51 protein-coding genes and 1 pseudogene (1 of these 52 only partly in view) are annotated in these 54,681 nt (G+C 74.7%); 24 read left to right on the top strand and 28 right to left on the bottom strand.

Features of this window, described 5'->3' with window-relative positions:
• The 8 genes in view from ACYF6T_RS14290 to hypE are tightly spaced (at most 1 nt apart) and all read left to right on the top strand, a layout consistent with a single transcriptional unit that may run on beyond the window.
• A protein-coding gene (locus tag ACYF6T_RS14290; RefSeq protein ID WP_461696434.1) for a 4Fe-4S dicluster domain-containing protein crosses the window boundary here: on the top strand, positions 1-331 show its 3' end. The gene continues 806 nt to the left of window position 1, outside the view; 331 of the gene's 1,137 nt are visible here — the last part of the coding sequence; its start codon lies beyond the left edge, outside the window; its stop codon occupies positions 329-331.
• The gene (locus tag ACYF6T_RS14285; protein WP_461696433.1) at positions 331-795 is read left to right on the top strand and encodes a Crp/Fnr family transcriptional regulator; all 465 of its coding nucleotides are present in this window, start codon (positions 331-333) and stop codon (positions 793-795) included. The genes ACYF6T_RS14290 and ACYF6T_RS14285 overlap by 1 nt, the downstream gene beginning before the upstream one ends.
• A complete protein-coding gene (locus tag ACYF6T_RS14280; protein WP_461696431.1) occupies positions 792-1,598 on the top strand; it encodes an FAD/NAD(P)-binding protein in 807 nt (268 codons plus the stop codon). The genes ACYF6T_RS14285 and ACYF6T_RS14280 overlap by 4 nt, the downstream gene beginning before the upstream one ends.
• Position 1,599: 1 nt before the next feature.
• A complete protein-coding gene (locus ACYF6T_RS14275; RefSeq protein WP_461696429.1) occupies positions 1,600-2,364 on the top strand; it encodes an NADH-quinone oxidoreductase subunit B family protein in 765 nt (254 codons plus the stop codon).
• Complete coding sequence (locus ACYF6T_RS14270) at positions 2,361-3,722, top strand: Ni/Fe hydrogenase subunit alpha (RefSeq protein WP_461696428.1); 1,362 nt, start codon at positions 2,361-2,363, stop codon at positions 3,720-3,722. The genes ACYF6T_RS14275 and ACYF6T_RS14270 overlap by 4 nt, the downstream gene beginning before the upstream one ends.
• Positions 3,715-4,341, top strand: a complete 627-nt coding sequence (locus ACYF6T_RS14265) for a CBS domain-containing protein (protein WP_461696427.1) — start codon at positions 3,715-3,717, stop codon at positions 4,339-4,341. Before ACYF6T_RS14270 ends, ACYF6T_RS14265 begins: the two co-directional genes overlap by 8 nt.
• On the top strand, positions 4,338-5,441 hold the full coding sequence (gene hypD / locus ACYF6T_RS14260; protein WP_461696426.1) for a hydrogenase formation protein HypD: 1,104 nt from the start codon (positions 4,338-4,340) through the stop codon (positions 5,439-5,441). The genes ACYF6T_RS14265 and hypD overlap by 4 nt, the downstream gene beginning before the upstream one ends.
• Positions 5,438-6,472 (top strand): hydrogenase expression/formation protein HypE, encoded by a 1,035-nt coding sequence (gene hypE, locus ACYF6T_RS14255; protein WP_461696425.1) that lies wholly within the window; start codon positions 5,438-5,440, stop codon positions 6,470-6,472. The genes hypD and hypE overlap by 4 nt, the downstream gene beginning before the upstream one ends.
• Before the next feature lie 20 nt (positions 6,473-6,492).
• On the opposite strand, the gene ACYF6T_RS14250 is transcribed toward hypE, so the two are convergent.
• Both ACYF6T_RS14250 and ACYF6T_RS14245 read right to left on the bottom strand, forming a co-directional pair.
• The gene (locus ACYF6T_RS14250) at positions 6,493-7,062 is read right to left on the bottom strand and encodes an Rv1733c family protein (protein ID WP_461696423.1); all 570 of its coding nucleotides are present in this window, start codon (positions 7,060-7,062) and stop codon (positions 6,493-6,495) included.
• Positions 7,063-7,064: 2 nt separating this feature from the next.
• Positions 7,065-8,054: an Acg family FMN-binding oxidoreductase gene (locus ACYF6T_RS14245; protein WP_461696422.1), complete on the bottom strand. Its 990-nt coding sequence runs from the start codon at positions 8,052-8,054 to the stop codon at positions 7,065-7,067.
• A gap of 249 nt (positions 8,055-8,303) precedes the next feature.
• Here ACYF6T_RS14245 and ACYF6T_RS14240 point away from each other — a divergent pair, with 249 nt between their 5' ends.
• Positions 8,304-9,284 carry a GerMN domain-containing protein gene (locus ACYF6T_RS14240; protein WP_461696421.1) on the top strand — a complete coding sequence of 327 codons (981 nt, stop codon included), beginning with the start codon at positions 8,304-8,306 and terminating at the stop codon, positions 9,282-9,284.
• 63 nt (positions 9,285-9,347) lie between these two features.
• Here the strand turns inward: ACYF6T_RS14240 and ACYF6T_RS14235 are convergent, their stop codons facing one another.
• The 5 genes from ACYF6T_RS14235 to ACYF6T_RS14215 form a co-directional block, all read right to left on the bottom strand.
• On the bottom strand, positions 9,348-9,545 hold the full coding sequence (locus ACYF6T_RS14235; protein WP_461696419.1) for a hypothetical protein: 198 nt from the start codon (positions 9,543-9,545) through the stop codon (positions 9,348-9,350).
• 31 nt (positions 9,546-9,576) lie between these two features.
• On the bottom strand, positions 9,577-10,086 hold the full coding sequence (locus ACYF6T_RS14230) for a flavodoxin domain-containing protein (protein WP_461696418.1): 510 nt from the start codon (positions 10,084-10,086) through the stop codon (positions 9,577-9,579).
• A 21-nt stretch (positions 10,087-10,107) separates the two neighbouring features.
• Positions 10,108-10,839, bottom strand: coding sequence for a CBS domain-containing protein (locus tag ACYF6T_RS14225; RefSeq protein WP_461696417.1), 732 nt, complete (start codon positions 10,837-10,839; stop codon positions 10,108-10,110).
• Positions 10,840-10,870: 31 nt separating this feature from the next.
• On the bottom strand, positions 10,871-13,564 hold the full coding sequence (locus ACYF6T_RS14220; protein ID WP_461696415.1) for a bifunctional acetate--CoA ligase family protein/GNAT family N-acetyltransferase: 2,694 nt from the start codon (positions 13,562-13,564) through the stop codon (positions 10,871-10,873).
• Positions 13,565-13,681: 117 nt separating this feature from the next.
• The gene (locus tag ACYF6T_RS14215; RefSeq protein WP_461696414.1) at positions 13,682-16,063 is read right to left on the bottom strand and encodes a phosphoketolase family protein; all 2,382 of its coding nucleotides are present in this window, start codon (positions 16,061-16,063) and stop codon (positions 13,682-13,684) included.
• A gap of 52 nt (positions 16,064-16,115) precedes the next feature.
• Between ACYF6T_RS14215 and ppk2 the strand changes: the two genes are divergently transcribed.
• Positions 16,116-16,919: a polyphosphate kinase 2 gene (gene ppk2, locus ACYF6T_RS14210; RefSeq protein ID WP_461696413.1), complete on the top strand. Its 804-nt coding sequence runs from the start codon at positions 16,116-16,118 to the stop codon at positions 16,917-16,919.
• Between the two features lie 5 nt (positions 16,920-16,924).
• On the opposite strand, the gene ACYF6T_RS14205 is transcribed toward ppk2, so the two are convergent.
• The 3 genes from ACYF6T_RS14205 to ACYF6T_RS14195 are packed head-to-tail and all read right to left on the bottom strand — an operon-like array spanning position 16,925 to position 19,754.
• Positions 16,925-17,797 (bottom strand): universal stress protein, encoded by an 873-nt coding sequence (locus ACYF6T_RS14205; RefSeq protein ID WP_461696412.1) that lies wholly within the window; start codon positions 17,795-17,797, stop codon positions 16,925-16,927.
• A gap of 5 nt (positions 17,798-17,802) precedes the next feature.
• Positions 17,803-18,825: an alcohol dehydrogenase AdhP gene (gene adhP / locus ACYF6T_RS14200; RefSeq protein ID WP_461696410.1), complete on the bottom strand. Its 1,023-nt coding sequence runs from the start codon at positions 18,823-18,825 to the stop codon at positions 17,803-17,805.
• 23 nt (positions 18,826-18,848) lie between these two features.
• Positions 18,849-19,754: a universal stress protein gene (locus tag ACYF6T_RS14195; protein ID WP_461696409.1), complete on the bottom strand. Its 906-nt coding sequence runs from the start codon at positions 19,752-19,754 to the stop codon at positions 18,849-18,851.
• A gap of 561 nt (positions 19,755-20,315) precedes the next feature.
• Between ACYF6T_RS14195 and ACYF6T_RS14190 the strand changes: the two genes are divergently transcribed.
• The 3 genes from ACYF6T_RS14190 (at position 20,316) to ACYF6T_RS14180 (ending at position 23,260) form a co-directional block, all read left to right on the top strand.
• Positions 20,316-22,028 (top strand): SulP family inorganic anion transporter, encoded by a 1,713-nt coding sequence (locus ACYF6T_RS14190; RefSeq protein ID WP_461696407.1) that lies wholly within the window; start codon positions 20,316-20,318, stop codon positions 22,026-22,028.
• 105 nt (positions 22,029-22,133) lie between these two features.
• On the top strand, positions 22,134-22,598 hold the full coding sequence (locus ACYF6T_RS14185; protein ID WP_461696406.1) for a cyclic nucleotide-binding domain-containing protein: 465 nt from the start codon (positions 22,134-22,136) through the stop codon (positions 22,596-22,598).
• Positions 22,599-22,633: 35 nt separating this feature from the next.
• Entirely contained in the window at positions 22,634-23,260 is a 627-nt protein-coding gene (locus ACYF6T_RS14180) for a CBS domain-containing protein (RefSeq protein ID WP_461696688.1), read from the top strand.
• 15 nt (positions 23,261-23,275) lie between these two features.
• On the opposite strand, the gene ACYF6T_RS14175 is transcribed toward ACYF6T_RS14180, so the two are convergent.
• A complete protein-coding gene (locus ACYF6T_RS14175; protein WP_461696405.1) occupies positions 23,276-23,863 on the bottom strand; it encodes an Rv1733c family protein in 588 nt (195 codons plus the stop codon).
• Positions 23,864-24,107: 244 nt separating this feature from the next.
• On the opposite strand from ACYF6T_RS14175, the gene ACYF6T_RS14170 reads away from it, so the two are divergent.
• Together ACYF6T_RS14170 and ACYF6T_RS14165 are read left to right on the top strand one after the other, a co-directional pair.
• A complete protein-coding gene (locus ACYF6T_RS14170; RefSeq protein ID WP_461696404.1) occupies positions 24,108-24,809 on the top strand; it encodes a response regulator in 702 nt (233 codons plus the stop codon).
• A 131-nt stretch (positions 24,810-24,940) separates the two neighbouring features.
• The gene (locus ACYF6T_RS14165; protein WP_461696403.1) at positions 24,941-25,948 is read left to right on the top strand and encodes an Acg family FMN-binding oxidoreductase; all 1,008 of its coding nucleotides are present in this window, start codon (positions 24,941-24,943) and stop codon (positions 25,946-25,948) included.
• 7 nt (positions 25,949-25,955) lie between these two features.
• Here ACYF6T_RS14165 and ACYF6T_RS14160 read toward each other — a convergent pair whose 3' ends face one another.
• The 4 genes from ACYF6T_RS14160 to ACYF6T_RS14145 form a co-directional block, all read right to left on the bottom strand.
• Complete coding sequence (locus tag ACYF6T_RS14160) at positions 25,956-26,303, bottom strand: ArsR/SmtB family transcription factor (protein WP_461696402.1); 348 nt, start codon at positions 26,301-26,303, stop codon at positions 25,956-25,958.
• 89 nt (positions 26,304-26,392) lie between these two features.
• Positions 26,393-26,812, bottom strand: coding sequence for an ATP-binding protein (locus ACYF6T_RS14155; protein WP_461696401.1), 420 nt, complete (start codon positions 26,810-26,812; stop codon positions 26,393-26,395).
• Positions 26,809-28,428 (bottom strand): SulP family inorganic anion transporter, encoded by a 1,620-nt coding sequence (locus ACYF6T_RS14150; protein ID WP_461696686.1) that lies wholly within the window; start codon positions 28,426-28,428, stop codon positions 26,809-26,811. Before ACYF6T_RS14150 ends, ACYF6T_RS14155 begins: the two co-directional genes overlap by 4 nt.
• Positions 28,429-28,631: 203 nt before the next feature.
• Positions 28,632-29,420, bottom strand: a complete 789-nt coding sequence (locus ACYF6T_RS14145; RefSeq protein WP_461696400.1) for a universal stress protein — start codon at positions 29,418-29,420, stop codon at positions 28,632-28,634.
• A 290-nt stretch (positions 29,421-29,710) separates the two neighbouring features.
• Between ACYF6T_RS14145 and ACYF6T_RS14140 the strand changes: the two genes are divergently transcribed.
• Together ACYF6T_RS14140 and ACYF6T_RS14135 are read left to right on the top strand one after the other, a co-directional pair.
• Positions 29,711-30,571: a universal stress protein gene (locus ACYF6T_RS14140; protein ID WP_461696398.1), complete on the top strand. Its 861-nt coding sequence runs from the start codon at positions 29,711-29,713 to the stop codon at positions 30,569-30,571.
• 21 nt (positions 30,572-30,592) lie between these two features.
• On the top strand, positions 30,593-32,926 hold the full coding sequence (locus ACYF6T_RS14135; protein WP_461696397.1) for a heavy metal translocating P-type ATPase: 2,334 nt from the start codon (positions 30,593-30,595) through the stop codon (positions 32,924-32,926).
• Positions 32,927-32,966: 40 nt separating this feature from the next.
• On the opposite strand, the gene ACYF6T_RS14130 is transcribed toward ACYF6T_RS14135, so the two are convergent.
• Complete coding sequence (locus ACYF6T_RS14130) at positions 32,967-33,962, bottom strand: Acg family FMN-binding oxidoreductase (protein WP_461696396.1); 996 nt, start codon at positions 33,960-33,962, stop codon at positions 32,967-32,969.
• 195 nt (positions 33,963-34,157) lie between these two features.
• Between ACYF6T_RS14130 and ACYF6T_RS14125 the strand changes: the two genes are divergently transcribed.
• Positions 34,158-34,979 carry a universal stress protein gene (locus ACYF6T_RS14125; RefSeq protein ID WP_461696394.1) on the top strand — a complete coding sequence of 274 codons (822 nt, stop codon included), beginning with the start codon at positions 34,158-34,160 and terminating at the stop codon, positions 34,977-34,979.
• Positions 34,980-34,982: 3 nt separating this feature from the next.
• Here the strand turns inward: ACYF6T_RS14125 and ACYF6T_RS14120 are convergent, their stop codons facing one another.
• Positions 34,983-37,352 carry a glycoside hydrolase family 65 protein gene (locus tag ACYF6T_RS14120; protein ID WP_461696393.1) on the bottom strand — a complete coding sequence of 790 codons (2,370 nt, stop codon included), beginning with the start codon at positions 37,350-37,352 and terminating at the stop codon, positions 34,983-34,985.
• 60 nt (positions 37,353-37,412) lie between these two features.
• Entirely contained in the window at positions 37,413-38,288 is an 876-nt protein-coding gene (locus tag ACYF6T_RS14115) for a universal stress protein (RefSeq protein ID WP_461696684.1), read from the bottom strand.
• A 421-nt stretch (positions 38,289-38,709) separates the two neighbouring features.
• On the opposite strand from ACYF6T_RS14115, the gene ACYF6T_RS14110 reads away from it, so the two are divergent.
• The 3 genes from ACYF6T_RS14110 (at position 38,710) to ACYF6T_RS14100 (ending at position 40,095) form a co-directional block, all read left to right on the top strand.
• Positions 38,710-38,931 (top strand): hypothetical protein, encoded by a 222-nt coding sequence (locus ACYF6T_RS14110; RefSeq protein ID WP_461696392.1) that lies wholly within the window; start codon positions 38,710-38,712, stop codon positions 38,929-38,931.
• 107 nt (positions 38,932-39,038) lie between these two features.
• Entirely contained in the window at positions 39,039-39,551 is a 513-nt protein-coding gene (locus ACYF6T_RS14105) for a universal stress protein (RefSeq protein ID WP_461696390.1), read from the top strand.
• A gap of 28 nt (positions 39,552-39,579) precedes the next feature.
• Complete coding sequence (locus tag ACYF6T_RS14100; RefSeq protein ID WP_461696388.1) at positions 39,580-40,095, top strand: flavodoxin domain-containing protein; 516 nt, start codon at positions 39,580-39,582, stop codon at positions 40,093-40,095.
• 85 nt (positions 40,096-40,180) lie between these two features.
• On the opposite strand, the gene ACYF6T_RS14095 is transcribed toward ACYF6T_RS14100, so the two are convergent.
• Positions 40,181-40,381, bottom strand: coding sequence for a hypothetical protein (locus ACYF6T_RS14095; RefSeq protein ID WP_461696386.1), 201 nt, complete (start codon positions 40,379-40,381; stop codon positions 40,181-40,183).
• Between the two features lie 260 nt (positions 40,382-40,641).
• The gene (locus tag ACYF6T_RS14090) at positions 40,642-41,181 is read right to left on the bottom strand and encodes a hydrogenase maturation protease (RefSeq protein WP_461696385.1); all 540 of its coding nucleotides are present in this window, start codon (positions 41,179-41,181) and stop codon (positions 40,642-40,644) included.
• Between the two features lie 225 nt (positions 41,182-41,406).
• On the opposite strand from ACYF6T_RS14090, the gene ACYF6T_RS14085 reads away from it, so the two are divergent.
• Both ACYF6T_RS14085 and ACYF6T_RS14080 read left to right on the top strand, forming a co-directional pair.
• Positions 41,407-42,708 carry a phosphoribosyltransferase family protein gene (locus tag ACYF6T_RS14085; protein ID WP_461696383.1) on the top strand — a complete coding sequence of 434 codons (1,302 nt, stop codon included), beginning with the start codon at positions 41,407-41,409 and terminating at the stop codon, positions 42,706-42,708.
• Positions 42,709-42,866: 158 nt separating this feature from the next.
• A complete protein-coding gene (locus ACYF6T_RS14080) occupies positions 42,867-43,721 on the top strand; it encodes a CBS domain-containing protein (RefSeq protein WP_461696381.1) in 855 nt (284 codons plus the stop codon).
• Between the two features lie 19 nt (positions 43,722-43,740).
• On the opposite strand, the gene ACYF6T_RS14075 is transcribed toward ACYF6T_RS14080, so the two are convergent.
• The 4 genes and pseudogenes from ACYF6T_RS14075 to ACYF6T_RS14060 form a co-directional block, all read right to left on the bottom strand.
• Entirely contained in the window at positions 43,741-44,991 is a 1,251-nt protein-coding gene (locus ACYF6T_RS14075; RefSeq protein WP_461696379.1) for a glycoside hydrolase family 3 N-terminal domain-containing protein, read from the bottom strand.
• 450 nt (positions 44,992-45,441) lie between these two features.
• Complete coding sequence (locus ACYF6T_RS14070) at positions 45,442-45,864, bottom strand: Hsp20/alpha crystallin family protein (protein ID WP_461696377.1); 423 nt, start codon at positions 45,862-45,864, stop codon at positions 45,442-45,444.
• A 96-nt stretch (positions 45,865-45,960) separates the two neighbouring features.
• A complete protein-coding gene (locus tag ACYF6T_RS14065; RefSeq protein WP_461696376.1) occupies positions 45,961-46,551 on the bottom strand; it encodes an Rv1733c family protein in 591 nt (196 codons plus the stop codon).
• Between the two features lie 204 nt (positions 46,552-46,755).
• Positions 46,756-46,962: pseudogene (locus ACYF6T_RS14060) on the bottom strand (CBS domain-containing protein); the annotation flags it as partial.
• A gap of 199 nt (positions 46,963-47,161) precedes the next feature.
• Here ACYF6T_RS14060 and ACYF6T_RS14055 point away from each other — a divergent pair.
• Positions 47,162-49,153, top strand: a complete 1,992-nt coding sequence (locus tag ACYF6T_RS14055; protein WP_461696375.1) for a PAS domain S-box protein — start codon at positions 47,162-47,164, stop codon at positions 49,151-49,153.
• Here the strand turns inward: ACYF6T_RS14055 and narI are convergent.
• The 4 genes from narI to ACYF6T_RS14035 form a co-directional block, all read right to left on the bottom strand.
• Positions 49,137-49,868: a respiratory nitrate reductase subunit gamma gene (narI, locus tag ACYF6T_RS14050; protein WP_461696373.1), complete on the bottom strand. Its 732-nt coding sequence runs from the start codon at positions 49,866-49,868 to the stop codon at positions 49,137-49,139. The two genes, ACYF6T_RS14055 and narI, sit on opposite strands and share 17 nt — an antisense overlap.
• Positions 49,865-50,638, bottom strand: coding sequence for a nitrate reductase molybdenum cofactor assembly chaperone (gene narJ / locus ACYF6T_RS14045; RefSeq protein ID WP_461696372.1), 774 nt, complete (start codon positions 50,636-50,638; stop codon positions 49,865-49,867). Before narJ ends, narI begins: the two co-directional genes overlap by 4 nt.
• The gene (gene narH, locus ACYF6T_RS14040) at positions 50,635-52,158 is read right to left on the bottom strand and encodes a nitrate reductase subunit beta (RefSeq protein WP_461696370.1); all 1,524 of its coding nucleotides are present in this window, start codon (positions 52,156-52,158) and stop codon (positions 50,635-50,637) included. Before narH ends, narJ begins: the two co-directional genes overlap by 4 nt.
• A gap of 1 nt (position 52,159) precedes the next feature.
• Positions 52,160-54,681 (bottom strand): molybdopterin-dependent oxidoreductase (locus ACYF6T_RS14035; RefSeq protein ID WP_461696369.1); only part of this gene is annotated, 2,522 nt, incomplete at its 5' end.

The following is a 54,681-nucleotide window of genomic DNA, read 5'->3' as shown; positions in this document are numbered from 1 at the left end:
CTGCGGCAACTGCACGATGGTCTGCCCGACCTGCTTCTGCACCACCACGGAGGAGGTCACCGACCTCACCGGTGACCACACCGAGCGCTGGCAGCGCTGGGACTCCTGCTTCGACCTGGACTTCTCCTATCTGCACGGCGGCCCGGTGCGCTCCTCCGCGCGCAGCCGCTACCGGCAGTGGCTCACCCACAAACTCTCCACCTGGCACGACCAGTTCGACACGTCGGGCTGCGTGGGCTGCGGGCGCTGCATCGCCTGGTGCCCGGCCGGCATCGACATCACGCAGGAAGTGGCCGCGCTCAAGGCCGAACTCGAAACGGAGACGGACTGATGCCCCCCTCGATCGCCCTGCGCATGAACCACGCCCTGCCCGCCGAACACCGCGACCGGCTGCTGCGCGTGGGCCGCGAGGCCACCTTCGCGCCGGGCACCCGGCTGTTCGAGGAGGGCGGGCACGCCGACCGCTTCTGGATCGTGCGCAGCGGCACGGCCGCCCTCGACATGCACGTACCCGGGCGCCGCCCGCCGGTCGTCGAGACCCTCGGCGTCGGCGACCTGGTCGGCTGGTCCTGGCTGTACGAGCCGTACGTCTGGCAGCTCGGCGCCGAGGCGGTCACCCCGCTGCGGGCCTACGAGTTCGACGCGGTCGCCGTCCGCCTGATGTGCCTCGACGACGCCGGGTTCGGGCAGGCCGTGGAGCACTGGGTGGGCCGGGTGCTGGCGCACCGGCTGAACGCGGCGCGGGCCCGGCTGGTGGACCTGTACGGGATCTACGAGACGAAGGAAACGCGATGACCGCCGTGCCGGTCCCCCACCGTGTGGTCGCCCGCAGGCCGGAGACCTCGGACACGGTCACCCTGCGCTTCGAGCCGGTCGGCCGGCCGCTCGCCGACTTCCTGCCGGGCCAGTTCGCGATGGTGCACTCCTTCGGCCGCGGCGAGATCCCGGTCTCCGTGAGCTCGGTGCAGGCCACGGGCGGGCTCGCGCACACCGTCCGCTCGGTGGGCGCGGTCTCGGACGGGCTGTGCGCGGCCCGGGTCGGGGACGTCGTGGGCATCCGCGGCCCCTACGGCAGCAGCTGGGAGCTGGAGCGGGCGCGCGGGCGGGACGTGCTGGTGGTGGCGGGCGGCATCGGGTTCGCCCCGCTCAGGCCGCTGATCCTGGCCGCGCTGGCCGAGCCGGAGGCGTACCGCCGCATCAACGTCCTGATCGGGGCGCGCACCCCCGGTGACCTGATCGCCCGCGCGGAGGTGGCGAGTTGGGCCACCGCGTGCACCGGCGTCACGGTGGACCAGCCCGAGCCGGACTGGCGCGGGGACGTCGGCGTGGTCACCCAGCTGCTGGGGCGGGCGCACTTCGAGCCGCAGTCGACGACGGCGTTCGTGTGCGGACCCGAGCCGATGATCCGGGCCACCGCCCGCGAACTCGCCCAGTTCGGCGTGCCCCGCGAGCAGATCCGCGTCTCGCTGGAGCGCAACATGCGCTGCGCCACCGGCCACTGCGGGCACTGCCAGCTCGGCGGCCTGCTGGTCTGCCAGGCGGGCCCGGTCGTGGACTGGGCGCGCGCCGAACCCCTGCTGTCGGTAAGGGAGTTGTGAGATGGCCCCGACACTCGCGGTGTTCAAGCTGGCCTCCTGTGACGGCTGCCAGCTGACGCTGCTGGACTGCGAGGACGAACTCCTGGCGCTGGCCGGGGAGGTGGAGATCGCGCACTTCCTGGAGGCGACCAGCACGGTGCTGCCGGGGCCCTACGACCTGACGCTGGTCGAGGGCTCGGTCACCACGGCCGAGGACGCCGAGCGGATCCGGTCGATCCGCGCCGCCTCCCGGCACCTGGTGACGATCGGCGCCTGCGCGACCGCCGGCGGCATCCAGGCCCTGCGCAACTTCGCGGACGTCGAGGAGTTCCGCCGTACCGTCTACGCGCACCCCGAGTACATCTCCACGCTCGCCACCTCCACCCCCGTCTCCGCCCATGTCGACGTCGACTTCGAACTGCGCGGCTGCCCGGTCGACAAGCGCCAGCTCGTCGAGGTGATCACCGCCTTCCTCGCCGGGCGCAGACCGGACGTGCCGAACCACAGCGTGTGCTTCGAGTGCAAGCGGCGCGGCACGGTCTGCGTCACCGTCGCCCACGGCACGCCCTGCCTCGGCCCGGTCACCCACGCCGGCTGCGGGGCGCTGTGCCCGGCCTACCACCGCGGCTGCTTCGGCTGCTTCGGGCCGTCCGGTTCGGTGAACCTGCCCGCGCTGATCCCGCTGCTGCGCCGCGACGGCATGGACGAGGACGCCGTGGAGCGGTTCCTGCACACCTTCAACGCCCCCGCCTTCGAGGGCGCCCTCGGCAAGGAGTCGGTCAAGTGACGCACCGCGGATCCCGTGTCCTGCACGTCGGCTCGCTCTCCCGGGTCGAGGGCGAGGGCGCGCTGAGCCTGCACGTGCACGACGGCACGGTCACCGACGCGCGGCTGGAGATCTACGAACCGCCGCGCTTCTTCGAGGCGTTCCTGCGCGGCCGCTCCTACACCGAGCCGCCCGACATCACCGCCCGGGTGTGCGGGATCTGCCCGGTGGCGTACCAGATGAGCGCCTGCGCGGCGATCGAGGACGCGTGCGGGGTCGAGGTCGATCCGCAGATCCGCGCGCTGCGCCGGCTGCTGTACTGCGGCGAGTGGATCGAGAGCCAGGTCCTGCACATCTACCTGCTGCACGCACCGGACTTCCTGGGCCGCCCCAGCGCCATCGACCTGGCCCGCACCCACCGGGCCGAGGTCGAGCGCGGTCTCAGGCTCAAGAAGGCCGGCAACGACCTGATGGAGCTGGTCGGCGGCCGGGCCGTGCACCCGGTCAACGTCCGCCTCGGCGGCTTCCACCGGGCGCCCACCCGTGCGGAGTTGCGGCCGCTGGCCGAGCAGCTGAAGCGGGCGCTGGACGACGCCTGGGCCACCGTGCGCTGGGTGGCGGGCTTCGAGTTCCCCGACGCCCGTACCGACGCCGCCCTGCTGGCGCTGTCCGAGCCGGACACCTACGCCATCGAGGGCGGCACCCCGACCGTCCTGTGGCCCGGCGGCTCCGCCAGTTCCTTCCCCGTCGCGGACTTCACCGACCACGTCGCCGAGACCCATGTGCCGCACTCCACCGCACTCCACTCCCGCCTCGACGGGCGTCTGCACCTGACCGGCTCGCTGGCCCGGTTCGCCGTCGGCGGCGCCCGGCTGTCGCCGACGGCCCGGCAGGCCGCCGTGGAGGCGGGACTGGGCGATCCGCGTGAGGGCGCGGTGTGCCGCAACCCGTTCCGGTCCATCCTCGTGCGCGCCGTGGAGTCGGTGTACGCCGTCGAGGAGGCGCTGCGGATCATCGGCGAGTACGAGCCGCCCGCCCGCCCCTACACCGACGTGCCGCCCGTCGCGGCCGTCGGGCACGGCGCCACCGAGGCACCGCGCGGGGTGCTGTACCACCGCTACGAGATCGACGCCGACGGCCTCGTGACCAGCGCGCTGCTGGTGCCGCCCACCGCGCAGAACCAGGGCGCGATCGAGGACGACCTGCGCCGCCTGGCGCAGCGGGCGATCGGCGAGGACGACCTCGACGACGCCGGGCTGACGGCGCTGTGCGAGCGGGCGATCCGCAACCACGACCCGTGCATCTCGTGCTCCACCCACTTCCTCGACCTGAGGATCGTCCGTACCGCCTCGGCACCCACGGGAGGCCGCGATGTCTGAATCCCCGTACACCGTCAGCGACGTGATGACGCAGACCGTCGTCGCCGTCGGCAGCGAGGCGAGTTTCAAGGAGATCGTCGAGCTGCTCGACCAGTGGAAGGTCAGCGCCCTGCCGGTGCTGGCCGGGGAGGGCCGGGTCGTCGGGGTGGTCTCCGAGGCCGACCTGCTGCTGAAGGAGGAGTTGCGGGACGTCGAGGAGATCGAGGGCGGTGTCGTGGAACGCGCCAAGGCGGGCGCGGTGACCGCGGGCGAGCTGATGAGCACCCCGGCCGTGACCGTGCACGCCGACGCCTCGCTCGCCGAGGCGGCCCGCATCATGGCCCGCCGGCAGGTCAAGCGGCTGCCCGTGGTGGACTCCGTCGGCATGCTGCAGGGCGTCGTCAGCCGCGGCGACCTGCTGAAGGTCTTCCTGCGCGGGGACGAGGAGATCGCCGAGGAGATCCGGCACACCGTGCTGGGCCGCCTGCCGGTCACCACGCGGCTGACGGTGAGCGTCGCCGACGGCGTGGTCACCCTGGGCGGCACCCTGGCCGACCGCAGCCTCGTGCCCGTCGTGGCCCGCGCGGTGCGCGCCGTGGAGGGGGTCGTGGACGTCCGTCCCGACCTGGCGCCCCGATGAAGTACCTCGACGAGTACCGCGACCCCGTGCTCGCCCGGCGCCTGCTGGAGGAGCTGCGGCGGACCGCCACGCGTCCCTGGCGGATCATGGAGGTGTGCGGCGGCCAGACCCACACCCTCGTCCGCCAGGGCATTGACGAACTGCTGCCCGCCGGGATGCGGATGATCCACGGCCCGGGCTGCCCGGTCTGCGTCACCCCGCTGGAGACCCTGGACCGGGCCATGGCCATCGCCGCCCGGCCCGGCGTGCTCTTCACCAGCTTCGGCGACATGCTGCGCGTGCCCGGCTCCGAAACCGACCTGCTGTCGCTGCGGGCGCGCGGCGCCGACGTCCGGGTGGTGTACGCCCCCATGGACGCCGTACGCCTGGCCGCCGCCCACCCCGACCGGGAGGTCGTCTTCCTCGCCGTCGGCTTCGAGACGACCGCGCCCGCCAACGCCACGGCCGTCCTGCACGCCGCCCGGCTCGGACTGGCCAACTTCTCGATGCTGGTCAGCCATGTCCTGGTCCCGCCCGCCATGACGGCGCTGCTGGAGGACCCCGACTGCGAGGTGCAGGCGTTCCTGGCCGCCGGGCACGTGTGCGCGGTGATGGGCTGGCGCGAGTACGAACCCATCGCCGCCCGCTACCGGGTGCCCGTCGTGGTCACCGGCTTCGAGCCGCTGGACCTGCTGGAGGGCGTGCTGATGGCGGTACGGCAGCTGGAGTCGGGCCGGTCCGAGGTGGAGAACCAGTACGTGCGGGCCGTACGGCGCTCGGGCAACACCGACGCCCAGGAGGCGGTCCGCGAGGTCTTCCGGGTCACCGACCGGGCCTGGCGGGGCATCGGGGCGCTGCCCGACAGCGGGCTCGAACTCGCCGCCGCCTACGCGCGATTCGACGCGGCCCGCCGGTTCGACGTGGACGGACTGCGTCCCGTCGAGGACCCCGAGTGCATCGCGGGCGCCATCCTGACCGGCGCCCGGCTGCCCACCGACTGCGCCGCGTACGGCACCCGCTGCACGCCCCGCCACCCCCTCGGCGCGCCCATGGTGTCGTCGGAGGGCACCTGCGCCGCCTTCCACGCGGCCGGACGCACGCCCACCAGGAGCACGGCATGACGATCGACTGCCCCACCCCCCGCCACGAGGACGAGGTCGTCCTGCTGGGTCACGGCGCCGGCGGCCGGCTCACCGCCGAGCTGCTGGACCGGCTGATCCTGCCCGCGGTCGACGAGGCCGGGGGGCCGCTGGAGGACGCGGCGCTGCTGCCGGGCCGGCCGGACCTGGTGATGAGCACCGACAGCTTCGTCGTCAGCCCGCTGTTCTTCCCCGGCGGGGACATCGGCTGCCTCGCCGTCCACGGCACCGTCAACGACCTCGCCATGCGGGGCGCGTGGCCGCTCGCCCTGTCGGTGTCGCTGATCATCGAGGAGGGGCTGCCGCTGGCCGAACTGCGGGCCGTGGTGGCGTCGTTGGGCAAGGCCGCCAAGGAGGCGGGCGTGCCCGTGATCACCGGTGACACGAAGGTGGTGGGCCGGGGCGCGGCCGACCGGCTGTTCGTCAACACCACCGGGGTCGGGCAGCGGCGGGCCCTGCTGCACCCGTCGGCGGCCGCGGCCCGCGCCGGGGACGCGGTGCTGCTGTCGGGGCCGATCGGGCTGCACGGCACGACCGTGCTCAGCACCCGGGAAGGGCTCGGCTTCGAGGGCGACATCGCCTCCGACACCCGGCCGCTGCACCGGCTCGTGCACGCGCTGGCGCCCGTCGGTCCCGCCGTGCACGCCCTGCGCGATCCCACCCGGGGCGGGCTCGCCGCCGCGCTCAACGAGATCGCCCGTGACTCGGGCGTCGCCGTCGAGATCGAGGAGAGCGCCGTGCCGGTGCCCGAGGCGGTGGCCTCCGCCTGCGACCTGCTCGGCCTCGATCCGCTGGTCGTCGCCAACGAGGGCTGTCTGGTCGCCTTCGTCGACGCGGACGCGGCCGAGGAGGCCCTGGCGCTGATGCGGTCGGTGCCGGAGGGCACGCAGGCGGTGCGGATCGGCGAGGTACTGCCCGACGGCCCGCAGGGACGCGTGGCCCTGCGCACCCTGGTGGGCGCACGGCGCGTGGTGGAACTGCCGCTCGGGGAGCAGCTGCCGCGGATCTGCTGACCCGCGCGAGCCGCCCGGGATCAGCCCGTCTTGCCTCGCCAGCCCGGACTGACCAGCGCCCACTCCGTGTCCCACGCGGCCAGGCGCCGCCGCTCCAGCAGGGAGCACACGCCCCAGCCGGCGAGCAGGACGACGGAGCCCGCGCTCACGGCGGCCACCGTGCCCAGCACCAGGCTCTGCATCTGCGCCTGTCCGGCGGAGGCGGGCTGCGGGACCAGCCGCCCCTGACGGTCCAGCCAGACCCGGGTGGTGCTGCCGGCCCTGCCGCCCGCGTCGACGCGCGCGACGCCCGTCCGGGTCGTCCCGTCGGGCAGGGTCCAGCGCACGCGGGCCCAGGCCCGGTCGCCGCCGTCGCCGTCGACCGAGGAGGTGGTGCGCTGCGCGTCCTGCGTCAGCACGGCCGGCACGGCGTGCCGCTGGGAGCGCAGCGCGTCGGAGCTGTGCTGCACGGTGCGCGCCGTCAGCACACCGGCGACGACCGCCGCCGCCAGTGCCAGGAGCCAGGCGGCCGGCAGCAGCCAGGCCTCCACGAGGTAACTGGTGCGCCTGAGCGGACTGCGGCGCAGCCGCCACCACCGGGTCGCCGTCATCGTCACCACCTCGCCAGGGCGCCGTCGCCGGCGAGCGTGTCGACGGTGGGCCGACGGGGCGCGGTCCACAGCTGCGTGGGACGGCCGAACCGCAGCACCAGCTGCGGATGATGTCCGGCGGTCAGCCGCCGCCGCAACTCCGCGCGCAGGCCGGGCAGTTCGAGGGGCTGGGTGTGGAAGGCGGCCATCACCTGCCGGGCGGCCGCCCCCAGCAGCACGCGCTGCAGGGCCTGCCCCGCCCGCAGCCAGTCCTGGCGGCCGTCGTGCGAGGTGGACAGGATGGCGACGGTGCCGGTGCCCACGCCGCGGCTGCGGGCCGGGACGACGTAGCGGTGGGAGAGGTAGAGGTAGTCCCGGCCGGCCAGGAGCGTGCGGTCCGGGTGGCAGCGGCAGGCCTCGACGGGCACGCCGGCCGGCCCGACCCGCCGGGCCACCTCGGCGGCGTGCGCCGGGTCCGCGCGGTGGGTGTCCTCGGCGACGCGCACCAGGTCGGCCAGGAACAGCAGCTCCTCCGGCTCGTCCACGACCTGGAGGACCGCGCCCTCGGCCCGGGCGTGCGCGCGCAGGTCGTCGAGCAGGGACTCCGGCAGCGCCTCGGAGGCGAAGGGCCCGCGGTGGGTGTGCCGCAGCGTCAGCGCGCCGGCCAGCTCCTCCTCGTCGGGTGTGGCGCAGGCGTGGGCGGCGAAGCCGACGTGCGCCAGGTAGGAGGGGTCGCCCGGCTGGGGCAGCAGGTCGACGGCGGGCTTGAAGCCGAGGTTGCGCACGGCGATGCGGGCGTTGAACAGGGCGGCCCCGCAGGCGATGACCATCTGCCGGCCGCCGGGGTCGGTCAGGATCATCCGCCGGCCGCCGTCGGCGTGCACCTCGAAGCCGTGGTCGCGGCCCTCCCCGACGAAGAACCAGGGCTGGCTGTTGTGCGGCGAGGGCGCCAGGGAGGCGGCGCGGGCCAGGTGAACGGCGGCGTGGCCGGGTTGCTCGTACGACATCGACATGGTGATCCCGCCTTTCCCGAACCGTCCACCCTTCGTGAACCGTCCACCCCCAGGGTCCCGTTGTGCCACCCGCCCCGGCATGGGCCGACGGTCCCGCCACCCGGCCTGTGCGACCCCCTCGGCGGCCCGGCACCCGGGCGGGCCCGCGGGGGACGGGGGTGTCCGGCCGTTCGGCCCCACGGGGGAGCCGTCCGGCCCTGGGGGCAGCGGGCGCCGAGCGGTTCGCTGGAAGTGTCGGAGGAGGATGCCATGTTCAGCGAAACACCGTCCGCCTGCCGCGCCCGCCGCCGCTCCAGCCTCGTCACGGCGGCGCTGGCGCTCCCCCTGCTCACGGTCGCCGCCTGCGGCACGGGCACGTCCGGCACGGGCACGTCCGGCACGGTCGGCGGCTCGCCGTCGGCCCCCGCGGACACGAGCACGCCGGGCGGCACCTCGGGCGGCACCTCGGGTGCCCCGAAGACGTCCGCGTCCCCCGGGACGACGGCGCCGAAGCCCTCGACCGGCGGCACGGCCGCCAGGAAGGTCCGTACGGCGGTGTACTTCCTGCACGGTGAGAAGGTCTCGGCCGCCCCCCGCACCGTGACCGCGCCCGCCACCGCGAGCGCGGCGGTCCGCGCCCTGCTCGCCGGCCCCAGCCGCTTCGAGGGGCACCACGCCCGCACCACCGCCATCCCCTCCGGCACCGAGCTGCGCTCGGTCGCCGTGCGCGACCACGTCGCGACGGTCGACCTGTCCGGCCGCTACGACGACGGGGGCGGCAGCCTGTCGATGCGGGCCCGACTGGCCCAGGTCGTGTTCACCCTCACCCGCTTCCCGAGCGTGCACAAGGTGGCCTTCGAGATCGAGGGCAAGCCCGTGACGTCCTTCGGTCCCGAGGGCATCGTCCTCAACGGACCGGTCGGGCGCGGGGACTTCGAGGACGTGTGCCCGGCCGTCCTGGTCGAGTCGCCGCTGATCGGCGACACGGCGCGCACCCCGCTGCGGGTGTGGGGCAGCGCGAACACCTTCGAGGCCGAGTTCCGGCTGAAGATCACCGACGCCGCCCGGCACACCGCGGCCGACGTCCTGGTCAGGGCGACCTCCGGCACCGGGACCCGGGGCACCTTCGACGTCACCGTTCCCTACCGCGCCGCCCGCGGCGGGGCCGGCCTGCTCACGGCGTACTTCGTGTCCATGGAGGACGGCCGGCCGGTGACCGTCGACACCGTGCCGCTGACCGTGCACCGGTGAGCGCGGCACGCGAGGGCCCCGGCGCGGCATCCGCGCCGGGGCCGGGTCCGCCGCCGGCCTCGCTCAGGCCTTCGTGACGGGGTGCCGGTGGGCCAGGCGCCGGGCCAGCAGCACGAGTGTCACGACGACCGGGACCACCAGCGGGACCAGGGGCAGGCCGACGATCGAGGCGACCAGCCCGACGCACAGCACGGCCAGGATCCCGGCGAGCAGGTACAGCGCCGACTCGGCCGTGACCACGGGAATCTGACGGGCGTTCATGACGCGCCTCCCTCACGGAGGTTGGTTCTCCTCAGGTCCTCTCGCGCTCCTTGATCAAGGTGTCGGCGATCCCTGCCGCCCACGCCTCGATCGCGGGGAAGTCGCGGAAGTCCCCGCCCTTTCCGTTGCGGACGATCGCCTGCGCGATGCGTCCCTTGGCGCCCTCCTGCAGACAGCCGCCGAAGGTGGCGTGCTCCCGGGCGTCCAGCCGGGTCACGGCCCGGCGCACGTACGCCACGGGCGGGATGTCCCGGTCGGTGGCCGAGGCGTCCAGCGGGCCGCTGCTGAACAGCCACAGCGGCCGGTCGGCCAGGGCCCGGCGGTGCCGGCGCAGGAAGCGGCGGGCGTCCCGGTGCCAGCGTGCGGCGTACAGGGCGCCGCCGACCACGACGGCGTCGTACGGTGTCACGTCCCCGGCCGTCGCGGCGGACGCCGTGTCGGCGGTGAGCCCCTCCTTGCGCAGGACCTCGGCCACCACCTCGGCGATCTCGGCGGTCGATCCGTTCGTCGATCCGTAGGCGACCAGCACCCGTGCGGGCATGGCGGTCCGCCTCCTCTCACCTCACAGTTTGCGCAGCCAGTCGTCGGCGACGCCCTCGAAGGGCGGCTCCTCGGGCCGGATGTGCGCGTCGTCCAGCCGGTAGGTCAGCTTGTCCACGACGGCGACCACGCCGTCGATCTGACGGGTCATGGAAACGGCGATCTCCGTCTCGCTCTTGCGCTCCATGTGCCCGGACAGCGTCACCACGCCCTCCACGACGGAGACGTCGACGCTGCGCGGGGACAGCCACAGGGCGCGGACCAGGACCTCGTCGACGACCTCGGCACGGATGTCGGCGTCCGGCCGCAGGAAGACCTGGAGCAGGTCGCGGCGGGTGACGATGCCGACCAGGCGCTGTTCCTCGTCCAGCACGGGCAGCCGCTCGACCCGGTGACCGGCCATGGTCCGGGCCGCCTCCACGATGGTGTCGTCGGCGTGCACGGTGACCGGCGGTTCGGTCATCAGCTGGCCGGCGGTGCGGGCCCGGCCCTTGGCGGTGCGGACGCGGCCCTCGTGGGTCAGGTCGGCGAGCCGGAAGCGCTTCTTCGGCTCGTAGGGGTCCGGGGCGTCGGCCTGGCGGATCAGCAGGTCGGTCTCGGAGATGACGCCGATGACCTTCTCGTCGTCGTCCACCACCGGCAGTCCGCTGATGCGGTGCTCGCCGAGCAGCCGGGCCACTTCCTTGAAGGGCGTTCCGTACTCGGCGCGCACGACCTCCGTGGTCATCACGGAGCCGACCTTGTTGTGCTTCATGGTTCCTCCTCCTCGGGCGGGCTCGGCAGGCTCAACGCAGCCGGCGCAGATACGGGTCCTGGGGCCTGCGGGGCAGCAGGCGTACACGGGCGTCGAGCACACGGACTCCGCCCGGCGAGGCGAGGACGGGGTTGAAGTCCGCCTCGGCCAGCTGCGGCAGGTCGCCCGCCATGCGGGACAGCCGCAGCAGGAGCTGTTCGAGGGCTTCGAGGTCGACGGGCCGGGCGCCGTGCGCGCCGAACAGCAGCGGGGCGCAGCGCGGGGCGGTGATCAGGTCGTGGACGTCGTGGTCGGTGAGCGGGGCGAGCCGGGCCGCGTGGTCGGCCAGCACCTCGGTCGCCGTGCCGCCGAGGCCGAACAGGACGAGCGGTCCGAAGACCTCGTCCTGGACGACACCGGTGAACAGCTCGGTGCCGCGGTCGGCGAGCGGCTGCAACACCACGCCGGTCAGCAGGCCGGCGAAGCGGGTTTCCAGGTCGCGGAAGGCGGCCCGGACCTGGAAGTCGCCGCGCAGGTCGAGGTGGACCGCGTGCTCGGCGGTCTTGTGCAGCAGGCCGGGCCAGTACCCCTTCATGACCACCCGGCCGTCGGCGCCGCGCATCCGGTCGGCGGCGAGGACCGCGTCGTCCTCGGTCTCGGCCCAGGCCCACGGGGACTGCGGAACGCCGTAGCAGTCGAGGAGTTCGGCGCACTCGCGCGGGGCGAGCCAGCCTCCGTCGGGATGGGTGTCGAGGTAGGTCTCCACGACCGTGTGGGCGCGTTCGGTGTCGATGCCGTCGAGGTCGGGGACGGTGCCGGCGGGGCGGGCGAGCCAGGCGGCACGGCGCGCGGCGTGCGCCAACGCCCGTGCGGCGGCCTGGGGTTCCGCGTAGGCGGGCACGGTGCCGCCGGCGGTGGTGGGCAACAGCTCGACCGGCAGGGCCTGTTCGAGCCGTATGGCGGCCACCGGCTTGGGCCGGTGGGTGCCGGGGGCGGTCAGGGCGCGCACGAGGTCGTCGCCGGTCGCGGCGGCCACCGCCGTGGGGACGAGGGCCACCAGGACGGCGTCGATGCCGCCGTGCCGCATGATCCGGTCCACGCAGTCGGTGAGCTGCGCCTCGGAGACGGCGGCGGTGGCGTCGACGGGATTGCCGACGGCGGCGCCCTCGGGCAGCACGGCGAGCAGGTCGTCGATCAGGTCCGGGGTGGGCGCGGGCAGGCTCAGGCCGGCCTCGGCGCAGGCGTCGGCGGCGAGCACGCCGGCGCCGCCCGCGTTGGTGACGATGGCGACGCGGGGGCCGGCGGGCAGCGGCTGGGAGTGCATGAGGGCGGCGGCTTCGAGGAGTTCGCCGCAGGAGCGGGTGGCGGTGATGCCGGCCTGGGTGAACAGGGCGCCGCGGGTCATGGTGCGGGTGGCGGCGGCCGCGGTGTGCGAGGCGGCGGCGCGCCGGCCGGCGTCGGTGCGTCCGGCGTCGACGGTGAGCACTGGCATGCGGCGGGTGACGCGGCGGGCGGTGCGGGAGAAGGCGCGCGGGTTGCCGAAGGACTCCAGGTGCAGCAGGGCCAGGTCGGTGCGGCCGTCGCTCTCCCACCACTGGAGCATGTCGTTGCCGCTGACGTCGAACTTGTCGCCGAGGGAGGTGAAGGTGGAGACGCCGATGCCGAGCCGGGACAGTCCGTCGAGCAGGGCGATGCCCACTCCCCCGGACTGCACGGCGACGCCCGCGGTGCCGGGGCGGGGGTGGTCGGCGGCGAAGGTGGCGTCCAGGCGCAGTTGCGGGTCGGTGTTGGTGACGCCGAGGCAGTTGGGGCCCACGAGCCGCATGCCGTAGGTGCGGCAGGACGCCAGCAGGGCCTCGGCCTGGTCGGCGTCGAGCCCGGCGGTGACGACGAGCAGGGCCCGTACGCCCGCCTTGCCGCACTCCTCGGCGGTCTCGGGGACCGCGCCGGCCGGTACGGCGAGGACGGCGAGGTCGGGGGTCCTGGGCAGGGCGGCGACCGACGGGTAGGACGGCACGCCGAGGATGGCGGTGGCGGCGGGGTTCACGGCGAACAGGCGGCCGGTGTAGCCGCCGGCGTGCAGGTGGTGCAGGACGGCCCGGCCCACCGAGCCGGGCTTGCGGCCGGCGCCGACCACGGCGACCGTCCTGGGGCGCAGCAGCGGCCGCAGGCTGGCGACGTCGGCGGCCCGGCCGCGTTCTTCGACGGCGGTGAGGTAGTTGTCGCCGGTGTCGAGGGCGATGGTGCAGCGCACCTCGGGGCCCTCGAAGCGGCGGGCGGTGCGCAGGCCCAGGTCGGCGAAGAGGCGCAGCACCTCGTGGTTCTCGGCCAGCGCGTCCGCGGTGAAGGCGGTGACGCCCTCGGCGCGGGCGGCGGAGACCAGGTGCTCGACCAGGAGGGTGCCGACGCCCCGGTGGTGCAGGGAGTCGGCGACGGCGATGGAGATCTCCGCTTCCTGCCCGGCGCCCGCGGTGTCGTACTCGGCGAGGCCGACGATCCGTGCCTGCGTCTCGGCCACCAGGGCCCGGTAGCCGGGGTGCGGCCTGGCGCAGGCCCGGTCGGCGGCCATCTCGGCGGAGCGCCGGCTGGCGCCGAAGAACCTCAGCCGCAGGTTCTCCGGGGACATCTCCTCGTAGAAGCCCTGCAACTGGTCGTGGTCGGACGGTCGCACCTCGCGGATGCACACCGTGGTGCCGTCCGCGAGCAGCGCGTGGACCGTGGGCCTGCTGAGCGCGTCGTGCGTCATCGCGGATCCCTCCAGGTCTGTCGACAATTAGAGGGTCCAGCGCCCGAGGCCGCGCTCCCATGGGCTGTCCGGGGTGGATCGGGGGCCGGTCGGCCCCCGGTCCGGGGCTGCCCGGTCTCAGGCGTTCCAGGTCCACTCCGCGACCTCGGGCAGGTCGGTGCCGTGCTCGCGGATCCAGGCGTCGTGGCGGGTGCGGGCGTCGGCCATCTGCTGGCGTACGGCCGCGGCGCGCACGGCGAGGCCGGGGACGCGGTCGATGACGTCCATGACCAGCCGGTAGCGGTCCATGTCGTTGCGGACGACCATGTCGAACGGCGTGGTCGTGGTGCCGGCCTCCTTGTAGCCGCGCACGTGCAGGTTGCGGTGGCCGGTGCGGCGGTAGGCGAGCCGGTGGATCAGCCACGGGTAGCCGTGGTAGGCGAAGATCACCGGCTTGTCGGCGGTGAACAGGCCGTCGTACTCGAAGTCGCTCATGCCGTGCGGGTGCTCCTCGCGCGGCAGCAGCCGGGCGATGTCGACCACGTTGACCACGCGGACGGCGAGGTCGGGCAGGTGGCGGCGGAGCAGCTGGGCGGCGGCCAGCACCTCCTGGGTGGGCACGTCGCCCGCGCAGGCCAGCACGACGTCGGGTTCGCCGCCGTTCTCGGTGCCCGCCCACTCCCAGATGCCGGCGCCGCGGGCGCAGTGGACCTTGGCCTGCTCCATGGACAGCCAGTCGAAGCAGGGCTGCTTGCCGGCCACGACGACGTTGACGTAGTCGCGGCTGCGCAGCGCGTGGTCGGCCACCGACAGCAGGGTGTTGGCGTCCGGCGGCAGATACACCCGTACGACCTCGGGGCTCTTGTTGAGGACGTGGTCGACGAAGCCGGGGTCCTGGTGCGAGAAGCCGTTGTGGTCCTGGCGCCACACGTGCGAGGTGAGCAGGTAGTTGAGGGAGGCGATGGGGGCCCGCCAGGGCAGCCGCCGGGAGGTCCGCAGCCACTTGATGTGCTGGTTGACCATGGAGTCGACGATGTGCACGAACGCCTCGTAGGAGGAGAACAGTCCGTGCCGTCCGGTCAGCAGGTAGCCCTCCAGCCAGCCCTGGCAGGTGTGTTCGGACAGGATCTCCAGCACACGGCCGTGCCGGTCGAGGTGTTCGTCGACGGGCAGGGTGCGGTCCTGCCAGGCCTTGCCGCTGGCGTCGAAGACGGCCTGGAGCCGGTTGGAGGCGGTCTCGTCGGGGCCGACGAGGCGGAAGTCGCGGCGGGCCGAGGTGTCCGTCATGACCTCGGCGAGCAGGTCGCCGAGGACCCGGGTGGGCTCGTGCAGGGTGGCGCCCGGCTTGTCGACGGGGACCGCGTAGCGCTCCAGGGGCGGCACGGGCAGGTCGCGCAGCAGCAGCCCGCCGTTGGCGTGCGGGGTGGCGCCCAGGCGCCGCGGGCCGTCGGGGACGCAGGCGAGGACGCCGGCGACCGGCCGGCCCCCGGCGTCGAACAGCTCCTCGGGGCGGTAGGAGCGCAGCCACTGCTCCAACTGCCGCAGGTGCTCGGGGTTTTCACGGACGCCGGCCAGCGGGACCTGGTGGGCGCGCCAGGTGCCCTCGACCGGCAGGCCGTCGACCTCGGCGGGTCCGGTCCACCCCTTGGGGGTGCGCAGGACGAGGACGGGCCAGCGCGGGCGTTCGGTCACGCCGTCCTCGCGGGCCGTGCGCTGCAGCAGGGCGATGCGGTCCAGCGCCTCGTCGAGGGCGTGGGCCATCGCGCGGTGGACGGTGGCCGGGTCGTCGCCGGTGACGTGGATCGGGGCGTGGCCGTAGCCGCGCAGCAGCTCGTCGAGCTCGTGCTCGGGCAGCCGGGACAGCACGGTCGGGTTGGCGATCTTGTAGCCGTTGAGGTGCAGGATCGGCAGGACGGCGCCGTCGCGCACCGGGTCGAGGAACTTGTTGGAGTGCCAGGAGGCGGCCAGCGGGCCGGTCTCCGCCTCGCCGTCGCCGATCACGCAGGCGACCACCAGGCCGGGGTTGTCGAAGGCGGCGCCGTACGCGTGGGACAGCGAGTAGCCGAGCTCACCGCCCTCGTGGATGGACCCCGGCGTCTCGGGCGCCACGTGGCTGGGCACCCCGCCGGGGAAGGAGAACTGCCGGAACAGCCGCTCCATGCCCTCCTCGTCCCGGGTGACGTCGGGGTAGGTCTCGCTGTAGGTGCCCTCCAGCCAGGAGTTGGCCAGCACGGACGGGCCGCCGTGGCCGGGCCCCCAGATGGCCAGGGCGTCCAGGCCGCGGGCCCTGATGACCCGGTTCAGGTGCGTGTACACCAGGTTCAGGCCGGGCGAGGTGCCCCAGTGGCCGAGCAGCCGCGGCTTGATGTGCTCCGCCCGCAGAGGCTCGCGCAGCAGCGGGTTGGCGAGCAGGTAGATCTGCCCGGCGGCCAGGTAGTTGGCGGCCCGCCAGTGGGCGTCCAGGGTGCGCAGTTCCTCGTCGGAAAGTACGGTGGCGTCCTGGTGTTCGACCTTCTGCATGAGTGACTCCGTGGGTCGGTGACCGAGTGGGTCGTCGAGGGGAAGAGGCGGCATGGCCGGCAAGAAGGCGGCGACGCTGCCGCGCAAGACGTACGAGAAGGAACTGCTCCGTCTGCAGACGGAGTTGGTGAAGCTTCAGGAATGGGTGCGCGCGGAGGGCGCACGGCTGGTCGTCGTCTTCGAGGGTCGGGACGCGGCGGGCAAGGGCGGCACCATCAAGCGTGTCGCGGAACATCTCAATCCGCGAGTCGCCCGGATCGCCGCACTGCCGAAACCGACCGAGCGCGAGCGCACCCAGTGGTACTTCCAGCGGTACGTCGAGCATCTGCCGGCCGCCGGGGAGATCGTGCTGTTCGACCGGTCCTGGTACAACCGGGCGGGCGTGGAGCACGTGATGGGTTTCTGCACCAAGGAGGAGTACCAGCTCTTCCTCAGGCAATGTCCGCTGTTCGAGCGGATGCTGGTGGAGGACGGGATCCTGCTGCGCAAGTACTGGTTCTCGGTCAGCGACCGCGAGCAGCAGGAACGCTTCCGGCGCCGCCTGGAGGATCCGCTGCGGCGCTGGAAGCTGTCGCCGATGGACCTGGAGTCGATCACCCGCTGGGAGGCGTACTCCCGGGCCAAGGACGAGATGCTGGTGCACACCGACATCAGGGAGGCCCCGTGGTACGTCGTGGAGAGCGACGACAAGCGGCGCGCCCGGCTGAACATGATCGCCCACCTGCTGGGCTCCCTGCCCTACCACGACGTGCCGCCGCCGGTGCTGGAGCTGCCGCAGCGCCCGGAATCGACCGGTTACGTGCGCTCGCCGCGTGATCTGCAGACCTACGTCCCCGATCACGCGGCGAGCCTGTAACGCCCTCACGCCGGGTGCGGTACGACGGCCACCGGGCAGGCGGCGTGGTGCAGCACCGCGTGCGCCACACGGCCGAGTTGCAGCCCCGTGTGGCCGGGGCGGCGCTTGGCGCCGACGACCAGGAGATCGGCGTGGTGCGAGGCGTCCACCAGGACCCGGCGGGCGTGGCCCTCGACCGTGCGGCGGTCGACGCGCAGGTCCTCGGGGGCGTCGATCAGGGCCTCCTCCAGCGCCTTCGCGGCCCGCTCCTCGTGCAGCCGGGCGGGTTCGCCGGCCATCAGCGGGTGGTCGGTGCTCTCGTGCGCGGGGCACCGCCAGGCCCGTACGGCCTCCAGCGGCACACCACGGCGGGCGGCCTCGGCGCAGGCGAACCGCACGGCCGCCGCCTGCTCGCCGCCCTCGCCGACGGCGAGCAGGACCCGGCCGTGGGTCTGCGCGGCGGCCCGGTTGTCGTGGCTGCCGCGCAGCACGACGACCGGGCAGTCGGCGTGGGCGGCGACCGTCAGGCTGACCGAGCCGAGCAGCAGTTCGGCGATGCCGCTGCGACCGCGGGTGCCCACCACCAGCGCGGAGGCGTTGCGGCTCTCGCGCACCAGAGCGTACTCCGGCTCCTCGACCAGCACCTCACCGGTGACCGCCAGGTCCGCGTGGCGGCGGCGCGCACGGGCGACGGCCGCGTCCACCACGTCCTGGGCCATGACGTCCTCGGACGGCTTGCCCAGGTCCTCGGCGAGCGAGTGGCCCTCGTAGCGCTCCCACAGGGAGGCGTACACGACCTTCAGCGGCACACCGCGCAGGACGGCCTCGTCGGCCGCCCAGTCGACGGCGCGCAGACTGGGTTCGGAGCCGTCCGCCCCCACGACGAGCGGCAGTTCCATCGTCCTCACCTTCCCGCGGACAGGTCGAACACGATGCGGGCCTTGACCTGCCCGCGCAGTACGTCGTCGATGGACTCGTTGACGCTGTGCAGCGGCCGCGTCTCGTAGATCACGCGAGTGCGGCCGTCCGCGTGCAGCTGGAAGACCTCGGCGAGGTCCTGCCGCGTGCCCACGATGGAGCCGATCACCGAGGTGCCGTTGAGGACGGTGTCGAAGATCGGGACCTGGATGGTGCCGTGGGCCGGCAGGGCGACCATGACGAGCTTGCCGCCGCGCCGCAGGCCGGAGTTGACGGCCTCGAAGGCGGCCTCGTTCACGGCGAGGGCGATCGCCGCGTGGGCGCCGCCGTGCCGCCTCAGCACCTCGCCGGGGTCGTCCTTGCGGGCGTCGATGACGAGGTCGGCGCCGAGTTCCCGGGCGAGTTCGAGCTTGTCGTCGGTGACGTCGATGGCGGCGACCCGCGCTCCGGCGATCTTCGCGTACTGCACGGCCAGGTGGCCGAGCCCGCCGACGCCGGAGACGGCGACGAGCTGCGCGGGCCTGACGTCGGCGACCTTGAGGGCCTTGTACGTGGTCACGCCGGCGCAGGTCAGCGGGGCCGCCTCCAGGGCGCTGATGCCCTGCGGCACGGGCTGCGCGAAGTCGGCCCACGCCAGCATCTTCTCGGCGTACCCGCCGTCGCAGCCGTAGCCGGTGTTGATCTGCTGCTCGCACAGCGTCTCCCAGCCGGACAGGCAGTGCTCGCACCGCCCGCAGGCCCGGCCGAGCCAGGGCACGGCGACACGCTGGCCGACGCTCAGGTGGGTGACGCCCTCGCCGAGTTCCTCGACCAGGCCGACGCCCTCGTGGCCGGGGACGAACGGCGGGCTGGGCTTGACCGGCCAGTCGCCGTGCGCTGCGTGGATGTCGGTGTGGCACAGGCCGGAGGCTTCCAGCCGGATGCGGACCTGGCCGGGGCCGGGCTCCGGGTCGGGGCGCTCCTCGATGACCAGGGGGGCGCCGAACGCCCGGACGACCGCTGCCTTCATGGTGATGGCTCCTAGGGGTGGGATCAGGCGTGGGGGACGACGGCGACGGGGGCGGCGGCGTGGTGCAGGACGCCGTGCGTGACGGAGCCGATGTGGGCGCCGAGCGCGGCGCGCCGGATGCGCCGGCCCACCACGACCAGCGAGGCCTCGCGGGAGGCGTCGACCAGGTGGCCGGCCGCGCTGCCGGGCCGGGAGATCTCGACGACGTCGACGTCCTGGTACTTGTGCCGCCAGGGCCGCAGCACGTCGGCCAGGTCGGCGGCCTGCTGCCGGGTGATCTCGTCGTGGAACTCCGGGTCGGCGGACAGCCCGTAGGTGTAGTAGGGCGGCAGGTTCCAGGCGTGCACGACGCGCAGCCCGGTGCCGCGCCGGGCGGCCTCCTCGAAGGCGAACTCGGTGACGGAGTCGTCGTGGCCGCGGGTGTCCAGGCCGAGGACGACGGGCCGGTAGGGGGTGGCGGCGGACGGGATGCCCATCGGGTCCGGCAGGTGCTCGTCGGCCGCCTGTTCGCCGGCGCGCACGAGGACCACGGGGACTTCGGCGTGCGCCACGACGGCCATGCCGACGGAGCCGACCAGGAATCCGCCGACGCCGCTCAGGCCGCGGGAGCCGACGACGAGCAGTTCGGCGTCCTGTGCCGCCTTGACCAGCACGTCCGCGGGCCGGCCGCCGGACTGCTCCATGGTCACCTCGACGCCGGGGTGGCGCAGGCGCAGGCCCTCGGCGGCCTCGCTGGGCAGACGCTCGGTCCAGTGCTGCAAGGTCTCGGCGCCGAGCAGGGGCGCCTGGGCCATCGGTTCGGGAACGGGTTCCCACGCGTGGACGACCCGCAGGGGCAGACCGCGCAGCTTCGCCTCGCGGGCCGCCCATTCCGCGGCGGCGCGGCTTTCGCGCGAGCCGTCGAGTCCTGCGACAACGGTGCGGACCATTTCTCTGCCTCCTGCATCGGGGATCTGCTGCCAGCGTGGCTTCTGAACGGGCCGGTCCTGCAGGGGCCGCATTTCCCTGACCGGGACCGATCGGCCCAACGGCCGTGCGGGCGTGGCGGACCCCGGTCGGAGGCCCGTCACGCCTCCCGCGGACGGAAGCGGGAGCGGGTGGCCCGCACCGCTGCACGGTCGCGCCGCCCGGCGTGCGGGAGGTGATGCCGAAGGTCGGTACCGGTAGGGCTGAACGGCCCCTGTCGCAGGGCCTGTCGGGCTGACGATCCTGAACACGGCACACACCCCCTCCCCCGGTTCACCCAACGGCCGTGCGCTCGCGGCGTCGCGCCCCGGCCGCGACGGCGCCGCCGCGTGGCCGCATCGGGATGGGACCGGGAGAGGATGCTGCGCAGGTGCCCCGGAAGCCCGGCGCACCGACACGGCCGCGTCCCCCCGGGCGGGCGGAAGGCAAGCGGCGCACGTGCCGGGAGGCTCGGCGGGACGGCGATGCCGACCTCCCCCGGCGCGCCGGGCGGGACGCGTCGGGAGCGCGGTGGAAGGAGGCGCATGTCGCACGGCTCGGGCAGATGGGCGGCCGGGTGGCGCCGGCTGGCGCCCGGCGCCTTCGGCCTCGCCGCCTACCGCCGTTCCTGGCTGCGCGGCGACCTGCTGGCCGGCGTGACGGTGGCCGCGTATCTCGTGCCGCAGGTGATGGCGTACGCCGGCGTGGCCGGACTGCAGCCGGCCGCCGGGCTGTGGGCGATCCTGCCGGCGCTCGCCCTGTACGCGCTGCTCGGTTCCTCCCGGCTGCTGTCGGTGGGCCCGGAGTCGACCACGGCGCTGATGACGGCGACCGTCGTGGGCCCGCTGGCCGGTGGCGACACCGGCCGGTACGCGGCGCTCGCGGCCGCCCTCGCCGTGACCGTCGGTCTGCTGTGCCTGGCGGCGCGCCTGCTGCGGCTGGGGTTCGTCGCCGACCTGCTGTCCCGCCCGGTGCTGACCGGCTATCTGGCGGGTGTGGCCCTGATCATGATCGTGGACCAGCTGCCCAGGCTGACCGGGGTACCCACGACCGGCTCGGCGTTCTTCCCGCACCTGTGGTCCTTCGTACGGCACCTGGGGCAGGCGCACGGTGCCACCGTGCTGCTCTCCGCCGTCGTGACCGCGTTCCTGTTCGCGGTGGCCCGGCTGCCGCGCCCGGTGCCCGGACCGCTGTCGGCGGTCGTGCTGGGCACGGCGGCGGTGGCCGCGTTCGACCTCGACGGCCGGTTCGGCGTCAAGGTGATCGGCGAGGTCCCGGCGGGCATGCCCTCCCCCGCCCTGCCCGACCTGACCGAGCTGCCGCACCTGGTGCTGCCCGCGCTCGGCGTGCTCATCGTCGCCTACACCGACTTCATCCTCACCGCCCGCGCCTTCAGCGCCGCTCACGGCGAGGAGCGCCCGCTCGACGCGGACCAGGAGTTCCTCGCCCTGGGCGCGGCCAACCTCGGCGCCGGCTGCCTGCACGGCTTCCCGGTCAGCAGCAGCGCCAGCCGCACCGCCCTCGCCGCCTCCGCGGGCGCCCGCAGCCAGGCGTACTCGCTGGTGGCGGGCGCGGTCGTGGCCGGTGTCCTGCTGGTGCTCAGCCCGCTGCTGAGCCGCACGCCGGCGGCGGTGCTGGGCGCGCTCGTCCTCTACGCCGCCGTCCGCATGATCGACCTGGCGGGCTTCGCCCGGCTGGCGTCCTTCCGCCGCCGCGAACTCCTCCTCGCGCTGGGCTGCCTGGCCGGCGTGCTGAGCCTCGACATCCTCTACGGCGTGCTGGTCGCCGTCGGCCTGTCGGTGGCCGAGCTGCTCAGCCGCGTGGCCCGGCCGCACGACGCCGTCGAGGGGCTGGTGCCAGGGGTGGCCGGCATGCACGACGTGGACGACTACCCGCAGGCCCGCACCATCCCCGGCCTGCTCGTCTACCGCTACGACTCGCCGCTGTTCTTCGCCAACGCCCAGGACTTCCGCCGCCGCGCCCTGGCCGCCGTCGACGAACAGACCGGCCCGGTGCGCTGGTTCGTCCTGAACACCGAGGCGAACGTGGAGGTCGACATCACCGCCCTGGACGCCGTCGACGACGTGCGCCGCGACCTCGTGCGCCGCGGCGTCGTCTTCGCCCTGGCCCGCGTCAAGCAGGACCTCCTGGACGACCTGGAGGCCTACGGTCTGGCCGACGCGGTGGGCCGGGAGCTGATCTTCCCCACGCTGCCGACGGCGGTGGCCGCCTACCGCACGTGGTGCCGGGAGCACTGAACCGCCCGGGTGGCCCGGCCCGGGGGCCGGGTGGCCCATGGCCGGGCACAAGGCCCGCGCACACGCTGGAGGTGGCAGTTCCGTACGCCGCACTGGAGGCACGCCATGAACGCTCCCGCAACGACGAGCCTGCCGCGGGCGCTGCCCGCCGAGCATCGGCAGCGGCTGATGGAGATGGCCCGGGAGGTCTCCTACCCCCAGGGAACCCGGCTGTTCGAGGAGGGTGGCCGCGCGGACCGGTTCTGGATCATCCGCACCGGCACCATCGACCTGGACCTGCGCGTGCCCGGGCGCCGGCCGGCCGTCATCGAGTCCCTCGGCCACAACGACCTGGTCGGCTGGTCGTGGCTGTTCGTGCCGCACGTGTGGTCCCTGGGCGCCGAGGCGGTGACCCCGCTGCGGGCCTACGAGTTCGACGCCACGGCCGTGCGCGAGATGTGCCGCCGGGACGCGGAGTTCGGGCTGACCGTCTCCGAGTGGGTGGGCCAGGTCGTGGCGCACCGGCTGCGCGCGGCCCGCACCCGCCTGCTGGACCTGTACGGCCCCTACGGCAGCGGAGGAATGCGGTGAACACGCACGGATCCCCCCACGTCGTCGGCGACGTGATGACCCGCGAGGTGGCGTCCGTCGGCCGTGCGGCGGCCTTCAAGGACATCGTGCGGGCCATCCAGGAGCGCAAGGTCAGCGCGCTGCCCGTGGTGGACCGCGCCGGCCGGGTGGTCGGCGTGGTCTCCGAGGCGGACATGCTGCCCAAGGAGGAGTTCCGCGACAGCGACCCCGACCGCTACACGCAGCTGCGGCGGCTGTCCGACCTCGCCAAGGCGGGTTCGGTCACGGCCGGCGAGCTGATGACCTCCCCCGCGCTGACCGTACGGGCCGACGCGACGCTGGCGCAGGCCGCGCGGGAGATGGCGCGGGCGCGGGTCAAGCGGCTGCCCGTGGTGGACGAGGAGGGCCGGCTGGAGGGCATCGTCAGCCGGGCCGACCTGCTGAAGGTGTTCCTGCGGGAGGACGAGGACATCGCCGAGGAGGTGCGGCGCGAAGTGGTGGCGTACCTGTTCCCCACGCCGGCCTCCGCGGTGCGCGTCGAGGTGCGCGACGGGGTCGTGACCCTCGGCGGCCGGGTGCGCGACTCCTCCCTGGTGCCCGTGGCCGCGCGGCTGGTGCGGGCGGTCGAGGGCGTCGTGGACGTGCGCTTCGACCTGGACGGCCCGGCCGCCGTCGCGGGCTGACACCGGGTGACCGCGTCAGCCGGTGGTGTGCCCCCAGTGGCGGCCGACCTGCTCCCACTCGGTGCCCCAGCGCTCGGTGGCGCGGCGCTCCACCCGCAGCCGGACCAGGTTACCGGCCGAGAGGACCGCGACCCCGGCGACCAGCGCCACCCCGGTGCCGGCCAGCACCGCGCGGGTCGTCGCCTCGGCGGCCGCGACCGGCGCCGCGACCAGCCGGCCGTGGCCGTCCGTCCAGGCCGTCATCGTGGAGCCGGCCCGGGCGGTCGGTTTCACCTCCGTCGTCCCGGTCCGGGCGCGCCCGTCGCCGTCGGTCCAGCGCACCGTCGCCAGCACCCGGTCGTAGCGCACGCCGGTGACCGCGTCCCGCGCGCTCCCGGGGACCGTCCTGACCAGCACCGCCGACACCGGTACCCGGCCCGCCCGGTCCCGCTGCGCCGCGTGCTCGACCGACTGCGCGCCGAACCACCCGGCCAGCACCGCGGCGAGGGTCGCGACCGTCCACGCCGCCAGCAGGATCCACGCCTCCAGCACGTCGCTGCGCCGTCGCAGCGGGTTGTCACGCCAGCGCCACCCCAGGACCTTCCCGCGTCTGACCTTCCGCATCGGTCACACCCCCTCACGGGCGCCATGAGACGGACACACCTAGACGGACATACCTAAAAGGTCTCACTGTTCACTCGGGAACGGGAAGAGATGGCCGGATTGCCGCCCCGCCACCGGGGGAGTGTTCTCAGTACGCCCTGTGCCAATGGGCCGGACGGCCCTAGCATCCATGACCGGGCGCGCGTCATGATCGTCGGCACAGGCGGCCCGCAGTCCGTCTACACCCGGGGAAACAGGGATCGACATGACCGAGGCACGTACGTTCACGGCGCAGGACCCGATCCGCGTCTTCCTGCTCGACGACCACGAGGTCGTCCGACGCGGCCTCGCCGACCTGCTGGACGCGGAGCCGGACATCAGCGTGGTCGGCGACGCCGAGAACGTGGCCCACGCGCTGGTGCGGGCCCCCGCGGTACGACCGCACGTGGCGGTCCTCGACGTGCGGCTGCCGGACGGCGACGGCATCTCCGTCTGCCGCGAGCTGCGCAGCCGGATGCCGGAGCTGGCGGTGCTGATGCTGACGTCGTTCGACGACGAGGACGCGCTGCTGGACGCGATCATGGCCGGCGCCTCGGGCTATGTGCTCAAGCAGATCAGGGGCTCCGACCTGGTCTCCGCGGTGCGCACGGTCGCCTCGGGCCAGTCGATGCTGGACCCGGCGACGACGGCCCGGCTGATGCGTTCGCTGCGCACCGAGCCCGCCGCCGCCCCGGAGGAGTCCCCGGAGCTGGCCAGTCTCTCCCCGCGGGAACGGGAGATCCTCGCCCTGATCGGCGACGGTCTGACCAACCGCGAGATCGGCAAGAAGCTGTACCTGTCGGAGAAGACGGTCAAGAACCACATCTCCCGGCTGCTGGCCAAGCTGGGCGTGCAGCGCCGGGTGCAGGCCGCGGTGATCGCCTCGCAGCTGGAGCACCCCGAGGGCGGCGGCGCACAGCCGCGGTGACCCCGTCGGGGCCGTCCGGCGCGCATCGAGGCCCTACGGCCCCTGCCCGCGGCCCTCCGGCCGGGGCCACCGTGGTCAGGGTCATCGACCGTCCCACCGGCCCTGAGCCAAGGGGCGGGGAGGAGGCCCTCATGTCCAGCCCGCTTCTCGACGCGGCGATCCTGGAGAAACTGATCTCGGCAGCCGTGGCCGCCCCCTCGATCCACAACAGCCAGCCCTGGCGGTTCCGGCTCGACCCGGACACGCTGACCCTGGAGGTGCGGGCCGCCGCCGAGCGGGGCCTGCGGCACACCGACCCGGCGGGACGGGCGCTGCACCTGTCGGTCGGCTGCGCGCTGTTCAACCTGCGGCTGGCGGCGGCGCACCTCGGCTGGGCGCCGGTGACCCGGCTGCTGCCCCGCCCCGACGAACCGGAGCTGCTGGCGGGCGTCCGGCTCGGCGGACCCGCCCGGTTCACCCCGCCGCCGGGCCTGTACGAGGCCCTGTGGCGCCGGCACAGCAGCCGCTTCCCGTACTCCGACCGGCCGCTGCCCACGGCCCTGCTGACGGAGCTGGCCGAGGCCGCGCACGCCGAGGGCGCCCTGCTCGGCCGTCCCGGGAGCGAGGACGAGACCGACCGGCTGCTGCGGGTGACCATGGAGGGCGAGCGGCGCAACAACGCCGACCCCGACCGGGCGGCCGAGAGCCGCCGCTGGGTGCGCGAGCCGGACGAGTCGGCGCTCGGGATGCCGCCGGCCGCGCTCGGCCCCCAGGACTACCGGGACCGGGTCCCCATGCGGGACTTCGGCGCCCACCGCCACCCGGCCGCGCTCGCCGCCCGCGCCTTCGAACGGCATCCGGCGCTCGCCGTGCTGTGCACCGCGCACGACCGGCGCGCGGACTGGCTGCGGGCCGGGCAGGCCCTCCAGCACGTCCTGCTGGTGGCCACCGTCCACGGCGTGCGCGCCTCGCTGCTGCACCAGGCGGTGGAGTGGCCCGACCTGCGCGAGGAGCTGGTGAGCGGGCCGCGGGCCATGCGCGCGCACGCCCAGATCGTCGTTCGGCTGGGCTACGGCCCCGAAGGCCCGCCCTCGCCGCGCCGCACGGTGGCCCAGACGCTGGAGCAGGACACCCTCGCCGCCTCCCTCCCGCTGAGCTGAGCCGGCTCTAGCGGGGCCCGCGGTCGTCCTGGGCGGCCCGCAGGTCGGCGAGGAGCTCCGCCTGGCCGGCCAGGACGCCGGACAGGATGCTCCGGGCGACCCGCAGCAGCTCCGCGACCTGGGGGGTGGTCAGCGAGTAGTACACCGTGGAGCCCTCCTTGCGGGTCACCACCAGGTTGGCCCGGCGCAGCACGGCCAGCTGCTGGGACAGGTGCGCGGGTTCGATGCCCACCTCGGGCAGCATCTCCGCGACCGCGTGTTCGCGCTCGCTGAGCAGTTCCAGGACCCGGATGCGCGCCGGATGGCCGAGCGTCTTGAAGAACTCGGCCTTGAGCTGGTACAGGGGCGCGGTCACCGTGCCGTCCCTTCCGTCATCGAAGACATGTGCCCCATCCTCGCGTGAAGGTGCGGCGGCGCCGAAATCGCGGCGCGGCCGGCCCGCGGTCACAGGGGCAGGGTGATCCATACGCCCTTCCCGCCGCCGTCGGCGTCGGGGCGGACGACCGCCGTGCCGCCGAGGCCGAGGACCAGGTCCATGACGGTGCGCAGGCCGCCCCGGCCGGGCGCCTCGTGCAGGGGCGGCAGGGCGGGGTCGCGGTCGTGGACGGCGAGGACCAGGCAGTCCGGGCCGGCCGCGTAGAGGACGCACAGCTGCGGGGAGCGGGCGGCGGCGTGGCGGACGGTGTTGGTGACCAGTTCGCCGAGGATCAGCAGGGCCGGTCCCACGGCGGGGTGGCCCAGGTCGATCCCCCATTCGCCGAGGGCGAGTTCGGCGGTCTCGCGCGCGGTGCGGACGGCGGGTGGCCGCGTCGGCAGGGTGAGCACGTGCCGGTGCGGCAGCGTGCGGGCTCCGGCGAGGGTCATCGCGCCGCCTGCGCCGACAGGACGCCGGCCGCCTCCAGGTGGTCGCGCGCGGCGCGGATCGCCTCCGGTGTGCCGGCGTACTCGCGGCCGTCGGGGGTCAGCAGACCGAGAGCGCCGACGGAGGCGAGGACCTGGCGCTGCTCCGGGCGGATGCCGGAGGCGATGACGAGGATGCCGCGCCGCTTGAGCTTGTGCACCGCGTCCTTGAGCACGAGCGCGCCGGTGGCGTCCATGGTGGAGACCCGGGACAGGCGCAGGATGACCACCCGCACGTCGGCCACCTCGGTCAGCTCCAGCAGGAAGCGGTGGGCGGCGGCGAAGAAGAGGGGGCCGTCGATGCGGTAGGCCACGATGTGCTCGGCGAGCAGCGCGTGCTCCTCGGCGGTGTGGTCGCCGGCGTCGAGCGGCACCTGGTCGAAGCGGGCCTGCCGGGCCACCGCGCGCAGGGCGAGGGCGCCGGCCACGACCAGGCCGATGATCACGGCGTAGACGAGGTCGAGGGCGAGTGTGGCGGCGGCCGTGAGGGCGAGGATCAGGGCGTCGGAGCGGGTGGCCCGGGCCATCGCGCGCAGCGAGCCGACCTCGACCATGCGGATCGCGGTGGCCAGCAGGACGCCGGCCAGGGCGGCGAGCGGGATGCGGGAGACGAGGGGCGCCGCGGCGAAGACGATGACGGCGAGGACCGCGGCGTGGGTGAGCGCGGCCAGCCGGGAGCTCGCGCCGGTGCGGACGTTGACGGCGGTGCGGGCTATCGCCCCGGTGGCGGGCACCCCGCCGAACAGGGGCGCCGCGATGTTGGCCAGTCCCTGGCCGAACAGTTCGCGGTCGGGGTCGTGCCGCTGGCCCACGGTCATGCCGTCGGCGACGGACGCGGACAGCAGGGACTCCAGCGCCGCGAGGGCGGCGACGGCGACCGCGGGGGCGAGCAGGGTGCCCAGGGAGCCCGGGTCGAGGAAGGCCAGCGACGGCAGGGGGAGCCCGGCGGGCAGGTCGCCGATCGGCTGCGCGGCCCGGAGGTGGGCGAGCTGGGCGACGGCGGTCGCGGCGACGACGGCCAGGAGGGAGAAGGGCACCGTGGGCCGCAGGCGGGCGCCGGCCAGCATGACGGCGGCCACCGCGGCCGCGATGCCCAGGGCCGTGAAGTTCGGGTGCCGTACGAACTCCTCCAGGGCCCGCCAGGCCACCACCAGCACCCGGTCGCCCTCGGGCTTGGGGACGCCGAGGGCGGCGGGCACCTGCTGCAGGCCGATGACGCAGGCGATGCCCAGGGTGAAGCCCTCCACGACGGGGGCGGGCACGTACCGCATGTACTTGCCGGCGCGCAGAGCGGCCAGCGCCACCAGCATCAGGCCGGCCATCACGCCGACGGTCAGCACCCCGGTGGGGCCGTAGCGGCCGACGATGGGCACCAGGACCACCGTCATCGCCCCGGTCGGCCCGGAGACCTGGAGATTCGATCCGCCGAACAGCGCGGCGAGCGCCCCCGCGACCACGGCGGTCGCCAGGCCCGCCGCCGCGCCGAGCCCGGAGGAGATGCCGAAGCCCAGGGCCAGCGGCAGCGCCACGATCGCCACGGTGAGGCCGGCCAGCAGGTCCCGGCGCGGGTCGCGCCGCATCTCGGCCAGGTCGGCCCGGGTGGGCAGCAGCGGGGCGATGGTCTGGTGCAGCGGAACGGACACGGCCCCTCGGTCTCTCGCCGGGCGGCCCCGTCGGGGCCACGCACAGAAGGCTGTGCCCGTGGCTACCTGCGGGCACAGCCCTCATAGCATCTAAGCAATTGCGAAATTTTGCAATTCAGCAGGTGCTTAGGTGTGCGATGTCACTCTCCCGGGCGCGCGGCGCCGTCCGGGACCACGGCGACGGTGCACGGCGCGTGCCGCAGCACCGCGCGGCCGACCGCCCCGGTGACACCGGCGTGCGCGCGCACGCCGATCACGACGAGCTGTGCCCCGGCGGTCGCCTCGACGACCGCGAGCCGGGCACGGCCCCGGATCCGGCGCGGGCGCACGGCGACATCCGGATGCTCGCGCCGTACGTCCGGATACGTTCCCGCGTCACGCGTGTGCAGCACCACCAGCTCCGCGCCCCGCTCCGCGGCCTCCGCGAAGGCGAACGCGGCCGCCGCGCGCGAGGCCGGCGAGCCGTCGCAGGCCAGGACGACGGGACCGGTGCGGTTCACCCGGCCGCGCACCACGAGCAGCGGGCAGCGCCCGTGCGCGGTCAGCCGCCCGGCCACCGAGCCGTACGGCAGCCCGCCGAACCGGCCCTGGCGGCGCCCGCCGACCACGGTGAGCGTGGCCGCGCGCGACTCGGACTCCAGCACCGTCACCGGCTCGCCGACGAGCACCCCGCTGGTGATCGCCAGCCCGGGCGCGACCCGGCGTGCGCGCCGCTCGGCCTCCGCCAGCGTGCCGCGCGCCATCCCGGGCAGGCCCGCGCCGTCCGGGTCCCAGGGCGGCACACCCGGGGCCACCGGGTCCGCGGGCCACGCGACGGCGTGCGCCAGTTGCAGCGCCACGCCCCGCCGGTCGGCCTCCCACGCGGCCGCCTCCACGGCGGCCAGGCTCGACGGCGAACCGCCCACTCCCACGACGACGGGTCCACTCATGGCCGTTCCTCCCCTCCTCGGGCGGTCCCGGCCGGGCGGCCGAGTGCCGGTACGGCACCTCCGGGGCGCCGACTCCAGCCTGGGCTCGCCGCCTCCGCCCCGCAGTGGGCCATAGGGACCCGGGGGCCGGTCCGGGCCGGCCCTCGACCGGCGGCGGCGGTGGGCCGGACGGGCCCCGACGGCGCACCGACCGGCCCTCCCGCACGGCGGGCCCGGCGCACGACGCTGAAGACGGGGCCCTCGTGCGCCAGTAGCGTCCGCGGCTGCCGCACCCGGACAGGAGGTGCGCCATGACCATCGGCCCTGTCGTCGTCGGAGTCGACGGCTCGCCCGCGAGCGTGACGGCCGCCTGGTGGGCCGCGCGTGAGGCGGTCGACCGGCACCTGCCCGTGCTGCTGCTGCACTCCTGGACCACCCAGCCGCTCGACGTGCCGGTCCCCCAGGAGGCCCTGAGCAAGCAGCGGTACGGCGGCCAGGTGCTGCGCCGCGCCGAGGCGGAACTGCTGCACCGGTACGCGGACCTGCCGCTCACCACCGAACTCGTCGCGGAGCCGGCCGGTGAGGCCCTGCTGGAGCGGGGCCGGAGCGCCGCCATGGTCGTGCTCGGCTCCCGCGGGCACGGCTCGGTGGCGAGTTTCCTGCTCGGGTCCATCGGCCTGCACGTCCTCGCCCTCGCGCAGTGCCCCGTCGTCGCCGTACGGGCCGGCGACCCGGCGGTCGAGGCCGGCTGGGGGCACCCCGCGACGGCCGGACGCGGCGAGGTCGTGGTCGGCGTGCACGAACCCGGCCCGGCCGCCGACGCGCTGCTGGACTTCGCGTTCACCGCCGCCCAGCCCCGCGGCTCCCTGCTCCGGGCCGTACGGGCGCTGGCCCTCCCCTCCCCCGTGCCACCCCGGCAGGAGGCCGGGGAACGGGCCCGGCTGACGGCCGTGCTCGCCCCGTGGCGGGAGAAGTTCCCCGACGTGCCGGTCGCCCTGCACCTCGCCGCGGGCCCGGCGACCCAGGTGGTGCTCGCCGCGTGCGCGCACAGCCGGCTCACCGTCGTCGGCCGCCGGCGCCACCCGTCCCACCACGCCTGGAAGCTCGGCCCCGTGCCGCACGCGGCCCTGCACCACGTGCCGTGTCCGGTGGCCGTCGTACCGCACGACTGAGCGAGGGGCAGGAGGCCCGAGATGCCGCAGGAGAAGGCGCTGACACCGACGCGTCGGCCGCTCACCGCACCGTGGTGGCCGCCGCGGCCCGAACCGCTCCTGCTGGCGGCCACGACCGCCGCGCTGGCGGTCGGCGGCCTGCTCCGCCTGACCGGCGCGCCCGGCCCGGCCGACCTGTGCTGGGCCCTGGGCACCGCCGTCGCGATCGGCCCGGCGGTGGTCTGGGTGCTGGGCGCGCTGCGGCGCGGCCAGGCGGGCGTGGACGTGATCGCGGTGCTCGCCCTGGGCGGCACCCTGGCCGTGGGCGAGTACCTGGCCGGCGCGCTGATCGCCGTGATGCTGGCCACCGGCCGCACCCTGGAGAGCGCCGCCCGGCGGCGGGCCTCGCGTGACCTGCGCGCGCTGCTGGAGCACGCGCCGCGCACCGCCCGGCGGCGCACCGGCGATCAGGTGCGCGCCGTGCCGCTGTCCGAGGTCGCGGCCGGTGACCTGCTGGTGGTCGGCCCCGGCGAGGTCGTCCCCGTCGACGGCCGGGTGGTCGGCGGGCCGGCCGTGCTGGACGAGTCCGTGCTCACCGGCGAGTCCCTGACCGTGCGGCGCCCGGAGGGCGAGGCGGTGCGCAGCGGCGTGGTCAACGCGGGCGGCGCCTTCGGGCTGCGGGCCACGGCGACCGAGCAGGACAGCACCTACGCGGAGATCGTCCGGCTGGCCGGGCAGGCCGGGGCCGAGTCGGCTCCCGTGGTGCGGCTGGCCGACCGCTACGCGGCCTGGTTCCTGCCGCTGTCCGTGGCGGTCGCCGGCGCGGCCTGGCTGTTGTCCGGTTCGGCGGTGCGGGCGGTGGCCGTCCTGGTCGTCGCCACGCCCTGTCCGCTGCTGCTGGCGGCGCCGGTGGCCGTGGTGTCGGGTCTGTCGCGGGCCTCCCGGCTCGGCGTGGTGATCCGCGACGGCGGGGCGCTGGAGAACCTGGGCCGGGCGCGCACCCTGCTGCTGGACAAGACCGGCACCCTCACCGGCGGCTGCCCGCGGGTGCTGGACGTGGTGGCCGCGCCGGGCTGGCAGCCGGCCCAGGTGCTGCGGCTGGCGGCCTCGCTCGACCAGTACTCCCCGCACGTCCTGGCGCGGGCCGTGGTGGACGCGGCGCGGCGGCGTGGGCTGCGCCTGTCGGTGCCGGACGACGTGACGGAGGAGCCCGGCCGCGGGTCCGCCGGCGTCGTGGCGGGCCGCCGGATGGCCGTCGGCCGGCTCGACGAGGACACCGGCCTGCCGGCCTGGGCGCGCGCGGCGGACAACCGGGCCCTGCTGGACGGGGCGGCCGTCGCCTGGCTCACCGTGGACGAGCGGCCCGTCGGCGCCGTTCTGCTGCGCGACCCGCTGCGCCCCGACGCGCCGCGGACCCTGCGCCGGCTGCGAGCGGCGGGTATCGGGCGGCTGGTGATGCTCACCGGCGACCGTGCGGAGCCGGCCCGGGAGATCGGCGCCGTGCTGGGCCTGGACGACGTGCGGGCCGGGCTGGCCCCGGCCGAGAAGGTCGCGGCGGTGCGCGCCGAACGCGAGGCGGCGGTGACGGTGATGGTCGGCGACGGCGTGAACGACGCTCCCGCGCTGGCCGTGGCCGACATCGGGGTGGCGATGGGGGCCCGGGGCGCCACGGCCTCCTCGGAGGCGGCGGACATCGTGCTGACCACGGACCGGGTGGACCGCCTGGCCGACGCCGTCGGGATCGCCGTACGGTCGAGGCGCATCGCCGTGCAGAGCGCGCTGGGCGGCATGGCGCTGTCGCTGGCCGCGATGGTCGCGGCCGCCCTGGGTCTGCTGCCGCCGGCCCTGGGCGCGCTGCTGCAGGAGGGCATCGACGTCGTGGTCATCCTCAACGCGCTGCGGGCGCTGCGCGACGACCGGGCGGCGCGGCCGCGGCTGCGGCCCGACGCGGAGGCCCTCGTCCACCGGTTCGCGGCCGAGCACGACGATCTCCAGGACGTCCTGGAGGCCGTGCGGGCCGCCGCCGACCGACTCGCCGACGGCGCCGGTCCGCGGTCGCTGGCGGCGGTGGCCGAGGTGCACCGGCTGCTGACCGAACGGCTGCTGCCGCACGAGTACGCCGAGGAGCACCAGCTCTATCCGGCGCTCGCCCCCACTCTCGGCGGCCCGGAGGCGACGGCCACCATGAGCCGCGCCCACGCCGAGATCGAACGCCTCGCCCGCCGCATCGCCACCCACCTCGCGCTGGCCGGCTCCGACGGGGCGCTCGCCCCCGAACAGCTCGACGACCTGCGCGCCAGCCTCTACGGCCTGCACACGGTGCTGCGCCTGCACTTCACGCAGGAGGAGGAGAACTACTTCTCCCTCGCGCGCTGAGCCCGGTCTTGCGCGCTGAGCCCGCTGAGCCGGACGTGCGTCACCGGATCTCCAGCACCTCGCCCACCGGCCGGCGGGGGCTCGCCACGCCCGCCGGACCGTAGCCCAGGCGCAGCACCATCTGGACGAAGCCCATGGCCGAGCCGGGGTCACGGGCCAGTTCCCGCAGGTCGGCCCGCTCCAGGGAGTGGGAGGTGAGCGAGGTGGCCAGTCCGCGGAGCGTGGCGAGCAGCAGGACCCGTTCCAGCGCCTGCCCCGCCCGCAGCCAGTCCGCGGTGTGGTCGGCGGCGGTGCCCAGCAGGACCAGGTTCGGGACGCTCTCGAAGACGGCCGCGGCCCGGCCGGGGACCGCCTCGCGGCCGGCGAAGTCCCGTACCGGTGCCCGGCCCGCCGCCTTCCTCGGTCCGAAGGCGTACTCGGGGATCCCGTCGACGGCCTCGCCGGCCTCCCGCGCCCCGGTGCGGGTCCAGCGCCGCAGGTCCTCCTGCCGCTCGGGCTCCAGGCTGTCGCGTCCCTCGACGTCCCGGACGTGGTCGAGCAGCGCCTCGACGTGCCAGGCGTCGGGGAAGACCAGCTGCGCGCCCTCCTGCCGGGCCGCCTCCCGCAGTTCGTCCGCCACGTCGGCCGGGACCGGCTTCTCCTCGAAGGGGTGGCGGCTGGTGTGGCGCCGGGTGATCGCCGGGTACAGCCGAGCCGTTGCGGGGTCGGGGCGGCCGGTGTCCGTTCCGGTGATGCGCACGGCGGCGTACAGGCCGGGGTCGGCCGGGTCGGGCAGCAGGCGCGTGTCCGTGCGCAGTCCGCGGTGCGCCGCGGCGACGCGCAGGTTGAACAGGGCCGCGCCGCAGCCCAGGCACAGGGCGCGGTTGTCCGGGTCCGTGCGCGGCATGGCCCGGCTCAGGTCGGGGCGCAGTTCGAAGGTGCGCCGGCCGGAGAGGTAGCGGAAGTGCCAGGGCTGCGCGTTGTGCAGCGAGGGGGCGGCCGTGGCGGCCGTGACCAGGTCCCTGATGGTCGTCGTGTCGAGCGGGTGCGCCGGCATGGGGCGCCACCTCCCCTCACGGGCCGTGGGCGGCCGCCGGTCGGTGTTCTCCACAGCCAGGCTGCCCCCGCGAGCCGCCCGCGGCAAAGGGGCCGGCGGGACTGCTCGGGGGACCGACCGGCCCATGCCCCGTCCCCCGGCGCCGGATGAGCCTGGAGGGTGGGCACGAGTCGTTCCCGGGGAGGCGCGGACGCCATGAAGCAGGTCATCGTCGTCGGGGTGGACCGCTCGTCGGGCAGCCGCCCGGCCGCGGACTGGGCCGCCCGGGAAGCCCTGCTGCGCGACCTGCCGTTGCGCGTGGCGCACGTGGCGGCGGCCTGCGGAGCGAGGCAGCCGTTCCGTCCGGAGACCGTGGTGGCCGGCCTCGCCGCCCGGTATCCGCGAGCGGCGATGAAGAGCCTGCGGCTCACCGGCGAGCCGGCCGCCGTCCTGCTGCGGCGCGGCGCGGAGACCGACGTGGCGATGACGGTGCTCGGGCTGCGCGGCGAGGGCGGCCGCACGGGACTGTTTCCGGGGACGACCGCCCGGGCCGTGGCCGGCGGCGCCGGCTGTCCCGTCGTCCTGGTACCCGGCGCGAGGGCCCTCCGCGTCCCGGCGGACCGGCCGGCGAGGATCGCGGTGGCCGTCGACGCCCGCGCCCCGGCCGACGGCGCCCTCGACTTCGCCTTCGACACCGCACGGCTGCGGGGCGTCCACCTCACCGCGCTGCACGCGGGCCCGCCGCCCGTGGCGCCGCCCGGCCCCGCGGGGCACGCGTCGTCGGCGGCGCTGTACGCCGCCCGCGCGGAACGGGAGATCGGCCTGCTGACGGAGGTCCTGCGGCCGTGGCGCGCGAAGTACCCGTCGGTGAGGGTCCTGGAGGACGTCGTCCTCTTCGACCCGGCGCAGGCCCTGGTGCGGACCTCGGGCCGCATCGACCTGCTCGTCGTGGGGCGCGGCGCCGGCGCCGGACTCGGCCCCGTCGCCTACACCGTGGCCCGGTTCACCGGGTGTCCGCTCGCCGTGGTCCCGGCGTGAGACTCAGTCGGCGAGCCGCAGACGGCTGGTCTCCCCCGGCCGGAGCCGGACGGCGCGGTCGGGCAGGCGTACGTCGATCGGGGAGGCCTCGGACGACGGTACGGTGATCTCCAGCCCGCCGCGCCGCAGACGCAGCCGTACGCCCCAGTGGTCCTGGTAGCGCAGCGCGAACCCGTAGGTGGACAGCTCCGGCAGCGGTACCGGGTCCAGCCACAGCGCCCCGCCACGGGTCTCCAGGCCGGTCAGGCCGCGCTGGACGAGATCGAGGGTGCCGGCCATGGCGCCGAGGTGGATGCCCTCGCCCGTGGTGCCGCCCTGCACGTCGGCGATGTCGCCCTGGAGGGCTTCCTGGCAGTACTTCCAGGCCTCCGCGCGCCGGGCCCGGGCCAGCACCCAGCCGTGGACCAGGCCGCTGAGGGTGGAGCCGTGGCTGGTGCGGCGCAGGTAGTGGTCGACCGTGCGGGTCCAGGTGTCGTCGTCGAGCCGGATGCCCAACCTGCCGAACAGGGCCCGCAGTTCGGCCGGGGAGAACAGGTACCCGAGCATCAGCACGTCGGCCTGTTTGGACGCCTGGTAGCGGTTGACGCTGTCGCCCTCCGCCTCCAGGATCCGGTCCAGGCGGCGGATGTCGCCGTAGCGCTCGCGGTAGCCGTCCCAGTCGAGCTCGGCGAGGTCGCCGTAGCCCTCGAACTGGCTGATGACACCGGCGTGGAAGGGCACGTGCAGGGTGCGGGAGACGTCCTGCCACTGTTCGAGTTCGCCGCCGTCCAGGCCGGTGCGCTCCACCAGTTCGCGCCGGCGCGGTTCGGGCAGCGTGTCCAGCAGTTCCAGGGTGCGTGCGAGCACCCAGGCGGCGGTGACGTTGGTGTAGGCGTTGTCGTCGAGGCCGGGCACGCGCGCGTCGGGGTAGGCGTCGTGGTACTCGTCGGGGCCGACGACGCCCTTGATGCGGTGGCGGCCGAGGCCGGGGTCGTAGACGGCCGCGTCCGCCCAGAAGCGGGCGATCTGCAGCAGCATCTCGGCGCCCTTGGTGTGCAGGAACTCCGCGTCACCGCTGGCCTGGCAGTACTGCCAGACGTTGTACGCGATCGCGGAGCCGACGTGGTGCTGCAGGTGGGAGTGGTCGGGCAGCCAGCGGCCGGAGTTGGGGTTCAGGTGCAGTCGCTGGGTCTCCTCGCGGCCGTCGCTGCCGCTCTGCCACGGGTACATGGCGCCCCTGCGGCCGGCTGCGCGGGCGGCGGTGCAGGCCTGTTCCAGGCGGCGGTGGCGGTAGCGCAGCAGGGACCGGGAGACCTCGGGGAAGTGCAGGGTGAGGTAGGGCAGGACGAACAGTTCGTCCCAGAAGACGTGGCCGCGGTAGGCCTCGCCGTGCAGTCCCCTCGCGGGCACGCCGACGTCGAGGTCGGCGGTGTGCGGGGAGAGCGTCTGCAGCACGTGGAAGAGGTGCAGCCGCAGGATGCGGCCCGACTCGCCGGGTACGTCGATGTCGGCGCGGCGCCAGAGCTGGTCCCAGGCGGTGAGGTGGTCGTCGAGGAGGGTGTCGAAGCCGGGGACGCGGCCGACGCGGTCGGTCGCGGCGTGCAGCGGGTCGCTGATCGCGGGGTCGCGGGAGGTGTGCAGCGCGACGACCTTGTCGACGGCGACGGGTCGGCCGTCGCTCAGCGCGAGGCGCACCTCCTGGACGGCGCGGGCCGGCTCGTGCCGGGCGGTGACGGGTGCGTCGGCGGCCAGGCGGGCGGCCAGGCCGACGCGGATGTCGGAGGTGCGGGTGCGGCAGCGCACCCACACGGCGTGGGGGCCGGCGTCGCCCGTGTGGACGTGGGTGAGGTGGCGGCCGTCGAGGTCGCGGTAGCGCGCCACGCCGGCGTTGGTGACCCCGGCGTCCAGGGCCGCCTCCACGAGGAGTTCGCTCGCACCGCCCTCGGCGGTGAACTCGGTGCGCAGGGCGGCCACGTGCGGGTCGGCCATGTGCACCAACCGCTGCTGACGCACCGACAGCGCCCTGCCGCCGCCGAGGTCGTAGCGGGTGCGCCGCTCCAGGAGCCCCGAGGCCAGGTGGAGCAGCAGCCGGTGGTCGAGGACCGGGGCCGTGTCCGGGGTGAGCCAGGGCCCGCCGGCACAGCGGAAACGCAGCGGGAGCCAGTTCGGGACGTTGACCATGTCCTCGTTCTCGACCCGGCGCCCCGCCACCTCGGAGGTGAGCCGGTTGTAGCAGCCGGCGACATAGGTGCCCGGATAGTGCACCGCGTCCGCCGCGCACTCGGGCAGGGCGCCGCGGGTGGCGAAGTAGCCGTTGCCGAGCGTGCACAGGGACTCCCGCAGCCGCTCGTCCGCCGGGTCGTAGCCCTCGTACTCCCAGATCCCGTCGCTCACTCGACCGTCCTTCCGCGGCCCGTTTTCTCACGGTACGTCACCGTCCGGGACGGCGCCCGGTCATCCCCGCTGCGGTACGACCGCCACCGGGCAGGCGGCGTGGTGGAGCAGCGTGTGCGCCACCCGGCCCAGCTGGAGCCCGTAGGCGCCGGGCCGGCGCCGCGCCCCGATGACCACCAGGTCCGCGGCGGCCGAGCGGTCGACCAGCACCCTGCGGGCCGGCCCCTCCACCGTGCGCCTGCGCAGCCGCACCGAGGGGTGGTCCCGTACGGCCTCCGCCAGCAGGTCGTCCAGGAGCGCGGACGCCCGCCGCTCGTGCTGGAGCGCCGCGTCGCCCGCCGGCAGCGCGGCATCGGCGCTCTGGTGCGTGGGGCAGCGCCAGGCGCGTACGACGTCCAGGACGCAGCCGCGCGCCTCGGCCTCCCGGAACGCGAACCGCACCGCGTCCCGCCCGGTCGCCGGATCTCCCGCGCCGAGCAGGATCCGTTCGTGGGTGCCCGCGAGGCCGGCCTGGTCGCCGCGGACGACGATCACCGGGCAGGCCGCCCGGGCGGCCACGGTCAGCCCGACCGAGCCGAGCAGCAGTCCCGCCAGTTCGCCGCGGCCCCGCGACCCCGTCACCACGGCGCAGGCGTCGTCGCCCGCGCGCAGCAGTGCCTCGGACGCGTCCTCCGGCACGACCTCGGCGAACACCTTCAGCTCGGGGTCGCGTCTGCGGGCGCGCTCCGCCGCGGTCGCGGCGATGTTGTCCGCCATCACCTGCTGGGACGGGCGCTCCAGACCGGCGGAGGGCACCACGCCCTCGTACCGCTCCCACAGGGAGGCGTACACCAGCCGCAACGGCACGGCGTGCCGGGCCGCCTCGTCCACGGCCCAGTCCAGCGCCGTGAGACTCGGCTCCGATCCGTCGACGCCCACGACCAGGGGCAGCTCCATCATCGTCCCCACCGCCTTTCGCCGGACCGCGCGGGCCCGCGTAGCAGGTCCCCACGGTCACTGTGGCATCCCCGCACCGGCCGGCAGCAGGGGTGGTTCGGCCCCCGCCGGGGCCGTTCGGCCCACGCGGTCGTACGCCCGTGCGAGCGGCGGTGCAACCAGCGGCCCGTACAGGGCCGACCGGCCCTGTGACCTGCCCTTACAGCCCTTGGGGAGCCTGCCGGTCCGGGGAAGGCTGAAGGTGAGCATGGGAGACGTACGCCATGACCGAGGGGAGGGTGCGGAGATGCGGCCCACCAGGGCCGCCGGGATGGTCTCCGGGACGGATCTGCCGCTCCGGCAGGGCCGCGGCCCGGACGCGCCGGCCCCGCACGGCGTGGCCGGCGGATGGCCGCGCAGGCCGTGAATGAAGGAGGTAGTCATGCTTCCCCTCGTGCTGATGGGTGCGGCGGTGCTGGGCGCCTGCATGGTGTTCGGCTACAGCCAGGTCCTGGTCGGGCTCGTGCTGATGGTGGTGGGGGTGTTCGGCCTGATGATGTTCCTGTCGACGCCCGGCACGGTGCGCCGTCCCGGGGAGACGGGGACGGTCATCGAGGAGCGGCACTACATGGGCGACTCCGGCGAACGCATGCGGCACCGGTGACCGGCGGCGGAAAGGGGCCGACCGGCGGTCACGCGACGCCGGTCGGCCCAAGCACCGCGCGGCCGCCCGGGCCAGGGTGGGATGCGAGGCCACTCTGGGAGGCAGCCATGTCCGAACACGCCCTCGGCAACGGCATCGTGGTCGGCGTCGACGGATCCGAGGCGTCGGCGGCGGCCCTGCGCTGGGCCGCGGCGCAGGCACGTGCCCTGAACACGGAACTCGTCGCCGTGCACGCCTGGGAACCGGTCGCGGCCGGCTTCGCCCCCTACGCTCCGGCGTCCGCGCGGCCGACCGAGTCCGACCAGTGCGAACAGGCCGCCCAGCTGCTCGCCTCGGCCGTGCGGGAGGCGTTCGGCGGGCACGTCGGCGCGGGCGTACGGGCCGTGCTGGTCGAGGGGCCGCCCGCGCGGGTGCTGCTGCAGCAGGCGCGCGGCGCGCTGCTGCTGGTACTGGGACGCCAGGCCCACGGCCAGTGGGAGCGGCCCTCCGTCGGCGCGGTGGCCCGCGAGTGCCTGCGCCACGCCGCGGTCCCGGTGGTCACGGTGCCCGGGCCCTGCCGGTCCGGGCGGCGGCTGCGCGTGGTCGAACAGCCGCGCCGGGCGCACAGCGGGGTCGCCTAGCGACCGGAGAAAGGGGGGACGGGCCGTCATGGACGTTCTCGTGGGATACGCGACCGTGCACGGCTCCACCCGCGACATCGCCGTCCACCTGGCCGGCGAACTGGTCGCGGCGGGGCTGGAGGCCGAGGCGCGGCCCATGGGCAGCGTCGAGGACGCGGACGCCTACCGGGCCTTCGTCCTCGGCAGCGCGGTCCACGGGCAGGCGTGGCTGGAGCCGGCCAAGGACTTCCTGCGGCGGAACCCGGACGTGCTGGGCACCCGCCCGGTGTGGATCTTCAGCGTCGGGATGCCGGCCGCCCTGCGCGGGCCGTGGAAGCGCCTGGGGCCCCTGGAGGCGCCGGTGATCGTGCGGGATCTGCCGGGCCCGCCGAGGTTCCGGGACCATCGCCTGTTCTCGGGTGTCATCGCCCCGGCTCAGCTGCCCCGCTCGGGCCGGATCCTGTTCCGGCTGGTGGGCGGCCGTTTCGGGGACTACCGCGACTGGGGCGCCGTGGACGCGTGGGGGTCCGGGATCGCGGCGGAACTGGCGCGGACGAGGGGCTGACGGCGGGCCGCCGTGGTGTGGACCGGTGCGGATCCACGGCGGCACGGCGTGCAGCGGACGACGGCTGCCGCCATGTCACGCCCGTTCAGACGTGAACGGACGGACGGTGGTGCCGGATCGCCGGCCGGTGCGCGGGCGGCACGGCCGGCGGCCGGTGCCCGTGGCGCTCGGCCAGGCGCACCGCGAGCGCGTCGAACAGCGCGGTGAGCACGAAGGTCACGGCCATCGCCGCGACCAGCAGGACGGTGAACCGCTCCCAGAACTCGGGGGTGAGCGTCGTACCCACTGTCCTCCCTCCTCTCGGTAGGCCCTCTCGGGTGACGTCGTTTCCCTCACTCCCAGCCAACTCCGTTCCGGGGTACGGCACATGAGCCGACCGGCCCGAACAGCGGGCTGGAGCGGCCCTTGTGTGGGCGCCGCCCCGGAAAGGTTCGGTTGGGGCCGGTCGGCCCTGGCGGCCGGACGCCTGCCGTGGTGTGCTGAAGGTGACGGGAAGGACCCGCGACGAAGACGCGGAGCAGCGGTCTCGAGCCGCGCACCGCGCAATCAGGATCCGCGAGAAGCGGATGGGTCCTTCCCGCCTTCTCCTGTGCGGTCCCGGGCCGCCGTCGTACGGTGCAGGACGATCTCGTCCTCCACCCGCGCCGCCAGCCGGCCGACGGTGGCCGCGACGGCGGCGGACAGGCCCTGGCCGGCCGAGAGGTCGCCGGCTTCGACGGCGTACGCCACCAGGTGGCCGGGCAGGCGGTCCCGCTCGCGTGCCACCTCGACGGCCGCGCCGACACCGTGCAGTCCCGCCGCGAACGGCCTGCGCAGTTCGGCGTCGTCCAGGTCGAGCCGGTAGACGCTGCCGGGCCGGCTCGTCCGCCCGTGGGCGGCCTCGACGACGATCGCGAGGTCCGCGTCCTCCCAGAGCACCGCCAGCCGCCCGGGCTCGCCCTCGCACCGGGCGAGCGTCGTGCCATCGGGCAGCGGCCGGACGGCGGCCCGCTCGCGCAGCCGGGTCAGCACCGCGTCTCCGATGCCGTCGTCGTGCCGGAACCGGTCGCCGACGGCGATGACCGCGATACGGGTGGAGACAGCCATGGTTCCTCTCCCTCCACTTCCCCTGCTTCCAGCGTGCGGGGCCACCGCGTCCCCGCCAGGTGCCGAAGGGCCCCGGGTGCGGGACCGGGTGGCCCGTGCGGGGTGCGCCGCCATACGGGCCCGTTGGTTCCGTTTCCGGTCCGGTCCGCCCCTTCCGAACGGCCTCGGGTGCGGTCGAATGGAAGGGAGGCGGTTCACCGCGCCCAGCGCTGGAGGAGGTGCCGCATGCGTTACCGGGACCGTACGGAGGCAGGCCGCCGGCTGGCGCACCGTCTGGAACGTCTGCGCGGCCGGGACACGGTGGTTCTGGGGCTGCCGCGCGGCGGGATTCCCGTCGCTCACGAGGTGGCCCGGGAGCTCGGCGCTCCCCTGGACGTGCTGGTGGTGCGCAAGCTCGGGGTGCCCTGGCAGCCGGAGCTGGCGTTCGGCGCGATCGGCGAGCACGGCGTGCGCGTCCTCAACGAGGACGTCGTACGGGAGACCGGGCTGGATCCCGCGCGCCGGGCCGTCGTGGAGGAGGCCGAGCGGGCCGAGCTGGAGCGGCGGGTGCGCCGCTACCGGCAGGGGCGCGCGCCCGTGCCGGTGGCGGGGCGGGTCGTGGTGGTCGTGGACGACGGCCTGGCCACCGGTGCCACCGCGGAGGCGGCCTGCCGGGTGGTACGGGCCCTGCACCCGGCCCGGGTGGTCCTCGCCGTCCCGGTGGGCGTGCCGGCCGTCGTCAGCCGGCTGCGGGCCGCCGCCGACGAGGTGGTCGTCCTGCAGCGGCCGTACCGGCTCGGCTCGGTCGGAGCCTGGTACGAGGACTTCACGCAGGTGGACGACGACCGGGTGAGCGCGCTGCTGAAGCAGGCCGCCCCCGGCCCGCGGGCCGGCGGGGAGGTCGAGGTGCCCGTCGGGTACGTGCGCCTGGCCGCGCGGCTCGTGGTCCCCGCGACCGCGCCGCTGGTCGTGGCGTTCGCGCACGGCAGCGGCAGCAGCCGGCACAGTCCCCGCAACCGCTACGTCGCCGACACCCTCGACCGGGCGGGACTGGGCACGCTGCTGCTGGACCTGCTCACCGCGGACGAGGAGCACAACCGCCACAACGTCTTCGACATCCGTATGCTCGCCGGACGGCTGCACGCCGCCGCCCTGTGGCTGCGCCGCGAGACGGGCCTGCCCGTGGCCTACTTCGGGGCCAGTACCGGCGCCGCGGCCGCCCTGGAGGCCGCCGCCGTCCCCGGTGCCGACGTGCTGTCGGTCGTCTCCCGGGGCGGCCGTCCGGACCTCGCGACGCCCGCCGCCCTGTCTCATCTGGCGGCGCCCACGCTGCTCGTCGTCGGTTCCCTCGACACCCGGGTCCTCAGCCTCAACCGGCTCGCCGCCGACTGGATGCGCTGCGAGCACCGGATCGCCGTGGTGCCCGGCGCCGGCCACCTCTTCGCCGAGCCCGGGGCCCTGGCCGCGGTCGCCGAACTGGCCTGCGACTGGTTCACCGGCCACCCGGCACGGCATCCGGCGGGACACGCTCCCGGCCCGGTCGGCTGATCCGCACACCCTTCGCCCGCGCCCACCACAGTCCGTTTGACCTGCGCAAAGGACCATGCGGCCCTGTGCGCGGCGGCACACCGGCGCGATGGTGGTCGTGGGGGGATCGGACCCTCCGCCGGGGGGATCAGGCCCTCCGCTGACCGCGGGAGGTAGTCATGAACGGCCGAAGGGTGCAGGAACACGGCGCGGCGTCGGCTGAGGCGCACCGTGCGGTGCCGGGCCTGGCGCCGAAGCCGGCGGAGGAGTTCCGCCAGGACATGATGGTGCGCTATCTGCAGACCATGGCCTCGCATTCGGCGCAGGCGGCGCGGGAGCCGGCCTCCGTGACCCACCGCACCGCGGACCGGCGCTCCGCCCCCGAGGCCACGCCCGCTCCGCAGATACAGGTCCGGCACGTCATGAAGCGGTCCGTGATCACCGTCTGCGGGGACACGCCCTATCTGGACGTCGCGCGCATGCTGGCCCGCCGGCAGATCGGCGCCGTGCCCGTGGTCGACGGTGACGGGCGCGTCCTCGGCGTGGTCGCCGAGTCCGACCTGCTGGCCCGGGCCGCGGACCTCGCGTCGGACGAGCGGCCCGGCACCTTCGAGAAGCTGTTCGGCCGACGGCACGCCGACGACGGTGCCGGTACGGCGGCCACGCTGATGACGACGCCCGCGCTGACCGTGCATCCCTGGACGCACGTCCTCGACGCGGCCCGCACGGCCGCCCGGTCCCGGATCCGGCAGATCTTCGTGACGGACCACAAGGGCCGGCTGGTCGGTGTCGTCAGCCGCAGCGAGCTGCTGCACGCGCTGGTACGGGAGGACGAGGCCATCCGGGCCGAGGTCGTCGACCGGGTGCTCACCGGCGAGCTGGGCATCGACCCGGCGCGCGTCGGGGTCGAGGTGCACAACGGAGCGGTCACGCTCAGCGGCACGCTGGAGGCCGGCCTCGTCCCGCGGCTGACCGAGGCGGTCGCGGACATCGCGGACGTGGTCGACGTGGTGGACCGGCTCACGGCCGTGTGAGACCGCGGCCCCGGCCCGGTCAGGACGAGCAGAGGTTCACGTGGCGGACCGCCAGCACGTGGGAGGCCGCGTCGATCAGCCGGGCGCGGGTCAGCCGTCCGTCGGCCACGGCCGAGGTGATCGCCGAGGCGGTCGCGGACGTCTGGCCCGCGACGTTCTTCACCAGGCCGAACATCACCATGTCGGCGCCGGAGCGCAGGGCCTGGACGGCGGCGTGCGGAACGCTGTAACCGGCGGCCGAGATCGCCTTCGCGCTCAGTGAGTCGGTCAGCACCAGCCCCTTGAAGCCCAGCTTGCCGCGCAGTTCGTAGGTGATCGTGGTGGGCGACAGGGAGGCGGGGTTGGTCGCGAGGCCGGGGACGGTGTCGTTGGAGACCATGACGGCGGGGGCGCCGGCCTTGATCGCCGCGCTGAACGGCGGGATGCCGACCTTGACCAGGGTGGACCAGGGCAGGGTGTGGGCGGGCCCGTAGTCGGAGTTGTAGCTGGAGCCGCCGAGCCCCGGGAAGTGCTTCAGTACGGGGATGACGTGCCCGTCGCGCAGGCCGTTCAGGTAGGCGAGACCGTCCTCGGTGACCTTGGCGGTGCTGCCGCTGAAGGAGCGCCATCCGTCGGGGTTCGTACGGCTGGGCGCCGTGTTCCTGCCGTCGACGTCGACCACCGGCGCGAGGTCCGTGTTCACCTGCGCCGCCGACATCCGGGCGGCGACCTTGCCGACGTTCCGCCGGATCTGCGCGGGGGTCCAGTGCGCGCCCATGGACGCGGCCCAGGGCAGGGAGCCGACCAGGTTCGCCATGCGCTGGATGTCGCCGCCCTCCTCGTCGGTCATCACCAACAGGCCCAGGTGGCCCGGCACATGGGACTTCAGCGTGGTCAGGCGGGCGCCCAGGTCGGCGGGCGCGCTGCCGCCGAACAGCAGCACACCGCCGGCGCCCGCCGTCACCTCGGCGGTGACGCCGGAGACCGCGGACTCCGACACCGGGACGACGATGGTCAGCATGGCCAGGCGCCGGTCGGACCAGCGGGCCAGCTGGGACCGGTTCGTGCAGGCCGCCTTGGTGACGGCGGGGCCGGCCGGTCCGGTGGTGGCGTCGGAGGCCGCGCCCGTCGTGGCGGCGGAGAGCGAGCCGGCGTGGGTGGCGGAAGGCGAGCCGGTCGGGTCGGACGCGGCGACGGGATCCGGGCCGGCGGAGGCGCAGGCCGTCGCCAGCAGCGCCCCGGCGGCGCCGAGTGCTGCCACGTGCAGCGTGTGGATGCGACGGTGGTTCATCGTTGTGGTCCCCTTCCCGGGCCCGCGACCCGGCATGCGTCGTCCGTGCGGTGCGGTGGGCGCCTGTGAGGCGGGTCCATGCCGGTCGCCGCCGCTTCCACTGTGCGCCCGGCCGGTGGCCCGCGCGCGTGGTCCACGGCGATCGCCCTGGGAAGACCGGCCCCCGTGACGGGTCGCAGTGGCCCACGGGGCTGATCCGGTCGCCTCATGGTGGCGGCGCGGACAGCGGACGAGGCTGATGCGCACGGACAGGTCCGGGAGGGATCAGGAGGTGGCGGTCATGCAGCGGATGCAGGTGACCAGGCGTCCACGGGAGCCGCGCCGACCGGAGCCTCCCGATCCGCGCACGCCCTCGGGGCGGCCCCTGCCCTACTGAACGGGCGCGCGCACGCGTGCGCGGCCGGTGTCTCACCGGCCGCGCGCGGTGTGCGGCCCGGCGCGGGACTGCGCTCAGACGTGCCGCACGGGGATGGTCCGGGTGTCCGCCTTCTTCTCCGGCACCGGGACCGTGATGGTCAGCACGCCGTCCTTGTACTCGGCGGTCGCCTCGTCGCCCTGGGCTCCGGCGGGCAGCCGGACGGAGCGGGTGAAGGTGCCGTAGCGGAACTCGGTGTGCCGCTTGTCCGTGGTCTCCTCGGTCCGCGTGGCCCGCAGGGTCAGGATGCCTTCCGCGACGGTGATCTCGACGTCCTTCGCCGGGTCGATGCCCGGGAGCTCCGCCAGCAGAGCGTACGTGCCGTCCTTGAGGTACTCCTCGATGCGAATGCCGTGCGTCCCGGGGGCCGTGTGCGCCACCGGGAAGCCGCCCTCGACCCAGCCGAACAGGTCGGGGAACAGCGGGAAGCCGGGGAACCGCTCGATCATGCCGCTCATATCGCCCTCCTCTTCGTTCTCCCGCTCCCAGCGTCGCGCCGCCCCCGGGTGCGCGCGTGGGCCGACCGGCCCCGTGCCGGACCCGGTCGGCCCCTGTCAACCGATCATGCGCCTGCGCCACTGCGGCTCGACCAGCAGCCACTCCGCGTCCCACTCCCGGTAGCGCCGCCGGTCCAGCCGATCGCGCACCAGCCGCCCGCCGACGAGGACCAGGACGGATGCGCCCAGACCGGCCGGCACCCCCACCACCGCCGCCTGCAGCCGGGACTCGGCGGCGTCGGGCGGGCGGGTGACCGGGTTGCCCGCGGCGTCGAGCCAGACGGTGACCCGGGCTCCGGCCGCCTTGCCGCGCTCGACCTTGGCGCGGTCGGTGTGCGTGACGCCGTCGGCGCCGGTCCAGCGGACCCGCGCCCAGACCATGCCGTCTGTTCCGTACGCGGTCACGATCGCCTTGGGCGCGTTCTCGGTCAGGACGGCCGAGACGGGGTGGACCGCCGCCCGGCGTTCGGCGAGGGAGTCCGCCACCCACGCCCCGGCCGCGCAGCCCGTGGCCAGGCCGGCCAGCAGGGCGAGGAGCCAGGCGGCCAGGATGATCCAGGCTTCCGCACGGTCGCTGCGGCGGCGCAGCGGACTGGCCCGCCACCGCCACAGCCGCCCCGCCCTGCGGGTACGACGCGTGGTCCTCATCGGTCGACACCCCTTCTCCGTCCCTCACCCCGACCGTCTCACGTCCCGTCAGCCGCTGGTCAGGGGCCGGTGGTCGGTCGTCATGGGGTCGTCCGGGCCGCCTGCGGGTCCGTCGGGTCCCCTGGCAGACCAGGGTCGAGATTGCATCCGGCGGCGCGCAGCCGATGTCGACCTCCACGGCCCGTGCCGGCCGCGCCGCGACGGACGGCGCACGTCCCGGGCGATGTCCTCGTCGCCGCGGAGGAAGACGCTCAGCGGGTCCGAGCGGCTGACGACGCCCTGCGGCCCGCCGTCGGCGTCGACCACCGGCAGCCGCTCGATCCGGTGCCGCGCCAGGGTGCGGGCCGCCCGCGCGAGGGTCTCGTCGGCGGTGACGGTGACGGCCGGAGCGGTCATGAGCTCGCCGGCGGTCCCGTTGACGATGTCCTTGAACTCCGCGCCGCGCCTACGGCCCCTTCTCCCCCCGTGTGGATCAGCGACGTCCCGGGGCGGCCGGTGGGGGCGTTCGCGTCGTACGGACGCGCATCCGGCGCCGCGGTCACGGACAGGACCGGGCATGTTGCGCACAGTAAACGACATTCCGGCGTGTCGGTGAGGCGGAAGCGGTGAGATGTCCGAATCGTCGCGCGCGGGTGGAGGTGAGGCGGAGGTGGCCGACTTCGTCGGAACGGAGGAGGCGCCCACGATCGGCGCACCGGCGCACTGCCGGTGTGGCCGGGTGGTGCGCCAGGACGGGCCGGAAGGCGCCGAAGAAAGGTTCCGGGGACTGCTGGAGGCCGCGCCGGACGCCATGGTCATCGTCGACGACACCGGGATCATCCGGCTCGTCAACGCCCAGACGGAGGCCCTGTTCGGCTACCGGCGCCAGGAACTGCTGGGCCGCCCGGTCGAGTTGCTGATGCCGCACCGCTTCCGCGACCAGCACACCCGGCACCGGGGCGGTTACGCCGCCAACCGGCAGGTACGCCCGATGGGTGCCGGGCTCGACCTGCACGGACTGCGCAAGGACGGCACCGAGTTCCCCGTCGAGATCAGCCTCAGCCCGCTGGAGACCGCCGAGGGCCTGCTGGTCTCCGCCGCCGTGCGGGACGTCAGCGACCGCAAGGCCGCCGAGGCCCGGATCAACGAACTGGCCGCGCTGGTGGAGTCGTCGCAGGACGCGATCCTCGCCAAGACCCTCGACGGCTACATCACCTACTGGAACGCCGCCGCGCAGGACCTCTACGGCTACACCGCCGAGGAGGTCATGCACCGGCACGTGTCGATACTCGCCCCGGCCGACCTGGAGGACGAGGTCAGCGTGCTGCTGGAGCGGCTGCGCGGCGGCGAGAAGGTGGAGCACTTCGAGACGCTGCGGCTCACCCGGACCGGGCGGATGCTGGACGTCGACGTCACGCTGTGGCCGACCCGGGACACCGCCGGCACGGTCGTCGGCGCGTGCGCGATCGTGCGGGACATCAGCGACCGCAAGAAGGCCGAGGCCGAACTCACCGCCCTGTACGAGCAGCAGCGGCACATCGCCCTCACCCTCCAGCGCAGCCTGATGGGCACCCCGCCGGCGCTGCCCGGCCTCGCCACGGCCAGCCGCTACCGGCCCGCCACGCAGGGCGCCGGTGTGGGCGGCGACTGGTTCGACCTGATCCCGCTGGGCGCCGACCGGGTCGGCGTGCTGATCGGCGACGTGATGGGCCGCGGGCTCGAAGCCGCCGCCGTCATGGGCCAGTTGCGCTCGGCGGCGCACGCGCTCGCCAAGACCGGCATGCAGCCCCGGCAGCTGATGCAGGCCCTGGACACCTGCGTGGCCGACCTCGACGTGCCGGACCAGCTCGTCACCTGCGCCTACCTGGTCATCGCCCCGGACGCCGGAACGGTGACGGTGTGCTCGGCCGGCCACCTGCCGATCCTCGTCGCGGGCGCCGGCCGGCCGGTCCACGGTCTGTCCTCTCCCGTCAACGCGCCGCTGGGGGTGGGCGACGTCCTGTACGAGCAGTCCTGCACGGAGATCCCGCCCGGCGCGACGCTGGTGCTCTACACGGACGGTCTGATCGAGACGCCGGACAGCGACATCGAGGGCCGGGTGGGCGAACTGACCGTCGTCCTGGACGAGTTCTTCGCACACGACGCCTCCTGCCTGGAGAGCGCCGCCGACCATGTGCTGGCCCGCCTGCTGCCCGACGCCGACAGCCACAACGACGACGTCACCCTGCTGCTGGCCCAGTTGCCGGCCGCCCCGCTGGCGGCCCTCACCACGGACCTGCCCGCCGTCCCGTCCTCCGTGCCCGAGGGGCGGGCGTTCCTGCACAAGGCGCTGACCTCGTGGAACTGCGCCCCGCGCGCCGACGACGCGCTGCTGTTGCTGTCGGAGACGCTGACCAACGCCGTGCAGCACGCGGAGGGCCCCATCGGGCTGCATCTGCACCGCACGGCCACCGACCTCACCGTCGAGGTCAGCGACCGCAGCCCGCACCTGCCCCAGCCGCGGATCGCGGGCGAGGACGAGGAGTCCGGGCGCGGTCTGCTGCTGGTGCGCGCCCTGGCCGCCAGTTGGGGCGTGCGCCCCACGGACGAGGGCAAGACGACCTGGTTCACGCTCCGGTTGTGAGGCGCGCCCGCTCCTCGGCCGGACGGCCGGCGGGGCGCCGCCGGTAGACCAGGTAGGGCCGGGTCAGATAGCCGACCGGAACGCTCCACACGTGCACGAGCCGGGTGAACGGCCAGGCGGCGAAGAGCAGACAGGCGGTGAGCGCGTGGAGCTGGAAGAGCAGCGGCGCGCCGCTCATCGCCTCCGGCTCCGGCCGCAGGACGAAGACGCCGCGGAACCAGACGGAGACGGTCTCCCGGTAGTCGTAGCCGCCGCCGAAGACGTTGTGGGTGGCGGTCGCCGAGATGCCGAGCAGGACGGTCGCGGCGAGCAGCGGGAAGAGCACCTTGTCACTGCGGTCGGTGGTGAGCCGGATCCGCCGGGTCAGCAGCCGGCGGGCGCACAGCATGCCGAGGCCGGTGACCATGGCGACGCCGGCCACGGAGCCCAGCCAGACGGCGGTGGTGTGGTAGGCGTGCTCGGAGATCCCCGCGGCCTCGGTCCAGGAAGCCGGTACGGCGAGGCCGACCACGTGTCCGGCGATCACGGCGAAGGCGCCGAGGTGGAACAGCGGGCTGCCCCAGCGCAGCCAGCGCCGCTCCAGCAGCTGGCTGGTGTGCGTGGTCCAGCCGAACTGGTCGTGCCGGTAGCGCCAGACATGGCCGACGACGAACACGGCGAGGCAGACGTAGGGGAAGGCGACCCACAGCAGGAGGTCGGCGGTCGAGACGTTCATCGCGGGTCTTCCTGGGGGGTGGGCGCGGCCAGGGTCGGTGCCGCGGGCCGGGGTGGGGTGAAGGTGCCGGGTGGGGCGAACTCGCCGTTGCCGTACGGGTCCAGGCCCACCTCCTCGGCGGGCGGGCCCTCGGCCGCGAGCCGTGCGACCGCCGCGAGGTCGGCCTCGGTGGGCGGCGGCAGCAGGCTGCGCAGGGCGGCGAGCAGATGCCGGTAGGGGGAGCCGGTGTCGGTCAGCGCGTGGTGGATCAGTTCCAGTCCGCGCCGGTGCTGGCGGAGCGGGGCCTCGCCGCGGCCGGTGCCGCCGAGCGCGGCGAACTCCAGGACGACCGGGAGGTGGTCGGGCAGTTCGCCGCCGTCGATCTCCCAGCCGGCGGCCCGGTAGCGCTGGGCCAGGGCGAGCAGGGCCATGCCCCGGCGGCGGGTGTCGCCGTGGAGGTAGTAGGTCAGGTAGAGGCTGCTTCTGCGGCGCAGGTCGAACATCTCGACGTAGTGCCGTTGCAGCGCGTCGGGGTCCTCGCGCGCGAACCAGCCCATGAAGGCGGTGAGTTCGGCGGCGGCCGCGGACGGCGGCAGCGCGGCGACCGCGGCCGCCAACCGGGGCCGTCCCTCGGTGAGTTCGGGGTCGGGGTACTGCAGGAGCAGGGACAGCAGGCGCAGCAGCAGGGCGCGGCGCTCGGCTTCCTCGGGGGTGGCCGCGCCGCGGCGGCGGGTGGCGGCCCGGACGCGGGTGCGGACGATGGCCGGGATGGTGGACGGCAGGGGGCTCATGCGGGGCCTCCGTCGGTGCTGCGGCGCAGGGTGGGGATGCCGAGCATGACCCGGCGTTCGGACGGCTCGCCGGTGGCCTCCACCGGGCAGCGGTTCTCCGTCGCGGTGAGCGCGGCCGCGTCCTCCTTGTGCGCGGCCGGGACGACGTAGCGGTCGGCGTACTTGGCGACGGCGAGCAGGCGGTGCAGGTCCTGCGCCTCGCGGTCGGTCAGGCCGACGGCGTCCAGGACGCTCTCGTCGGCCTCCTCGCCGAGGGTGCGGGCGCGCATGTGGGTGCGCAGGGCGGTGAGTTTCATCAGGACGCCGGCGACCAGGTCGGTGTCCCCGGCGGTGAACAGGCTCGCCAGGTACTCCAGCGGGATGCGCAGCCGGGTGACGGCGGCGAAGACGTGGTCGGGGTCGTCCTGGTCGCCGCCCGCCTCGCTCACCGCGTCCAGGACGGGCGAGAGCGGCGGGACGTACCAGACCATGGGCAGGGTGCGGTACTCCGGGTGCAGCGGCAGCGCCACCTTGTAGCGCATGACCAGGTCGTACACCGGTGAGCGCCGGGCCGCCTCCAGCCAGTCCTCGGGGATGCCGGACTCCCTTGCTGCGGCGGCGACTTCGGGATCGCGCGGGTCGAGGAAGACACCGCGCTGGGCGTCGAGCAGGTCCCGCTCGCCGGGGGTGGCGGCGGCCTCGCCGACGCGGTCGGCGTCGTAGAGGAGCAGGCCGAGGTAGCGCAGCCGGCCGACGCAGGTCTCGGAGCAGACGGTGGGCTGGCCGGCCTCGATGCGCGGGAAGCAGAAGGTGCACTTCTCGGCCTTGCCGGTGGCGTGGTTGACGTACACCTTCTTGTACGGGCACGCCGTCACGCACATCCGCCAGCCCCGGCAGCGGTTCTGGTCGACCAGGACGATGCCGTCCTCGACGCGCTTGTACAGGGCGCCGGACGGACAGGCCGACACGCAGGCCGGGTTGAGGCAGTGCTCGCACAGGCGGGGCAGGTGGAAGAGGAAGGTCTGCTCGAACTCGAAGCGGACCTTCTCCGCCCACTCGCCGGTCAGGTTGGGGTCGCCGCCCGCGTGTTCGGGGGCGCCGCCGAGACCGTCCTCCCAGTTGGCGCCCCAGGTGATCGCCGTGGGTTCGCCGGTGAGGACCGAGCGGGGGCGGGCGACGGGGATGTCCTGGCCGGCCGGGGCGCTGACGAGGTTGTCGTAGTCGTAGGTGACCGGCTCGTAGTAGTCCTCGATCGCCGGCAGGTCGGGGTTGGCGAACAGCGACAGCAGGCGCCTGATCCGGCCGCCGGAGCGCAGCACCAGGCGGCCCTTCTTGTCGAGCGTCCAGCCGCCCTTCCACTGCTCCTGGTCCTCGTAGCGGCGCGGGTAGCCGACGCCGGGCTTGGTCTCGACGTTGTTGAACCAGGCGTACTCGACACCGGTGCGGTTGGTCCACGTCTGCTTGCAGGTGACCGAACAGGTGTGGCAGCCGATGCACTTGTCGAGGTTCATGACCATCGCCACTTGAGCCATCACGCGCACGTCAGTACTCCACATCCTGCGAGCGACGGCGGATGACCGTGACCTCGTCGCGCTGGTTTCCGGTCGGGCCGTAGTAGTTGAAGGCGTAGGTGAACTGCGCGTAGCCGCCCGCGAGATGGGTGGGCTTGAGCAGCAGCCGGGTCAGGGAGTTGTGGATGCCGCCGCGCTTGCCGGACACCTCGGTCTTCGGGACGTTCACCGTGCGGTCCTTGGCGTGGTACATGTACACCGTGCCCTCGGGCATCCGGTGGGTGACCACGGCGCGGGCGGCGACGACGCCGTTGCGGTTGTAGGCCTCGATCCAGTCGTTGTCCCTGACGCCGATCCGCTCGGCGTCGGCGGTGGACATCCAGATGACGGGGCCGCCGCGGGAGAGGGCGAGCATGTAGGCGTTGTCCTGGTACTCGGAGTGGATGGACCATTTGGAGTGCGGGGTGAGGTAACGCACCGTCACCTCCGCGTGCCCGTCGTGCAGATGCTCGTCGCCGTAGTGGCGGCGGGCGTCCAAGGGGGGCCGGTAGACCGGGAGTTGTTCGCCGAGTTCGGCGATCCAGTCGTGCTGGACGAAGAAGTGCTGGCGTCCGGTGAGGGTGTGCCAGGGCTTCTTGTGCTCGGTGTTGATGACGAACGGTGAGTAGCGGCGCCCGCCGGCCTCGCTGCCCGACCACTCGTACGAGGTGATGACCGCCCGGGGCTGGGTGCGGGTGTCGGCGAAGGTGATCCGCTCGGCCGCGCGCTCGGCGGCGAGCTCCACCAGCCCCTCGCTGCCGGTCTGCCGCTCCAGCTCCCGGAAGCCCTCGGTGGCGAGCCGTCCGTTGGTGGTGCCGGACAGGGCGAGGATCGCCTCGCACATGTCGGAGGCGGTGGCCAGGGAGGGGCGGCCCTCGGCGACGCCCTCGCGGACGGTGCCGCAGCGGTGGCGCAGCTCCTCGATCTCCTTGTCGGGGTGCACGGTGACGCCCTTGGTGGTGGTGCCGAGCCGGTCCAGCAGCGGGCCGACGGCGCGCATCTTCTGGGCGACGGCCGCGTAGTCCCGCTCGACGGTGACGAGCCGGGGCATGGTCCGGCCGGGCACGGGCTCGCACTCCCCCGCCTTCCAGTCCCGCACCACCCCGCCGGGCTGGGCCAGTTCGTCGGGGGTGTCGTGCAGCAGCGGCACGGCGAGGACGTCGGTGCGGGTGCCGAGGTGGCCGGCCGCGAGCTCGCTGAACCGGTCGGCGATGGTCAGGAACGCGTCGTAGTCGGTGCGGGCCTGCCAGGGCGGGGCGATGGCCGGGGTGAAGGCGTGCACGAAGGGGTGCATGTCGGTGGAGGACAGGTCGTCCTTCTCGTACCAGGTGGCGGCCGGCAGGACGACGTCGGCGAGCAGGCCGGTGGAGGTCATCCGGAAGTCCATGGCGACCAGCAGGTCCAGCTTGCCCTCGGGTGCCTCCTGCCGCCACACCACGTCCTCGGGGCGTGCCTCGGGCGGCGCCTCCTCGCTGCGCACCTGGCTGTCGGTGCCCAGCAGATGGCGCAGGAAGTACTCGTTGCCCTTGCCGGAGGAGCCGAGCAGGTTGGCCCGCCACACGGTCAGCACACGCGGGAAGTTGGCCGGGTCGTCGGGGTCCTCGACGGCGAACCGGAGCCGCCCGTCCTTGAGTTCGCCGACGATGTGCTCGGCGACCGGGCGCCCCCGCGCGGCGGCCTCGTCGGCCAGGTCGAGCGGGTTGCGGTTGAAGCCGGGGTGGCCGGGCGTCCAGCCGAGCCGCACCGCCTGGGCGAGGGAGTCGGCGAACGCCTTTCCCTTGAAGCGGCCCTGACCGAGCGGGGAGGCCAGCTCGTCCGGCCCGAAGACCTCGTAGCGCCACTGGTCGGTGGTGAGGTACCAGTAGGAGGTGCCCGCCATGTGCCGGGTGGGGCGCTGCCAGTCGAAGGCGAAGGCCAGGTGCTGCAGTCCGGTGACCGGGCGGATCTTCTCCTGGCCGACGTAGTGGGCCCAGCCGCCGCCGTTGACACCCTGGCAGCCGGTCATCGTCGTCAGCGCCAGGAAGGCGCGGTAGATGGTGTCGGAGTGGAACCAGTGGTTGGTGCCCGCCCCCATCGCGATCATCGAACGGCCCTCGGTGCGCTCGGCGTTGCGGGCGAACTCCCGGGCAATGCGGGCGGCCTGCCCGGCCGGCACGGACGTGATCGTCTCCTGCCAGGCCGGGGTGTAGGGCTGCGTGGCGTCCTCGTAGGAGGCCGGCCAGACGCCCGGCAGGCCGGGGCGGTGGACGCCGTACTGGGCGAGCATCAGGTCGAAGACGGTGGTGACCAGGCGTCCGCCGATCCTGCGCACCGGCACGCCGCGGACCATCGTCGAGCCGCCCTCCGTGACCCCCTCGTCGAAGCGGGGCAGGGCGACCTCGACGGTGTCCTCGGCTTTCTCCAGCAGGCTCAGCTCGGGTTCGACGTCACCGAGTTCGAGGTTCCAGCGGCCTCGCTCGGCTTCCCCCCAGCCAAGAAGATCAGCCCGATCGCGGTCCAGAACGGCGACAGACC

It is taken from the genome of Streptomyces sp. 7R007, from assembly GCF_054850255.1.
This window is presented reverse-complemented; position numbering and strand designations above follow the sequence as displayed.

Bases quoted from the DNA above. Each gene is read 5' to 3' on its own strand.
- ACYF6T_RS14285 (WP_461696433.1), top strand. From the start codon at position 331: ATGCCCCCCTCGATCGCCCTGCGCATGAACCACGCCCTGCCCGCCGAA.
- ACYF6T_RS14280 (WP_461696431.1), top strand. From the start codon at position 792: ATGACCGCCGTGCCGGTCCCCCACCGTGTGGTCGCCCGCAGGCCGGAG.
- ACYF6T_RS14275 (WP_461696429.1), top strand. From the start codon at position 1,600: ATGGCCCCGACACTCGCGGTGTTCAAGCTGGCCTCCTGTGACGGCTGC.
- ACYF6T_RS14265 (WP_461696427.1), top strand. From the start codon at position 3,715: ATGTCTGAATCCCCGTACACCGTCAGCGACGTGATGACGCAGACCGTC.
- hypD (WP_461696426.1), top strand. From the start codon at position 4,338: ATGAAGTACCTCGACGAGTACCGCGACCCCGTGCTCGCCCGGCGCCTG.
- hypE (WP_461696425.1), top strand. From the start codon at position 5,438: ATGACGATCGACTGCCCCACCCCCCGCCACGAGGACGAGGTCGTCCTG.
- ACYF6T_RS14250 (WP_461696423.1), bottom strand. From the start codon at position 7,062: ATGACGGCGACCCGGTGGTGGCGGCTGCGCCGCAGTCCGCTCAGGCGC.
- ACYF6T_RS14245 (WP_461696422.1), bottom strand. From the start codon at position 8,054: ATGTCGATGTCGTACGAGCAACCCGGCCACGCCGCCGTTCACCTGGCC.
- ACYF6T_RS14240 (WP_461696421.1), top strand. From the start codon at position 8,304: ATGTTCAGCGAAACACCGTCCGCCTGCCGCGCCCGCCGCCGCTCCAGC.
- ACYF6T_RS14235 (WP_461696419.1), bottom strand. From the start codon at position 9,545: ATGAACGCCCGTCAGATTCCCGTGGTCACGGCCGAGTCGGCGCTGTAC.
- ACYF6T_RS14230 (WP_461696418.1), bottom strand. From the start codon at position 10,086: ATGCCCGCACGGGTGCTGGTCGCCTACGGATCGACGAACGGATCGACC.
- ACYF6T_RS14225 (WP_461696417.1), bottom strand. From the start codon at position 10,839: ATGAAGCACAACAAGGTCGGCTCCGTGATGACCACGGAGGTCGTGCGC.
- ACYF6T_RS14220 (WP_461696415.1), bottom strand. From the start codon at position 13,564: ATGACGCACGACGCGCTCAGCAGGCCCACGGTCCACGCGCTGCTCGCG.
- ACYF6T_RS14215 (WP_461696414.1), bottom strand. From the start codon at position 16,063: ATGCAGAAGGTCGAACACCAGGACGCCACCGTACTTTCCGACGAGGAA.
- ppk2 (WP_461696413.1), top strand. From the start codon at position 16,116: ATGGCCGGCAAGAAGGCGGCGACGCTGCCGCGCAAGACGTACGAGAAG.
- ACYF6T_RS14205 (WP_461696412.1), bottom strand. From the start codon at position 17,797: ATGGAACTGCCGCTCGTCGTGGGGGCGGACGGCTCCGAACCCAGTCTG.
- adhP (WP_461696410.1), bottom strand. From the start codon at position 18,825: ATGAAGGCAGCGGTCGTCCGGGCGTTCGGCGCCCCCCTGGTCATCGAG.
- ACYF6T_RS14195 (WP_461696409.1), bottom strand. From the start codon at position 19,754: ATGGTCCGCACCGTTGTCGCAGGACTCGACGGCTCGCGCGAAAGCCGC.
- ACYF6T_RS14190 (WP_461696407.1), top strand. From the start codon at position 20,316: ATGTCGCACGGCTCGGGCAGATGGGCGGCCGGGTGGCGCCGGCTGGCG.
- ACYF6T_RS14185 (WP_461696406.1), top strand. From the start codon at position 22,134: ATGAACGCTCCCGCAACGACGAGCCTGCCGCGGGCGCTGCCCGCCGAG.
- ACYF6T_RS14180 (WP_461696688.1), top strand. From the start codon at position 22,634: ATGACCCGCGAGGTGGCGTCCGTCGGCCGTGCGGCGGCCTTCAAGGAC.
- ACYF6T_RS14175 (WP_461696405.1), bottom strand. From the start codon at position 23,863: ATGCGGAAGGTCAGACGCGGGAAGGTCCTGGGGTGGCGCTGGCGTGAC.
- ACYF6T_RS14170 (WP_461696404.1), top strand. From the start codon at position 24,108: ATGACCGAGGCACGTACGTTCACGGCGCAGGACCCGATCCGCGTCTTC.
- ACYF6T_RS14165 (WP_461696403.1), top strand. From the start codon at position 24,941: ATGTCCAGCCCGCTTCTCGACGCGGCGATCCTGGAGAAACTGATCTCG.
- ACYF6T_RS14155 (WP_461696401.1), bottom strand. From the start codon at position 26,812: ATGACCCTCGCCGGAGCCCGCACGCTGCCGCACCGGCACGTGCTCACC.
- ACYF6T_RS14150 (WP_461696686.1), bottom strand. From the start codon at position 28,428: ATGCGGCGCGACCCGCGCCGGGACCTGCTGGCCGGCCTCACCGTGGCG.
- ACYF6T_RS14145 (WP_461696400.1), bottom strand. From the start codon at position 29,420: ATGAGTGGACCCGTCGTCGTGGGAGTGGGCGGTTCGCCGTCGAGCCTG.
- ACYF6T_RS14140 (WP_461696398.1), top strand. From the start codon at position 29,711: ATGACCATCGGCCCTGTCGTCGTCGGAGTCGACGGCTCGCCCGCGAGC.
- ACYF6T_RS14135 (WP_461696397.1), top strand. From the start codon at position 30,593: ATGCCGCAGGAGAAGGCGCTGACACCGACGCGTCGGCCGCTCACCGCA.
- ACYF6T_RS14130 (WP_461696396.1), bottom strand. From the start codon at position 33,962: ATGCCGGCGCACCCGCTCGACACGACGACCATCAGGGACCTGGTCACG.
- ACYF6T_RS14125 (WP_461696394.1), top strand. From the start codon at position 34,158: ATGAAGCAGGTCATCGTCGTCGGGGTGGACCGCTCGTCGGGCAGCCGC.
- ACYF6T_RS14115 (WP_461696684.1), bottom strand. From the start codon at position 38,288: ATGGAGCTGCCCCTGGTCGTGGGCGTCGACGGATCGGAGCCGAGTCTC.
- ACYF6T_RS14110 (WP_461696392.1), top strand. From the start codon at position 38,710: ATGCTTCCCCTCGTGCTGATGGGTGCGGCGGTGCTGGGCGCCTGCATG.
- ACYF6T_RS14105 (WP_461696390.1), top strand. From the start codon at position 39,039: ATGTCCGAACACGCCCTCGGCAACGGCATCGTGGTCGGCGTCGACGGA.
- ACYF6T_RS14100 (WP_461696388.1), top strand. From the start codon at position 39,580: ATGGACGTTCTCGTGGGATACGCGACCGTGCACGGCTCCACCCGCGAC.
- ACYF6T_RS14090 (WP_461696385.1), bottom strand. From the start codon at position 41,181: ATGGCTGTCTCCACCCGTATCGCGGTCATCGCCGTCGGCGACCGGTTC.
- ACYF6T_RS14085 (WP_461696383.1), top strand. From the start codon at position 41,407: ATGCGTTACCGGGACCGTACGGAGGCAGGCCGCCGGCTGGCGCACCGT.
- ACYF6T_RS14080 (WP_461696381.1), top strand. From the start codon at position 42,867: ATGAACGGCCGAAGGGTGCAGGAACACGGCGCGGCGTCGGCTGAGGCG.
- ACYF6T_RS14075 (WP_461696379.1), bottom strand. From the start codon at position 44,991: ATGAACCACCGTCGCATCCACACGCTGCACGTGGCAGCACTCGGCGCC.
- ACYF6T_RS14070 (WP_461696377.1), bottom strand. From the start codon at position 45,864: ATGAGCGGCATGATCGAGCGGTTCCCCGGCTTCCCGCTGTTCCCCGAC.
- ACYF6T_RS14065 (WP_461696376.1), bottom strand. From the start codon at position 46,551: ATGAGGACCACGCGTCGTACCCGCAGGGCGGGGCGGCTGTGGCGGTGG.
- ACYF6T_RS14055 (WP_461696375.1), top strand. From the start codon at position 47,162: ATGTCCGAATCGTCGCGCGCGGGTGGAGGTGAGGCGGAGGTGGCCGAC.
- narI (WP_461696373.1), bottom strand. From the start codon at position 49,868: ATGAACGTCTCGACCGCCGACCTCCTGCTGTGGGTCGCCTTCCCCTAC.
- narJ (WP_461696372.1), bottom strand. From the start codon at position 50,638: ATGAGCCCCCTGCCGTCCACCATCCCGGCCATCGTCCGCACCCGCGTC.